Origin of the sequence: Amycolatopsis sp. WAC 04197 (assembly GCF_003947475.1) — a bacterium.
In the GTDB taxonomy this organism is placed as follows: Bacteria; Actinomycetota; Actinomycetes; order Mycobacteriales; family Pseudonocardiaceae; genus Amycolatopsis; species Amycolatopsis japonica.
On the sequence record NZ_QHJK01000003.1, the window covers coordinates 1 to 57,004 of the forward strand.

Here is a 57,004-nt window from a genome sequence, read left to right on the forward strand (position 1 = left end):
ACCCTCAACCGAGCAGTACGCTACCAACCACTCAACAACAAACTGTCCGACAAGTCCTGAAACACATCTGTCCGTGAGGTCCTGAAACAGCACAGAGGGTTAGAACGACCATTGCCACTCACGACCCTCGGGCAATAATGCGCAAAGTGCCCAAATCGGAGAGGTTGATCCCAAAATTTGTCCTTTTTGGACAGTCTGGGGCGTGCTAGGCCTCGGTGCCGAGCCCGCTCGCACCGCCGACTCCATTTTGTGTGGAGCCGGCCGTGTCGCGTGACTGGTCGGACGACACGCGTGATCCGACGGACGACACGCGTGACGGGTTGGACGGCACGCCAACCTTGGCTCAGGGAACCGGTCCGTGACCCGACTGTGACTCGGCGAGCGCTTGACCCGGCTCGTGTTATCGCTAACACTTGCGGCACTCGTCACACGGTACCGGGATTGGGAGTCAGGCGATGGCGCGCGAAACCACCGAGAGCAAGCAGGCCAGTCTCACCGACGTGGCCGCGCTCGCAGGTGTTTCGCATATGACGGTCTCACGCGTCATCAACGGCACCGGCCCGGTCCGCGCCGAGACGCGGGTCCGCGTCAACGCGGCGATCGAGCAGCTGGACTACCGGCCGAACTCGGTTGCCCGCGCGCTGGTCACCGGCCGTTCGGGCACGCTCGGCGTGGTCGCGCTGGAGGCCAACCTCTACGGTCCGGCCAGCACGTTGAGCGGCATCGAGCACGCCGCCCGCGAGGCCGGCTACGCGACGACCATAACCAGCATCAGCCGTCCGGGCCGGTCGTCCATCACCGACGCCGTGGAGCGCCTTCGTCGCCAGGCCGTCGAGGGCATCGTCGTGATCGCGCCGCATGTCACCGCCGCTCGCGCGCTCGAGGCGGCGCCCAGCGACGTGCCGCTCGTCGCGGTCGGCGGCGGCGAGAAGGCGCCGGTCCCGGTGATCTCGGTCGACCAGTTCGACGGCGCGCGCCGCGCCACCGAACACCTTCTCGGCCTCGGACACGAGACCGTCTGGCACGTGGCCGGACCCGAGGACTGGCTGGAGGCGCTCGACCGCGAACGCGGCTGGCGCGAGACCCTGGAACGGCACGGCGCGCCGATCCCTCCCGTCATCCGCGGTGACTGGAGTGCGCGCTCCGGGTACGCGGCGGGGCGATCCCTCGTCGGCGAAAAAGGCCTGGACGCGGTGTTCGTGGCCAACGACCAGATGGCCCTCGGCTTCCTTCGCGCCTGCACCGAGGCGGGCGTGAACGTGCCGGGGGAGATGCGGATCGTCGGCTTCGACGACGTTCCCGAGGCGGCGTACTACACGCCGCCCCTGACGACGGTGCGCCAGGACTTCGTCGAAGTCGGCAGGCGCACGTTCGACCTGCTCCGCCGCCGGATGAACGGCGGTGAGGACCGAGACCGCGACCTGGTGGTCCCCGAATTGATCGTGCGGGAGAGCACCGGTCTTTCGTAGCTCCGAGAGCAGTCACTGCGGCTCAAGGCGCGAATGTTAACGCTAACTCAAGTGATCAGTGCGGATCTAGGAGTCGATGTGGCAAGAAAACTGTGGACGGCGATCGTGGCCGGAGTGGCCGGGCTGCTCCTGCTCTCCGCATGCGGCGGTGGCGGCGGGACGGGTGGCGGCGGCGCGCTCACCCTCGGATTCGCCCAGGTGGGCGCGGAAAGCGGATGGCGCACGGCGAACACGAAGTCGATCCAGGAGTCCGCGAAGGCGGCCGGGATCGAACTGAAGTTCTCCGACGCGCAGCAGAAGCAGGAGAACCAGATCGCCGCGATCCGGTCCTACATCCAGCAGAAGGTCAAGGTGATCGCCTTCTCGCCGGTCGTGGAATCCGGCTGGGACACCGTGCTCAAGGAGGCGAAGACGGCGAACATCCCGGTGATCCTCACCGACCGGGCCGTCGACTCGGCGGACAAGTCGCTGTACAAGACCTTCCTCGGCTCGGACTTCGTCGCCGAGGGCAAGAAGGCGGGCGAGTGGCTGGCCAAGGAGTTCGGCTCGGCGGCCGGCGACGTCAGCATCGTGGAACTGCAGGGCACCACCGGTTCCGCACCGGCGAACGACCGCAAGAAGGGCTTCGCCGACGTCATCGCGTCGAACCCGAAGTTCAAGGTCGTCGCGTCGCAGACCGGTGAGTTCACCCGGGCGAAGGGCAAGGAGGTCATGGAGGCCTTCCTGAAGTCCCAGCCCAAGATCGACGTTCTGTACGCGCACAACGACGACATGGCCCTCGGTGCCATCGAAGCGATCGAGGCGGCGGGCAAGGTGCCCGGCAAGGACATCAAGATCGTCTCGGTCGACGGCGTCCGCGACGCCCTGCAGGCGCTGGCCGACGGCAAGATCAACCACGTCGTCGAATGCAACCCGCTGCTCGGCCCGCAGCTGATGGATCTGGTGAAGAAGGTCGCCGCCGGGGAGCAGGTGCCGCCGCGCATCGAGACCACCGAGACCGAATTCGACCAGGCCGCGGCCAAGGCCGCGCTGCCGCAACGCCAGTACTGAGCCGATGACGGAAACCCCTGCGATGCTGCGGATGAGCCATATCCGGAAGGAGTTCCCCGGCGTGGTCGCCCTCGACGACGTCTCCTTCCGGATGTTCCCCGGCGAGGTGCACGCCCTGATGGGCGAGAACGGTGCCGGCAAGTCCACTTTGATCAAGGTGCTCACCGGCGTTTACGGGGTGGACGCGGGCACCATCGAGCTCGACGGCGCCCGGGTCGCGTTCAGCGGCCCGGGTGAGGCACAGCGCTCCGGCGTGAGCACCGTCTACCAGGAGGTGAACCTCTGCCCGAACCTGTCGGTGGCGGAGAACATCTGCCTCGGCAAGGAGCCGCGACGGCGCGGCCGCATCGACTGGCGCGAGACGCGCCGCCGGGCGGCCGCGCTGCTGGCCAGGCTGGACGTCGAAGTGGACGTCTCGGCCGAGCTGGGAAGCTGCTCGATCGCGGTGCAGCAACTGGTCGCGATCGCCAGGGCGCTCGACGTCGAGGCGCGGGTGCTCGTCCTCGACGAGCCGACGTCCAGTTTGGACGCGGGCGAGGTCGAGCAGCTGCTGAACGTGGTGCGTTCGCTGCGGGACCAGGGGATGGCGATCCTGTTCGTCTCGCATTTCATCGAGCAGGTCTTCGCCGTCGCGGACCGGATGACGGTGCTGCGCAACGGGAAGCTGATCGGGGAGTACCGCACCGAGGAGATCACCCCGGTCGACCTGGTGACCAGGATGATCGGCAAGGAGCTCGCGGCGCTCGAAGACATCGAGGACGCGGGGCACAGCCGGTCGGACGTCGCCGGTGCGCCCGTCTTCCTCGAAGCGGGCGACGTCGGCCGCAAGGGTGGTGTCGCGCCGTTCTCGCTCGACATCCGGTCCGGCGAGGTCGTCGGGCTGGCCGGGCTGCTCGGCTCGGGCCGCACCGAACTGGCGCGGCTGCTGTTCGGCGCCGATCACGCGGACAGCGGTACGGTGCGGATCGACGGCGAGCCGGTGTCGCTGAAGACCCCGCGGACCGGCCTCGACCATCGCATCGCGTTCTGCTCGGAGAACCGCAAGACCGAAGGCCTCGTCGAGGAACTCACCGTGCGCGAGAACATCGTGCTCGCGCTGCAGGCCTCGCGTGGCTGGGCCCGGCCGATCCCGCGGCGGCGGCAGGACGAGATCGCGGAGCGCTACATCAAGGCGCTCGACATCCGGCCGGCCAACGCCGAGGCGAAGGTCGGCGACCTGAGCGGCGGCAACCAGCAGAAGGTGCTGCTCGCGCGGTGGCTCATCACCGAACCGCGATTGCTGATCCTCGACGAGCCGACGCGCGGGATCGACATCGGCGCCAAGACGGAGATCCAGCGGCTGGTCGCGCGGCTCTCGGGCGAGGGGATGGCCGTGGTGTTCATCTCCGCCGAACTCGAGGAAGTGCTCCGGCTGAGCCACCGGGTCGTCGTACTGCGCGACCGCGCGGTGGTCGCCGTGCTGGACAACGAAACGCTGACCGCGGACCAGGTGATGGCGACGATGGCCGAAGGAGTCGCACGATGACCAAACATCGGTTGTTCTGGCCGGTCGTCGCGCTGCTGGCGCTGCTGCTCGGCGACCTCATCGCGCATCCGGCGTTCTTCGCGATCGAATTCCGCGACGGGCATCTGTACGGGAACCTGATCGACATCCTCAAGAACGGCGCCCCGCTGATCCTCATCGCGATCGGCATGACGCTGGTGGTGGCGACGCGGGGGATCGACCTCTCCGTCGGCGCCGTCGTCGCGATCAGCGGCGCGCTCGCGTGCCTGCACCTCAGCGGACTCGGCGATCAGAACAGTGTCGGCGGGACGCTCGCGGCCGTCGGGATGGCGCTGGGGCTCGCCCTCGTGCTCGGTCTGTGGAACGGCTGGCTCGTCGCGGTGCTCGGCATCCAGCCGATCATCGCGACGCTGATCCTGATGGTCGCCGGCCGCGGCATCGCCCAGCTGATCACCGGCGGTCAGATCATCACCGTCAACTCGCATCCGTACGAATGGATCGGCAGCGGGTTCACCTTCGGCCTGCCCAGCGCGATCCTCATCGCGCTGGCGGTGTTCGCCATCGCCGCCGTGCTGGTCCGCCGGTCGGCGCTGGGGCTGCTGGTCGAATCGGTGGGCGGCAATCCGGAGGCGGGCAGGCTCGCCGGGCTCCGGTCGGCGCGGCTGATCTGGCTCACCTACGTCTTCTGCGCGCTCTGCGCCGGTATCGCCGGGCTGATGATCAGCGCGAACGTGCACAGCGCCGACGGCAACAACGCCGGGCAGTTCATCGAACTGGACGCGATCCTCGCCGTCGTCATCGGCGGGACGCAGCTGACCGGTGGCCGGTTCTCGCTCACCGGTTCGGTGATCGGCGCGCTGCTCATCCAGACGTTGACGACGACGGTCTACGCGCTCGGCATCGCGCCGCAGGCGATCATGCTGTTCAAGGCCGTGGTCGTGCTGGCGGTCTGCCTGCTGCAGTCGCCGGTGTTCCGCAGGAAGCTCGCCCGGCGGCGGAAAACGGCCCCGCCGTCGCCCGCCGTCCTGCCGGAGAAGGTGGAGGCCGGGGTATGACGACACTCGACCGCATCAAGGGTTACCGTCCACGGCAACGGCATCTGCCGATCCTGGCGACGATGGCGATGCTCGTCGGCGCGTATGTCTACGGTGCTTCGAGCTACACGGCGTTCGGCTCCGGGCAGGTCGTGCTCGACCTGTTCATCAACAACGCCTTCCTGCTGGTCGTCGCCGTCGGGATGACGTTCGTGATCCTCACCGGCGGGATCGACCTGTCGGTGGGCTCGGTGGTGGCACTGTCCACTGTGGTCTCGGCGGACCTGCTGCAGAACCAGGGCTGGCCGGTGCTCGCGGTGATCCCCGCGGTACTGGCGATCGGCGCGGCGCTCGGCTTCGGTATGGGCGTGCTGGTCCAGGTGTTCGAGATCCAGCCGTTCATCGCGACGCTGATCGGGATGTTCTTCGCCAGGGGGCTCTGCTACACGATCAGCACCCAGGCGTACTCGATCGACGATCCGACGGTCGCGAGTCTCGCGCAGACGCAGATCCCGCTCGGCGGGGAGCTGCACATCTCGATCGGCGTGGTGGTCGCGCTCGTGGTGGTCGCGGCGGCGGCGTACGTCCTGTACGGGACGCGGTTCGGCCGGACGGTGTACGCGATCGGCGGGAACCCGAAGTCCGCGCTGCTGATGGGCCTGAACGTCGGCCGCACGCGGATCACGGTCTACACGCTCAGCGGGTTCTGCTCGGCGCTCGGCGGACTGCTCTTGGTGCTGTACAAGTCCTCCGGTGATCCGCTCAACGGTGTCGGGCTGGAGCTCACCGCGATCGCGGCCGTCGTCATCGGCGGCACGCTGCTCACCGGCGGCTCCGGCTACGTCCTCGGGACGGTGCTCGGGATCATGGTGCTGGGCATCATCCAGACCCTGATCACCTTCGACGGCACCTTGAACTCCTGGTGGACCGCGATCATCACCGGTGCGCTGCTGTTCGCCTTCATCGTGCTGCAACGCCTCGTCGGGAGACGGGCCACGTAAGAGGGAACACGCGTGATCAAGGCCGTGACTCGCGTGATTGGAGCCGGACCGGCTTGAAACACGTGAGTTACGGCTCCAATCACGCATGATCGTGGTTTTCGACCAGAAATGTGAACGCTAACAGTTGGAGAAGAAGTGAGTACAAGGGAGCCGCTGGTCGTCGGCGTCGACTTCGGGACGCTGTCCGGCCGGGCCGTCGTGGTCCGCGTCCGCGACGGCGCGGAACTGGGCAGCGCGGTTTCGGAGTACCGGCACGGCGTGGTCGACCGGATCCTGCCGCGGACCGGCCACGGTCTGCCGCCGGATTGGGCGCTCCAGGTGCCGTCGGACTACGTCGACGTCCTCCGCACCGCCGTGCCGGAGGCCGTCCGTGCCGCCGGGGCGGATCCCGCCGACGTGATCGGCATCGGTACCGATTTCACCGCGTGCACCATGGTGCCGACGACGGCCGACGGCACGCCGCTGTGCGAACTGCCCGAGTTCGCCGGGGACCCGCACGCCTACGTGAAGCTTTGGCGCCATCATTCCGCCCAGCCGCAGGCGGACCGGATCAACGCGCTGGCGCGGAAGCGCGGTGAGTCGTGGCTGCCGCGCTATGGCGGGCTGATCTCCTCGGAGTGGGAGTTCGCCAAGGCACTGGAGGTCTACGAAGAGGCGCCCGAGGTCTACGCCCGGATGCGCCACTGGGTCGAACTCGCCGACTGGATCGTCTGGCAGCTCACCGGAACCTACGTCCGCAACGCCTGCACCGCGGGGTACAAGGGCATCCTGCAGGACGGCCGCTACCCGAGCACGGAGTTCCTGGAGGAGCTGGCTCCCGGCTTCGGGTCCTTTGTGGACGACAAGCTCGCGCATCCGCTGGGCGCACTCGGTGCCAGGGCGGGCAGTCTGAGCGCGCAGGCGGCGGAATGGACCGGGTTGCCCGAGGGGATCGCGGTCGCCGTCGGCAACGTCGACGCGCACGTCACCGCCCCCGCCGTCCAGGCGGTGGAGCCGGGACAGATGGTCGCGATCATGGGTACCTCCACCTGCCACGTGATGAACGGCGCCGAACTGCGCGAGGTACCGGGCATGTGCGGCGTCGTCGACGGCGGGATCGTGTCCGGGAAATGGGGCTACGAGGCCGGTCAGAGCGGCGTCGGCGACATCTTCGCGTGGTTCGTCGAACACGGCACGCCCGCGTCCTATGTGGACGACGCCAGGGAAGCGGGGATCTCCGTCCACGAACTGCTCACGCGGCTCGCTTCGGTACAGGAGATCGGCGAACACGGACTGGTCGCGCTCGACTGGCACAGCGGGAACCGGTCGGTGCTGGTCGACCACGAACTGTCCGGCGTCGTCGTCGGCCAGACCCTCGCGACCCGGCCCGAGGACACCTACCGCGCGCTCCTGGAGGCGACCGCGTTCGGGACCAGGACGATCATCGAGACCTTCGAACGCGCCGGGGTGCCGGTCACCGAACTGATCGTCGCCGGCGGCCTGGTCAAGAACCCGCTCCTGATGCAGATCTACGCCGACGTCACGAACCTGCCGCTTTCCGTGGCCGGCTCGGCCCAGAGCCCCGCGCTGGGCTCGGCGATCCACGCCGCGGTCGCCGCCGGGGCGCACGCCGACGTCCCGGCCGCCGCACTCGCGATGGGCTCGGTCCGCCGGGCGGTCCACCGGCCGATCGCCGAGAACGTCAAGGCCTACAACGACCTTTACGCCGAGTACGCCGCGTTGCACGACTACTTCGGCCGAGGGGCCAACGACGTCATGCACCGGCTCGCCGCCCGGCGCCGTACCGTCCGGAAAGGACTGCACCGATGAGCCTCGCCGTGGAGATCACGGACACCTTCGAAGAGCTGCGCGACACCGTCGCACGCTTGCACAGCGAGCTGACCCGCTACGAGCTGGTCATCTGGACCGCGGGCAACGTTTCGGCTCGCGTCCCCGGGCACGACCTGATGGTGATCAAGCCGTCCGGGGTGTCCTACGACGAGCTGAGTGCCGACACGATGGTCGTCACCGACCTGTACGGCGAGGTCGTCCACGGCGACCTCGCGCCGTCCTCGGACACCGCCGCGCACGCCTACGTCTACCGGCACATGCCGGAGGTCGGCGGGGTCGTGCACACGCATTCGACGTACGCGACCGCGTGGGCGGCGGTCGGAGAGCCCATCCCGTGCGTGCTCACGATGATCGCGGACGAGTTCGGCGGCGAGATCCCGGTCGGGCCGTTCGCGATGATCGGTGACGACTCGATCGGCCGGGGCATCGTCGAGACGCTGCGGTCCAGCCGGTCGCCCGCGGTGCTGATGCGCAACCACGGCCCGTTCACCGTCGGCCGCACCGCACGGGACGCGGTCAAGGCCGCGGTGATGGTCGAGGACGTCGCCAAGACCGTCCACCTCGCTTCCGCGCTGGGCAGGCCGGAGCCACTGTCCGGACAGGACGTGGACCGGCTCTACGCGCGCTACCAGAACGTCTACGGCCAGCAGGGAGAGAAGTGAGCACACAACGCAAGACCGAGGTCTGGTTCCTCACCGGGAGCCAGTCGCTGTACGGCGAGGAGACCCTCGAACAGGTCGCGGGCCAGTCGTTGCAGATCCAGCGGATGCTGGCCGACACCGGCCGGATCTCGGCCGAGATCGTCGCGAAGCCGGTGCTGACGGAACCGTCGGCGATCCGGCGCGTGATGCTGGAGGCGAACGCGGACGACGCGTGTGTCGGGGTGATCGCCTGGATGCACACGTTCTCGCCGGCGAAGATGTGGATCACCGGGCTGGACGCGCTGCGGAAACCCTTGCTGCATCTGCACACCCAGCTCAACGAGGCGCTGCCGTGGCAGTCCATCGACATGGACTTCATGAACCTGAACCAGGCCGCGCACGGCGACCGCGAGTTCGGTTACATCCAGACCCGGCTCGGGGTGCCGCGCAAGACCATCGCCGGGCACGCCGCGGATCCCTCGGTCGCCGACCGGATCGACGCCTGGGTCCGCGCGGCGGTCGGGCGCCAGACCATCGGCTCGCTCAAGCTCGCGCGGTTCGGCGACAACATGCGCGACGTCGCGGTCACCGACGGGGACAAGGTCGAGGCGGAGCTGAAGTTCGGCGTCTCGGTGAACACCTACGGCGTCAACGAACTCGTCGCGCTGGTCGACGCGGTGCCCGACGCCGAGGTCGACGCTCTCGTCGACGAGTACGCCGAGACGTACGCGCTCGCACCGGAACTCGCCAAGGCGGGGGAGCGGCACGAATCGCTGCGTTACGCGGCCCGGATCGAGCAAGGGCTTCGCACGTTCCTGACGAGCGGCGGTTTCGGCGCGTTCACGACGAACTTCGAGGATCTCGGCGGACTACGGCAGCTTCCCGGTCTCGCCGTGCAGCGGCTGATGGCCGACGGCTACGGCTTCGGCGGCGAGGGCGACTGGAAGACGTCCGCGCTGCTGACCGCGGTGAAGGCGATGGGCCGCGATTCCGAGCGCGGGACGTCCTTCATGGAGGACTACACCTACCACTTCGGCCCCGGCGAACCGAAGATCCTCGGCGCGCACATGCTCGAGGTCTGCCCGAGCATCGCCGCCGCGAAGCCTTCGTGCGAGATCCACCCCCTCGGCATCGGCGGCCGCGAGGATCCCGTCCGGCTGGTCTTCGACGCCGCCGCCGGCGACGCGGTCGTGATCGGCCTCGCCGACCTCGGTGACCGGTTCCGCCTGGTGGCGAACGAGGTCGAGGTCGTCGCGCCGGACGAACCGCTGCCGAACCTGCCGGTGGCGCGCGCGGTGTGGAAGCCGGCGCCGTCGCTGGCGACGTCCGCCGAGGCCTGGATCACCGCGGGCGGACCACACCACACGGTGCTCACCCAGGCCGTCGGCGCCGAAACGATCCGGGATTTCGCCACCATGCTCGACGTCGAACTGCAGGTGATCGACCAGGCCACGACGCCCGCCTCGATCGCCGACCGGATGCGTTGGAACCAGGCCTACTACCGGCTCGCACAAGGATTCTGATCGGTCCCCACCGGAGAGAAGGAACAATGAAGTTCACGAAACTGGCCACACTGGCCGTGGCGGTCGGCCTCGGTGCCGCGCTGACGGCCTGCGGTTCGAGTGAGAAGACCGTCGATCAGCAGGCGGCCGCGGGAGGCGCGGCCGGCGGCCTCGTCGGCGTCACCATGCCGACCAAATCGTCGGAGCGCTGGATCCACGACGGCGACAACATCAAGGCGGCGCTGGAGAAGCTCGGCTACCAGGTCGACCTGCAGTACGCCGAGGACGACATCCCCACCCAGGTGAACCAGATCGAGAACCAGATCACCAAGGGCGCGAAACTGCTCGTGATCGCCTCCATCGACGGCACCGCGATCACCACCCAGCTGCAGGAGGCCGCGGACAAGAAGATCCCGGTCATCGCCTACGACCGGCTGATCCGCAACACGCCGAACGTCGACTACTACGCGACCTTCGACAACTTCAAGGTCGGCGTTCAGCAGGCGACGTCGCTGCTCACCGGGCTCAAGGTGCTCAAAGAGGACGGTTCTCCCGGTGAGGGCAAGGGACCGTTCAACATCGAGCTCTTCGCGGGTTCGCCGGACGACAACAACGCGACGTTCTTCTTCAACGGCGCCATGTCCGTGTTGAAGCCGTACCTCGACAACGGGACGCTGGTGGTCAAGAGCGGCCAGACCGCGTTCAACGTCGCGGCGATCCTGCGCTGGCAGGCGGCGACCGCGCAGCGGCGGATGGAAGACCTGCTGACCAAGACCTACAGCTCCGGTGACAAGGTGCAGGGCGTGCTCTCGCCGTACGACGGGCTCTCCATCGGCATCCTGTCGGCGCTCAAGAGCAACGGCTACGGAACGCCTGGCCAGCCGTATCCGGTGGTCACCGGCCAGGATGCCGAGGTCGCGTCGGTAAAGTCGATCATCGCGAACGAGCAGTACTCGACGATCTTCAAGGACACCCGCAAGCTCGCCGAGACCACGGTCAAGATGGCCGACGCGGTGCTCAAGGGCGGCAAGGCCGAGACCAACAACACGACGGACTACAACAACGGCCAGAAGGTCGTGCCGGCGTTCCTGCTGGAGTCGGTGATCCTCAACAAGGGGAACTACCAGAAGGAACTCATCGACTCGGGCTACTACAAAGCGGAACAGCTGAGGTAGCGACGTGACCGACGAAATCCTTCGGATGCGGGGGATCACCAAGACCTTCCCCGGCGTCAAGGCACTGCAGGACGTCAACCTTTCGGTGCGCCGGGGAGAGATCCACGCGATCTGCGGCGAGAACGGCGCGGGCAAATCCACGCTGATGAAGGTGCTCTCGGGCGTCTACGCGCACGGCTCGTACGACGGCGAGATCGTCTTCGACGGCGAGCCGTGCGCGTTCTCCGCGATCCGCGACAGCGAACGCCGCGGCATCGTGATCATCCACCAGGAACTCGCGCTGTGCCAGCAACTGTCCATCGCGGAGAACATCTTCCTCGGCAACGAGAAGGCCCGCGGCGGGCTGATCGACTGGAACCGGACCAACGCCGAGGCGGGCGAGCTGCTGCGGCGCGTCGGCCTGCGCGAGAACCCGGTGACGCCGGTGCTGGACATCGGCGTCGGCAAGCAACAGCTGGTGGAGATCGCCAAGGCACTGTCCAAAGAGGTCAAACTGCTGATCCTGGACGAACCGACGGCGGCGCTGAACGACGACGATTCGGCGCATCTACTCGACCTGCTGCGCGGCCTGCGCGAGGACGGCGTGACCTGCGTCCTGATCTCGCACAAGCTCAACGAGATCGCCGCGATCGCCGACTCGATCACCATCCTGCGCGACGGCAGGACGATCGAGACACTGGACGCGGGCACGGTGACCGAAGACCGGATCATCGCCGGGATGGTCGGCCGGAAACTCGAGAACCGGTTCCCGTCGAGGGAACCGCGGATCGGCGACGAGGTCCTGCGGATCGAAGACTGGACCGTGCACAGCCCGACGCAACACGGCAGGGTCGTCGTGGACGGCGCGAGCCTGACCTTGCGGCGCGGCGAGATCGTCGGGCTGGCCGGCCTGATGGGCGCCGGGCGGACCGAACTCGCGATGAGCGTGTTCGGCCGCTCGTACGGCAAGGACATCTCCGGACGCCTGATCAAGGACGGCAAGGAGATCGAGGTGCGCACGGTCGGCGACGCCGTCGCGAACGGGATCGCCTACGCCACCGAGGACCGCAAACGCTACGGGCTGAACCTCATCGAGGACATCCAGCGCAACGTCTCCGGTGCCGCGCTGGGCAAACTCGCGCGCCGCGGCTGGGTGGACGAGAACGAAGAACACCGTGTCGCCGAAGAATTCCGCAAGAGCATGAACATCAAGGCACCGGACGTGCGCAGCGTGACCGGCACGCTCTCCGGCGGCAACCAGCAGAAGGTCGTGCTGTCCAAATGGATCCTCACCGATCCGGACGTGCTGATCCTCGACGAGCCGACCCGCGGCATCGACGTCGGCGCGAAGTACGAGATCTACACGATCGTCAACCGGCTCGCCGAGGAGGGGAAGGCCGTGCTGGTCATCTCGTCCGAGCTGCCGGAACTGCTCGGGCTGTGCGACCGGATCTACACGTTGTCGGCGGGCCGGATCACCGGTGAGGTCGACCGGGCCGAGGCCACCCAAGAGGTCCTCATGCGGGCGATGACCAGGGAACAGGAGTAAGACATGAGCACCGCCTCCGCCGACACCGTCACGGGTGTCGGTGACCAGCAGGGAGCCGCGCCGGCCAAGGCGCCGCGCCGGATCTCGTTCAACCCGCGCGAAAGCGGCATCTACGTCGCGTTCGCGCTGATCGTCGTGTTGTTCTCGATCCTCACCGGCGGCGCGCTGCTGGAACCGCAGAACATCTCGAACCTGATCGTGCAGAACTCGTACGTGCTGATCCTCGCGATCGGCATGATCCTGATCATCATCGCCGGGCACATCGACCTGTCGGTCGGCTCCGTGGTGGCGCTGACCGGCGCGATCTCGGCCGTGCTGATGGTGAACCTCGGTGTGGCGTGGCCGATCGCGCTGCTCATCACGCTGGCCGTCGGCGCGGTGATCGGGGCGTGGCAGGGGTATTGGGTCGCCTACTTCGGCATTCCAGCCTTCATCGTGACGCTGGCCGGGATGCTGATCTTCCGCGCGCTGACGCTCACCGTGCTCGGCAACCAGGGGATCGGCCCGTTCCCGGACGAGGTGCGCACGCTGGCGAACGGGTTCACCGGCGGCTATCTCGGCAACATCGGGCTGGGCCCGCTCGGCGGCGCCGACGTGGTCAGCCTGCTGGTGGGTGCCCTGGCCATCGCGGGCGCGATCGTTTCGCGGTGGCGCAAGCGGACGGCCCGGCTGAACTACCTGCAAGAGGTCGACCCGCTGCCGATGTTCCTGCTGAAGATCGCCGCGGCGGCCGCCGTCGTGCTGTTCGTGGTGGTCCAGCTGGCGCGGTACAAGAACCTGCCTTGGGTGCTGATCCTGCTGTCGGGGCTGGTGATCGGCTACTCGCTGGTGACGACGCGGGCGGTGTTCGGCCGCCACATCTACGCCATCGGCGGGAATCTGCAGGCGGCGACGCTGTCCGGCGTGAAGGTCAAGAGCGTGACGTTCTGGATCTTCGTCAACATGGGCGTGCTCTCCGCGCTCGCCGGGATCATCGTGGCCGGACGGCTCAACCAGGCCGGGCCGACCGCGGGCAACATGTTCGAACTCGACGCGATCGCCGCGGCCTTCATCGGCGGCGCCGCGGTGCAGGGCGGGGTCGGCAAGGTGGTCGGCGCGATCACCGGCGGGCTCATCATGGGCGTGATCAACAACGGCATGTCCCTGATCGGCGCGCCGACCGAGAGCGTGAACCTGGTGAAGGGGTTCGTGCTGCTCGCCGCCGTCGCCTACGACATCTGGACCAAACGGCGGGCCCGTACCGCCGCCTGAACACCCCGGTTTCCTCGCAACGTCGCGAAAGGAAGTGCTGTGCGCAGCAGATCAGTCCGGCTCGGTGTGCTGTCCTTGACCATCGCCGCCGGTGTCCTCGTGCCCGTTCAGACCGCTTCGGGCCAGACACCGACGACCGACTACACCCTCGCCGTGGACGCGGCGGGACGCGGTGCCACGATCGACCGTTCGATGTACGGCGTCTTCTTCGAGGACATCAACCGCGCCGCGGACGGAGGACTGTACGCCGAACTCGTGCAGAACCGCTCCTTCGAGTACGACAAGGCCGACAACGCGTCGTACACCCCGCTGACCTCGTGGGCACCCACGTCGCTCGACGGGGGAACCGGCACGGCGACGGTGGCCGACGACGACCGGCGGCTCAACGAACGGAACCGGCGCTATCTCAAGCTCGACCTCACCCGTGGCGAGTTCGGCGTCGCGAATTCGGGCTACAACTCGGGGATCCGGGTCGAGAAGGGCAAGCAGTACGACTTCTCGGTGTTCGCCCGGACGGATCGCGCGGCGGGCACCCCGCTCACGGTGGCCGTCACCGATCCGGCGGGGAAGGCGCTCGCCGATCCGCTGCGGGTCCAGGTCCGCGGCGACGGCTGGGTGCGCTACACCGGCACCGTCCGGGCGCGGGAGTCGAGCGCGCTGGGCAGGCTCGCGCTGACCGCGACCGGCGGTGGCACGCTGCGGCTGGACATGGTGTCGCTCTTCCCGCGCGACACCTACAAGAACCGCCCCAACGGCATGCGGGCCGACCTCGCGGAGAAGATCGCCGCGCTCAAGCCCGGTTTCGTCCGCTTCCCCGGCGGCTGCCTGGTCAACACCGGCAGCCACCAGGGTTACGAGGCGCCGAACTGGGAGCGGAAGCGCTCGTACCAGTGGAAGGACACGATCGGCCCGGTCGAGCAACGGGCCACGAACGCGAATTTCTGGGGCTACAACCAGTCCTACGGCATCGGCTACTACGAGTACTTCCAGTTCTCCGAGGACATCGGAGCGATGCCTCTCCCGGTGGTGCCGGCGCTGGTCACCGGCTGCGGGCAGAACAAGGCGACCGACGATCCGGCGCTGCTGCGGCGGCATATCCAGGACACCCTCGACCTGATCGAGTTCGCCAACGGCCCGGTCACCTCGACCTGGGGCAGGAAGCGGGCCGAGATGGGGCATCCGGCGCCGTTCAACCTGACGCATCTCGGCGTCGGTAACGAGGAGAACCTGCCCGACGAGTTCTTCGCCCGGTTCACCGAGTTCCGCAAGGCGATCGCGGCGAAGTACCCGGGGATCACCGTGATCAGCAATTCGGGACCGGACGACACCGGCACGACGTTCGACCGGCTGTGGGACCTGAACCGGAACGCGAAGGTCTCGATGGTCGACGAGCATTACTACAACAGTCCACAGTGGTTCCTGCAGAACAACCAGCGGTACGACTCCTATGACCGCAACGGCCCGAAAGTGTTCCTCGGCGAGTACGCCTCGCTGGACAACAAGTTCGGCAACGCGCTGGCCGAAGCCGCGTACATGACCGGGCTGGAGCGCAACGCCGACGTCGTCAAGCTTGCGTCGTACGCGCCCCTGCTGGCGAACACCGACTACGTGCAGTGGAAGCCGGACATGATCTGGTTCGACAACCAGCGCTCGTGGGCTTCGGCCAGCTACGAGACGCAGAAGCTGTTCATGACCAACGTCGGTGATCACGTGGTCCCGAGCAAGGCGTCGGCCACGCCTGCCACGGTCGCTCCCATCTCGGGCGCGATCGGACTCTCCACCTGGGCGACGAGCGCGGCGTACGACGACGTCAAGGTCACCTCGGCCGACGGCGCGCAGCTGTTCGCGGACGACTTCTCCGGCGACGACTCGCGCTGGTCGAAGGTGGCCGGGCGGGGATCGTGGGCGGTGTCGAACGGGGCCTACGTCCAGTCGGATCAGGCGGCCGAGAACACCCTCGTGACCGCGGGCGATCCCTCTTGGAGCAACTACGACCTCTCGGTGAAGGCGACCAAGACGGGCGGCAAGGAAGGCTTCCTGGTCGCGTTCGGCGTCAAGGACACCGGCAACAACTACTGGTGGAATCTCGGCGGCTGGAACAACACCGTCTCGGCCGTGGAGAAGACCGAGGGCGGCGGCAAGCAGACCCTGCTCCAGAACGACACGAAGATCGAGACCGGCAGGCAGTACGACCTGCGGGTCGAGGTCCGGGGCCGTCAAGTGACGCTGTTCCTCGACGGGCGGAAGTGGGGCTCGTTCACCGACGACAAGGTCGCCGAGCCCTTCCGCCAGGTCGTCACCCGCGACGTCAAGACCGGGGAACTGGTGGTCAAGGTGGTCAACGCGCAGGCTTCCGCGGCCCGGACCCGCGTCGACCTCGGCTCTCGCGTCCAGCCTGGCGCGACCGCCCGCGTGACGACGTTGCAGGGCTCGCCGGACGACGTCAACACCGCTTTCACCACGCCGATCGCGCCGCGCGAATCGCGGTTCTCCGGCGTCTCGAACACCTTCACGTACACCTTCCCGCCGAACTCCGTGACCTTCCTGCGGTTCCCGGCCCGAGTGAGGGGATGACCATGACCATCGACCGTCGTGACCTGTTCAGAGCGGGAGGCGGACTGCTGGCCGCCACCGCCGTCGGAGGCCTGGCGCCGGGTACGGCCCAGGCCGCCGAAGCCGCTCCCGTGCCGTTGACCACGCGGAACCCGTTGGTCGAGCAGCGGGCCGATCCGTTCATCACCCGGCCGGTGAACGGGATGTACTACCTGACCGGTTCGGTGCCCGAGTACGACCGCATCGTCGTCCGCGGCGCCGCCACACTCGACGGCCTGGCCACCGCCAGGGAGACGACGATCTGGCGCCGTCCGTCGTCCGGGAAGATGGGCGGCCACATCTGGGCGCCGGAACTGCACCGGATCGACGGGCGCTGGTACGTCTACTTCGCCGCGGGCGACTCGGACGACGTGTTCCGCATCAGGACGTACGTTCTGGAGTCCACTTCGGACGATCCGCGGGCGGGCACGTGGGTGCTGCGCGGGCAGATGGTGACGAAGTGGGACACCTTCACCCTGGACTCGACGACGTTCGAGCATCGCGGCAAGCGGTACTTCGCCTGGGCGCAGAGCGAACCCGGCATCGCGACCAACAGCAATCTGTACCTCGCCGAGATGGCGTCACCGCTCGCGCTCAAGGGTGATCCCGTCCGGCTCGCGGTGCCGACGCTGCCCTGGGAGATCCAAGGGTTCAAGGTCAACGAAGGGCCGGCGGTGCTCATCCGCAACGGGCGGGTGTTCATGACCTACTCGGCCAGTGCCACCGACGCCCGCTACTGCATGGGGCTGCTCACCGCCGACGAACGTTCGGATCTGCTGGACCCGCGCTCGTGGACGAAGTCACCGCAGCCGGTGTTCACCACGAACGAGGCGACCCGGCAGTACGGTCCCGGGCACAACTCGTTCACCGTCGCCGAGGACGGCTCGGACGTCCTCGTGTACCACGCCCGCGACTACCGCGACATCACCGGCGACCCGCTGTACGACCCGAACCGGCACACCCGGGTGCAACGGCTGTACTGGAACGAAGACGGGACACCGAGCTTCGGTGTCCCGGTCGGCAAAGGCGGACCTTGCGTGCGACTGTCCCCGTTGGACGATCCCGCGTTGTACGTGCGGCATTACGAGTACCGGCTGACCGCCGCTGGCAATGTCCGAGAGCTGGCCGATTCCCAGTTCCGCATCGTCGCTGGGTTCCGCGGCGCGGGCACCGTCGCATTGCAGTCGGTGAACTTCCCGGACCGGTACGTCCGGGTGGTGGACGCGACGACCGTGCGGATCGATCCGTACGACGAAAGCGACGCCTACGGCCGGGCGGCGAGTTTCACCCAGGTGCCGGGCCTTTCCGACCGGCTGGCGGTGTCGTTCCGCCTCCCGGGTGAACCTGCCACCTATTTGGCCCACGACAAGGGAAGGATCTTGGTCTTCCGTCCCGGTGCCACGGTGCGGGATCGTCAACGGGTCAGCTTCCGGCTCGGCTGAACTCCCTGGGAGGTTGAACGCAGTGCTGCGAACACGCCCCATCGTCCTGGTCCTGGCGATGCTCGCCGGGACCCTCGTCGCGACCGGCTCTCCGGCGGCCGCCGACGTCCAGTCCTATCTCGACGATCCACGAAAAGTCTCCGAAGGCCAGGAGCCACCGCACGCCCACCTTCGTCCGTACGCGGACGTTTCCGCCGCGGCCCGCCGCGACGAACGCAGCCCCTACGCGATGTCGCTCGACGGCAAATGGCGGATCGCCATGGCGGACAACCCCTCGCAGGTGCCGAAGGGATTCCACGACGACGGATACGACGCGTCGGGCTGGCGCGAGGTGTCCGTGCCGCACACCTGGCAGACGGACGGTCTGGACCACCCGATCTTCCGTAACATCGCCACCGAGATCCAGCCCGACGACCCGCCGCGCGTTCCCCGTGACGTGAACCCGACCGGTGCCTACGTCCGCGACTTCACCCTGCCCGTCCAGTGGTCGGAACGCGAGACCTTCCTGCGCTTCGAGGGGGTCACGTCGGCGTACTTCGTCTGGGTGAACGGGACGTACATCGGCTACGACCAGGGCGGCTACACGCCGGCGGAGTTCGACATCTCGTCCGCGCTGCGGCCGGGCCCGAACCGGATCGCCGTGCAGGTGCACCGCTGGAGTGCCGGCGCCTACCTGGAGGACGTCGACCAGTGGCGGTACTCGGGCATCTTCCGCTCGGTGAACCTGTATTCGACACCGGGCACGTTCATCCAGGACGTCGGGCTGACGACCGACCTCGACGCGACCTACACCGACGCCACCCTCAAGGCCTCGGTCGAGGTCGCCACCAAACCCGGTGGAACCGCGGGCAAGCACCGCGTCGGGCTCAGCCTGCGTGACGTGGCGGGCAAGGAGGTCGGGACCACGAGCGGGGAGGTCGACGCGGGCGGCAAGACCGCGTTGAGCCTGCCCGTCCGCAACCCGGCGAAGTGGACCGACGAGACGCCGAACCTGTACACGGCCGTCCTCACGCTGACCGCGCCCGACGGCCGCGTCACACACATCACTAGTGAGACGACCGGGTTCCGCGAGATCGAGATCCGCGACAAGCAACTGCTGGTCAACGGGAAACGGGTGCTGTTCAAGGGCGTCAACCGCGCCGAGACCGACCCAGACCACGGCAGGCACGTGCCCCGGCGCGCGCAGGAACGCGACGTCGCGCTGATGAAACAGCTCAACGTCAACGCGGTCCGTACCTCGCACTACCCGTCGGATCCCTATTTCTACGAACTGGCCGACCGGCACGGGCTCTGGATCGACGACGAGATCGACATCGAGACCCACAACCACGAGAACTGCGCCAGGTACTGCCAGGCGAACGACCCGGCCTGGCGGGACGCGTTCTTCGACCGCATGATCGGCATGGTCGAACGGGACAAGAACCACCCGAGCGTCTTCCTGTGGGACACCGGTAACGAGGCCGGCCTCGGCGCGCACCACTTCGCGCTGGCGGAATGGCTGGACGCGAACGAGCCGACCCGGCCCATCTACCATCAGTCGAACAGCCCGGACGGCGACGCGCCGTTCGCCGACGTCTGGGGGCCGCGGTATCCGTCGCCGGAGAAGTTCGCCGAGCAGGCGAAGAACACCACCAAACCGCTGATCTTCGGCGAGTACGCGCACGCGATGGGCAACAGTCTCGGCAACTTCCGCGAGTTCTGGGACACCATCCGGGCGAATCCGCAGACCCAGGGCGGGTTCATCTGGGACTGGGCGGAGCAGAACATCCGGCAGCCGATCCGGCTCACGCCCGATTCGTCGGGCAACGCCATCTCCGCGCATCTCAGTGGAAAGCCGGAACTGGTCGAAGGTCATCGTGGCAAGGCGCTGGCGTTGTCGGGCCTCGACGACTTCGTCGAGGTCTACCGCGACCGGGAACTCGACATCACCGGGAAGGCGCTCACGCTCGACGCCTGGGTGAAACCGGGGAAGTGGACCGGTGACTTCCGCATCCTCGGCAAGGGCGACCACCAGTACGCGCTGAAGATGAAGACGGAGGACACGCTGGAGTTCTTCATCCACAGTGGAACGTGGCAGGCGGTGCAGGCGAAGGTGCCCGCCGACTTCTACGGGAACTGGCACCGGGTGAGCGGTACGTACGATGGCACTGCCCTGCGGCTGTACCTCGACGGCAAGGAGATCGGGAGCAAACCGTTCACCGGCGCGATCGACTCGTCCTCGGCGGAGGTCAACATCGGCCGCGACTTCGAGACATCGTGGAACGACCCGTCGACCATCGGCTGGATGGGCCGCGGAGCCGTCGACGACGTCCGCATCTACGACACGCCGTTGTCCGCCACGGAGTTGTCCGGCGCGGCTCCCGCGGACGGGGCCGTGCTGGCGCTGGACTTCGACAGTGTCACGGAGCGGGGGAGTCACCTGTCGTACGGCTCCAGTCTGTCCGGTGTGGACGGTCTGATCGGCTCGGACCGTTCGGTGCAGCCGGAAACCGCGCAGATGGCCTGGGCGCATCAGCCGCTGCGCTTCGCCTACTCGGGCGGCACGGTCTCGGTGACCAACGAGCGGCAGTTCAAGGGCACCGACGAGCTGAACCTGCGGTGGCGGATCCAGGAAGGCTCTCGTGTGGTTGCGCGGGGAGAGCAGCCGTTGCGGGTCGGCCCCGGGTCGACCGGAAAGGTCGCCGTTCCGGTGCCGCCGAACCCCGCGGACCGAGAACGGTTCCTCACCGTCGAAGCGGTGACGACCCAGGGCGAGCCGATGCCGGCGCGAGGACATGTCCTGGCGCACGACCAGTTCTCCCTGGGAGGGAAGCGGGTTCCGGGCCTGGACAGGACGCCGCTCGACGGGAAATCCGTCGGAGTCGTCGAGGACGCTGCTTCGGTGACGGCGTCGGCCGCCGGCGTCACGTACCGGGTCGACAAGGCCAGCGGCACGCTGACGTCGATCCGGTACCAGGGCAAAGAACTGCTGAGCGGCGGGCCGAAGCTCGATGCGTGGCGGGCACCGATCAGCAACGAGACCTTCGCCTGGGGCCGGGCCGAGGGCGAAGACTGGCGCAAGGCCGGGCTCGACCGGCTGAAGACCACGGTCACCGGCGTCCGGATCGAGAAGGACGGCTCGCGCGGTGTTCGGGTGATCGTCGACAGCCGGGTCGTGGCGCCGGACGTCGCCGGGGCGTGGTTCGACCAGACGATGACTTACGCCGTCGACCGGACCGGGACACTGAGCCTGGGCAATCGGGTGGTTCCGCAGGGGAGTGTGCGCACTCTGCCGTATCTGCCGAGGATCGGGGTCTCATTGGCGGTGCCGGACCGATATGACCGGTTCGCCTGGTATGGACGGAAAGCCGAGAGCTACGTCGACCGCAAGGACGGGACGCCGATCGGCGTGCAGTCGAGCACCGTGGACGAACAGTACGTCGAGTACCACCGGCCGCAGGACCACGGCAACCACACCGACAGCCGGTGGGCGCTGCTCACCGACGGCCGCACCGGTGGCCTGCTGGTCGGAGGCGCGAACGACGTCAGCGTGACGCCGTTCGACGATCTCGACCGGGCGGCGTACCCGTTCCAGTTGCAGCGCAACAAGGGCTGGTTCACGCTCCACGCCAGTCACGCGGTGACCGGGGTCGGGGACACGCCCAACCCGGTGGGGGAACGCAGCCAGGTCCAGCCGGACAGCACGTACGAGTACACGCTGTCGTTGCGTCCGTTGACGTCGCAGGAGGCACGGGCGGGGCTGCCGACCGGCGGCTGACTCGGCGGGCCTCGTAAATGGGTGGTGAAGGCCTCCTTGCCTACTCTGAAGGTAGGGAAGGAGGCCTTCACGGCTGCCCGGCTAGCGGAACAACTTGTAATTGAGGACGATGTAGCCGGAATTCGCGGCGATCTTGACATCGTTCACGCTGAGCCATCCGACCGTTCCCTGGGATGTCCTCAGACAATGTTGACCACCGGCGAATATCACCTCGGGTCCGGGGACCGGTCCCTTTCCCTCCGAAACGATCTTCGGGCACTGCGTCGCGGCTTCCTGCTCGGTTCCGTAGTAATAGAACAGGCCTGATCGATTGGAGGACAGATTGCTTCCGTCGAAGTGTAGGTCCATGTCGCCATTGGGGCCTGTCGCGGATGCCGCGGTGGCGCCGGGCTTGTCGAGGTCGACCGCCGTATCCGCGTCGAGTTTCACCTGCTCTGGGACGGCTTCGGCGGGTTTATTCTCCTTTTGCTGTGTGCCAGTGGCACTCTGCGACGACGGCGTGGACGGCGTACTCCGGTCGTCGGCGCCTTTCGCCGGCTGCGCACTGGTGTTGATGAGTGCCACGAGCACCGCGCTCACCAGGCCCACCACCGCGGTTATGAGGGCCGCCAGAATTACTCCACGTCGGCTGACAAATGCCGCGGTCACCGCCGGATCCGAAGTTTTGACATTTCCCGGCCGGTTGGTTTTCTTCCGGTCGCGATCATTGTTCGTCAAGTGGTCTCCCCTGCCAAAAGATGCTGAAGGAGGCTACAACAAGATCAAGGACCAACCGGTGTCGAGACACGTACGGGCGGCCGCTGTCCGGGTGATGTCCGACATGGGTCGGACTCTTCGTCCTTGCAGCCGCTAGTCTTGATCTTCGACTGCGAGGGAGACTGAATTCATGGCGGAATGGGCCGATCTGGTCGCGTTCGTACGACACGAATATCGGGTGGTGAAGGACGAACCGGACGAAATTCGCATCCGGTTGTCCTACGGTGACGACGACTACGAAGAGCGGGCCCAAACCGTGGTCATCGCGCGGGAGATCTTCGACCGTCGCGAGGACTGGGTGCAGATCGCGACGCCGTTCGCCCGGGTCGACGAGGTCGACCTGGCGACCGTGCTGACCGAGATCGGCAACACCATCGTCGTCGGGGGATTGGTGGTCATGGGAGAGCATCTGGTGCTGCGCCATTCCCTGCCGCTGGTGAATCTCGACATCAACGAGTTCACCGACCCGCTCGAACTCGTCGCGGGTTCGGCGGAGCTGCTGGAGCAGCAGTTCACCGGACGCGACGACTACTGATCCCCGGGATCTCCTCGAAGGAGGTCACGCGTTCGCATTCCTCTTCGGAGAGCTTGTCGATGGCTGCCCGGTACGCCTGCGCTTGAGCCGTACCGGGCAGCTGTCCGCCGAGGAGAAGCGGAAGCCCGAGCTCGAAACCGCAACGGGCCCGTGTCCCGTGGCGGTGCCGGGCGCGGGCGACCGCGGTGGCGACGCGGAGCCCGTGCTCGGTGCCCGGCGGCGTCGCGGGACGGTCGGTTTCGATGGCCGCGAACCGGAATCCGTCGGCCTGGTCGCATTTGTCGCAGCCGACGGGCCCCGAGCCGAGGCTGCTGCCGCAGTCGGCGCAAGTCAGCCTGTCGTAGGCGGCGTCGACCACCCGCCACTCGAACAGGGAAGTGTCGACGACCACCGATTCGGCGAGGTCGGTTTCCTCCGCGGTCCCAGCGGAAGAGCGGTCATGGACAGAATTCTATTTCGCGCGGATAAGGGTGTCCGCGTCGATGCAGAGGCGACCGTCGTGCGGGACGACCGTCAGCTCATGCGTTTCGGTGGGGGAAGGACGGCCATCGCGATAGTGCAGGGTGATCCGGACCCGGACGGTGGTCGCGGAGGTGGCCGACGCGCTGTGCAAGTCCACCGCGCTGATCCTGCCCCAATGGGCTTCGTAATCGCTCTGGCCGCGGCGCTGGAGGTTCGGGCCGATCAACGGCCAGCCGGCCCGGGTGTCGGGCATCAGGCGGTAATAGGCGGTGACGAACTGGGCGATGTCCTCGTTCGTCGCGGGCTGGGGCACGGTGGACGTCGTACTGGTCGTGGTGCTGGTCGCCGGGCTCGGGGCGATCACGGCGGGAATCGGTGTCCCGGCCGTCTGGAAGGACCCCGCGAAATGGACGCCCACGAAAATGGCCGCCAGCAAGGAACCCGAGACCCCGAGGATCAGGAACACCAGCCAGGCGTTGACCTGTGAGTGCCGCACGTTGTAGACGTTCGTCGTTCCGGTGGTGCTCGGACTGTCGCCGTCGCGGCGGACGAGTACCTGCGAGATACCGCTGATCAGCCCGGTCGCGAGGGTGAACGCGACCACCAGGCCCCAGGCCAGGAAGTTGGTCTTGAGGTCGGTCGCGAAATTGATCGCGGTGCCGAGGGCGGCCGCGATGCAGGCGCCGAGCAAGGACCAGAACCATGTCGAACCCGCCCGGTTCAAGATCTTCTCCTCTGCCGAAGCCGTCGGCTTACAACTCGCGAGGCGGCGAGGCCTTGTTACGACGGGCGCCATCCGTGGCCCTATCGTGATCGGCTTAGGCGGTTTGGGGGAGCGAATGACATCTTCGCGCTGGGGTGGCCTCGCGGCTCTGCTGGCGGGATTCTTCGTGCTCCTGCTGGACACGACGATCGTCGCCGTGGCGAGCCCGAGCATCCAATCCGACCTCGGCGGGGATGTCGCCGCGTTGTTCTGGGTGACGGCGGGCTACCTGCTCGCGTTCTCGGTTCCGTTGCTGGTGGCCGGCAGGCTCGGCGATCTCATCGACCCCAAGCGGGTCTACCTCTTCGGCATGGGAGGCTTCGCCGTCGCCTCCGCGCTGTGCGGGATCGCGCCGTCGATCGGCTGGCTCATCGCCTTCCGGATCCTGCAAGGCCTGGCCGCGGCCGCGATGTCGCCTCAACCGCTCACGCTGATCCGTCGGCTCTTCGGCGACGATGAGCGAGGTCGCGCTTTCGGTATCTGGGGCTCGGTGGCGGCGGCCGCCACCCTGCTCGGTCCGGTGCTGGGCGGACTGCTGACCGTGAGCTTGGATTGGCGCTGGATCTTCTGGATGAACGTGCCGCTCTGCGCCGTGGCCGTCGTCATGGGTGTTCGCCTGATTCCGGGAAGCGGGGGAGGCGCCGCCCGTTTCGACCTGCTCGGCGCCGCACTGAGTACGGCTGGCCTGAGCCTTCTCGTCTGGGCGCTGCTGTCGTGGAGCCCGCTCTCGCTGCCTGCCGCCGCCCTCGCCGTCGTGCTTTTGGTTGGTTTTTGGTTCCAAGAACGCAGACAGGGCGCGGACGCGCTCGCGCCTTTGCGCCTCTATCGTTCGTCCGGGTACTTGTCCGCGAGCCTCGCGATGGCGTCGCTCGGCGCGACCGTGCTCGCGATGGCGCTTCCCGCAATGCTGTACATCCAGGAAATGCGAGGCTTCGGCCCGATCGAGGCGGCGCTGGTCCTCGCGCCGGACGCCGTCGTCGCGATCCTGCTGTCACCACCGGCCGGGCGCTGGGTCGACCGGGTGGGCGGGCGCCGACCGGCGATCCTCGGCATGAGCCTGCTCGCGACGAGCCTGCTGTTCATCGGACTGGTGGTGGTGCTGAACCTGAATCCGTGGTGGATCTCCGTGGGCGCCGCGCTGCTCGGTGCCGCCAACGCGATGGCGTGGTCGCCCCTTTCCGCCATCGCTATGGCGTCCGTCGACTCGGAGGCCGCGGGTGGCGCTTCGGGTCTGTTCAACACGGTGCGGCAGGTGGGGGCGGTGGGCGGGGTCGCGGTGACCGGGGCGATTCTCGCGGGGTTGGATTCTCGGCCGGGGTTGGGTTTTGGTGTTGTCTTCGGGTTCGTGGGGGTTGTTGCTGTGGGTGGGGTTGTGGCGGCGTTTCGGTTGCCGAGGGTTGTGCGGGTCGAGGTTGGTTGATTCGGTTTCCGTCGGGTTTTGCAAGCGGCTTAACAAAATCACTCTTCAGTGTTGTTTGCGCGTTTTGTTGGTTGCTTAAAATTACGAACACAAGTTCGATTTCTTCGGGTATTATGGAGCTGTGTCCGAGACCTTCCTCCCCGAACTGCCGCAAGAACTGTGGCGCGCCGGCAAGCTGGAGCTTGCCCATGGCGTGCAGCAGTCGTTGCAGGTGATCCGGATAGCGACCGCCTGTCTGGGGCGGTTCCTGGCGGAGATCGAGTCTCGGGGCGTCAAAGACTTGTACGGGCATGGGAGTACGGCGAGCTGGTTCGCCGAAATCGCGGGACTATCACGCGGCGAAGCGGGCCCGATCGTCAAGCGGGCCATCGCGTTGAATCCCACCCGGGCTCTGGATGGCACGGAGGTTCCGCCTGTCGCTCCCGCCACTGCCGCGGTGGCGGCTCAGGGATTGGTCGGGGATGAGCGGATTGATCAGATCCTGGAGATCTTGAAGAACCTTCCCGCCGAGATTTCGGCCGAGGAGCGGGCCGGTGCGGAGCAGATCCTCGCTGACCTTGCCCCGACCGCCGGACCTCGGCAGCTCGCCAAGGCTGAGGCGAACCTGCAGGGCTTGCTCAACCCTGACGGCAAGGAACCCAAGGACCCCGAGCCGAAGGAACCTCGCCGTGAGATCACCCTGGAACGCCGTAAGGACGGGTTCTGGAAACTCACCGGCCTCCTCGATGACGAGACCGGTGCCCGGACCGCCGCCGCGCTGGAGGCGTACGCCCAGCCACGGCCGGTGGACGAGTTCGGGCAGGCGGATCTGCGGATGAAGTGCGAGCGCCTGGGAGACGCGTGGGCCGAGCTGCTCGACTTGGCGATCGCCTGCCCCGACCAGCCCGGCACCAGCGGTTACCGGACTTTGGTGCATGTCACCATCGGACTTGAGGAACTCAAATCCGGCCTCGGCACCGCGTGCCTGGACTTCGTGGGGACGATGACTGCTCGGGAAGCCCGGCTAGCCGCCTGTGACTGCCTGATGTTGCCGGTCGTGATGGGTTCCTCGGGTGAGCCGCTGGATATGGGGAGGCTGAGACGGTTCGTCACCCCCGGGCAGCGGCGTGCGTTGAATATCCGGGACGGTGGTTGCGCGTTCCCAGGATGTCATCGGAAACCCAAGAATTGCCACGCTCACCACATTCACCACTGGGCAGACGGCGGACCAACCGACCTCCGAAATCTCGTGTTGCTCTGCGGGTTTCATCATCGGCTGATTCACCACGGTGACTGGGAAGTACGGATGGCGGCCGATGGGTTACCGGAGTTCATCCCACCCCAGTATCGAGATCCGCTTCGAAAACCCCGGCGCAACACCCTGCATCACGTCTGACCACCGAGGAGCCCGCCAGCCACCGAGGCGACGGGCCCCTCGGCATGCCCGCAGTCGGTGACCGTGTGGATTTTGGGACATCTGACGTCCAAAACGCACACAGTCCATCGCCACGGCGGCGAAGACCTCCAGCTTCAGGAAGAACTACCACCACGCGACCGACTTCGTCTTCCCGGGCCGTCATCGAGTGGCTGCCAAGCCCGAGCAGGCCCTTGAGCGAGTTCAGCCTCGAATGCGCGGACGAATGTTCAGAACCCGAGACCCATTTCGCAGTTCCAGCCACCGTCAGGTTGCTGGTGTTCCGAGAACCACGAGGTGAGTGGGGCGACGTTGGCGCCGAGCCACAGGCCGTTCGCGAGGGTCCACACGTTGATGCAGCAGCCGACCTCGCCACCCCCGGTACGGGGGAGATCGTCGTACTCCCACCGGCTGTTCTCAGCGATGAGTTCGGCGGTCCCCCGCAGCGCGCCGGCGTCCATACCCCATTCCCGCAAACGCGCCGCCGCACACTCGGGGCCTGGTGGGCGAGTCGAGCAGCCACGGCAGCATGCCCAAGACCTTAGGCCTGATGCCGCCGCGCGAGCGCCTCCGAACCTTGGGTCAGCAGCGTGACGTCGGCGCCGACCAGGACGAACGACGCGCCAGCGTCGAGGTAGCGCTGAGCCTGCGCAGGGTCGAACGCGTTGACACCGACCGGCTTTCCCCGAGCAAGAACGGCCTCGAAGGTGCGCAAGACGGCCGCGGTGACATCGGGGTGCGTCTGCTTTCCGAGCAGGCCCATCGAGGCGGCCAGATCGGACGGTCCGACGAACACCCCGTCGACGCCGTCGACCGCGGCGATCTCGGCGGCCGCCGCGACCCCCGCCGTCGACTCGATCTGGACGAACAGCGACGTGAACTCCTCGGCCTTCGCGAGGTAGTCCTCGACCCGGTTCCAGCGCGCGGACCGGGAGAGGGCGCTGCCGACACCGCGCACGCCTCGCGGCGGATAGCGGACGGCCCGCACCACGGCTTCCGCCTCCTCGGCGCTGTCGACCATGGGCACCAACAGGTTCTGGGCGCCCAGGTCGAGCAGCTGCTTCAGCGCGACCGCGTCGCCGGACGGAGCGCGCACCACCGGCGTGATCGGATACGCGGCGATCGTCTGCAGCAACGACTGCACGGTCTCCAGTCCGGCGGGGGAGTGCTCGGTGTCGACGAGCAGCCAGTCGAGCCCGGAACCCGCGCAGATCTCGGCGACGACCGGACTGCCCGACGTGACCCACATCCCGATCCGCGGCCGCTCGCCCAGCCGATCCCGGAACGGTGGATCTAGACGAAGCGGCATGTGATCGCCCCCAGATCCCGGTAGTCGGCGGTCACGGTGTCCCCGGGGTGCACCCACATCGGCCGCGTGAAGGACCCGGCCAGCACGATGTCGCCCGGATCGAGCTTGTCACCGTGTTGAGCGAGTTTGTTCGCCAGCCAGGCGACACCGTTCGCGGGGTGGTTCAGCACTGCGGCGGCGACACCGGACTCCTCGATGGTCTCGTTGCGGTACAGCAGCGCCGAAACCCACCGCAGATCGACGGCGTCCACGGCGACCGGGTTGCCGCCGTAGACCATGCCGCCCATGGCCGCGTTGTCGCTGATCGTGTCCACGATGGTCCGGCCCGCCATCTCGATGCGCGACGACAGGATCTCCAGCGCGGGCACCACGTACTCGGTCGCTCGCAGCACGTCGAACACCGTGGTGTCCGGTCCGGCGAGGGAATCACGGAGCACGAAGGCCAGCTCGACCTCGATCCGCACGTTCGAGAACCGGCTGTGTTCGATCACGGAACCGTTCTCGAACACCATGTCCGCGAAGATGGCGCCGTAGTCGGGTTCGGTGATCCCGGTCGCGGCCTGCATGACCTTCGACGTCAGCCCGATCTTGCGGCCGACCGGACGACGACCCGCCGCGATGCCCCGCCGCCGCCATTCGTTCTGCACGGCGTACGAGTCCTCGACGGTCATGTCCGGATAGCGCGCCGTCAGCAGCGGGATCGTCTCCCGCGCCTCCTCCGCGGCCGCCAGTTCGTCGGCGATCGCGGTGATCGTTTCCTGTTCGAGCATGTTCCCCGCCTCAGAGCTGGTTGCCGAGTTTGTACTCGCCCTGTTTCCACGCCGGCAGTTCGCCTTCGTCGTCACCCTTTCGCGTGTACGAGAAGCCGTCGGCGCCGATGGTGACCTCCAGCTCGCTGTCATCGGTCCGCGCGACGACCGGCTGCGGCTTGCCGTCGAGGTCGAGCACCAGCGAGGCGTCGGTGTACCAGGACGGGACCACCGGCGTGCCCCACCAGTCGCGGCGCTGGTTGTCGTGCACGTCCCAGGTGACGACCGGGTTGTCCGGGTCGCCGGTGTAGTAGTCCTGCGTGTAGATCTCGACGCGGTGCCCGTCGGGGTCGCGAAGGTACAGGTAGAACGCGTTCGACACGCCGTGCCTGCCCGGTCCGCGTTCGATGTGGTCCGACATCCGCAGCGAACCGAGTTTGTCGCAAATGGACAGGATGTTGTGCTTCTCGTGCGTGGCGAAGGCGACGTGGTGCATGCGCGGCCCGTCGCCGCCGGTCATCGCGGTGTCGTGCACGGTGGGCTTGCGGCGCATCCAGGCCGCGTAGGTCGTGCCCTGGTCGTCCTGGATGTCTTCGGTGACCCGGAAGTTGAGGTCTTCCATATGCTTCACCGCGAGCGGGACGTCCGGCGTGACCTGGTTGAAGTGGTCGAGCCGCACCAGCGCACCCGGCAGGTGCAGGTCGTAGCGCCAGCCGAGGCGCTCCACGTGCTGGACGTCGTGGAAGAACTCGATGGGGAAGCCGAGCGGATCCTGCACCCGCACCGAGTCGCCGATGCCCTTGGTGTAGCCGTCCGCGCGGCGTTCGACCCGGCAGCCCAGTTCCGTGTAGAACGCGACTGCCTTGTCCAGGTCCTCGGGCGACCGCACCCGGTACGAGAAGGCCGCGACCGCCGCGACCGGTCCCTCGCGCAGCACGAGGTTGTGGTGGATGAACTCGTCGATCGTGCGGAGACTGATCGTCGTCTCGTCCTCTTCGGTCACCGTCAGGCCGAGCACGTCGGCGTAGAACGCGCGCGAGCGCGCCAGATCGGTGACGACGAGTTCCATGTACGCGCAGCGCAGGACGTCCGGCGGCGGCGATTTCGGGGTGGGGATCGGCTTCATTGCGTCATCCTTTGTGGACAGTGGAGGTGGGCTCAGCCCTTGCCGAAGGCGGGGTTGTGCACCTCGCCGAGATTGATGTGCACCGCCTGCTGGTCGGTGTAGAAGTCGATCGAGCGGTAGCCGCCCTCGTGCCCCAGCCCGGACGCCTTCACCCCGCCGAAGGGCGTGCGCAGATCGCGGACGTTGTTGGAGTTGAGCCACACCATGCCCGCCTCGACGGACTGCGCGAAGTTGTGCGCCCGCTTGAGGTCGTTGGTCCAGACGTAGGCCGCGAGCCCGTACTTCGTGTTGTTCGCGAGTTCGAGCGCCTCTTCCTCGCTGTCGAACGGCGTGATCGCGACGACCGGGCCGAAGATCTCCTCCTGGAAGATCCGGGCGTCCGGTTTGACGTCGGCGAACACCGTCGGCGCCACGTAGTTCCCGGTCGGGAAGCCGTCCGGACGGCCGCCGCCGGCGACCAGCCTGCCCTCGGTCTTGCCGATCTCGATGTACTTCATGACCTTGTCGTAGTGCTCGGGGTGCACCAGGGCGCCGACCTCGGTCTTGGGGTCGCTCGGGTCGCCGACCACGACGCGTTTGGCCTGCGCGGCGTAGCGCTCGGCGAACTCGTCGTAGATCGCGCGCTCGACCAGTATGCGGCTGCCCGCGGTGCAGCGTTCGCCGTTGAGCGAGAACACGCCGAAGATCGTCGCGTCGATCGCGGTCTCCAGATCGGCGTCGGCGAAGACGATGGCGGGCGACTTGCCGCCCAGTTCCATCGACAGACCTTTGAGGAACGGCGCCGCGTTGCCGAAGATCAGGCTGCCGGTGCCGCTTTCGCCGGTGAACGAGATCAGCGGGACGTCCGGATGCTTCACCAGCGCGTCGCCGGCGTCCTCACCGAAGCCGTTGACGAGGTTGAAAACCCCCGCCGGCAGTCCGGCCTCCTCGAAGATCTCCGCCCACAGCGACGCGGAAAGCGGCGTGAACTCCGCGGGCTTGAGCACGACGGTGTTACCGGTCGCCAGCGCGGGCGCGAGTTTCCACGACTCCAGCATGAACGGCGTGTTCCACGGCGTGATCAGCCCGGCGACACCGATCGGCTTGCGGTTGACGTAGTTCACCTGGCGGCCAGGCACCTTGTAGGTGTCGTCGGCCTGCGCGACGATCAGATCGGCGAAGAACCGGAAGTTCTCCGCGGCCCGCCGTGCCTGGCCCAGCGCCTGCGAAATCGGCAAGCCGGAGTCGAAACTCTCCAAGGCCGCGAGCCGCTTGTCCCGCGACTCGACGAGATCGGCGATGCGGTTGAGCACCCGCGAGCGCTCACGCGGCAGCAGCTTCGGCCAGGGGCCCTCGGTGAACGCCTTCCGCGCGGCGGCGACGGCGCGGTCGATGTCTGCCTTCTTGCCCGCGGCGGCCTGGACGTAGACCTCGTTGGTGACGGGGTCGATCACGTCGAAGACCGCGCCGTCGGCCGAATCGACGAGTTCGCCGCCGATGTAGTGCCGGATCCGCTCCGGGACACCGTCCGGGATCGGCCGGGGAGTCGTGCTGGTCAAGATTCCTCCTCAGTCAGCGCTTGGCGCGCTCTCGAGCGTCCAAAAAGGCCTGCATGGTGGCCCAGCGGTGATTGCGCGCGGCGAATTCGATGTCGAGCGGGTCGGCTTTCGCGGAGATCAGCCGGAGGATCTCTTCGTGCTCCTCGACCGACCGGTGAGCGCGGTCGGGGACGAACGCGAACGTGGAGTCGCGCAGCCCGGACAGCCGGGTCCAGCCCTGGTGCACGAGGTCGAGGATCTGCGGGTTGGGGCAGCATTCGAAGAGCAGCGAGTGGAACTGCTGGTTCAGCGCGGTGAATTCGTGCGCGTCGAAATGGTCCAGCAGCGCGATCATGCGCTCGTTCACCCGCCGCGCCCGCGCGATGTTCTCTTCGGACAGCTGCGGCGCGGACAGCGCGGTGGCGACGCCTTCGACGACGCCGAGCGTCTGCATCGCGTGGACGTACTCGTTCTGGTCCACCATCGCCACACGCGCGCCGACGTTGCGTTCGAAGGTCACCAGCCGCTCGGCCTCCAGCCGCCGGATCGCCTCGCGCACCGGGACGACGCTCATGTCGAGCGCGCCGGCGATCTCGGCGAGCACCAGCCGGTAGCCGGGTCCGTACTCGTGCCGGGCGATCCGCTCACGCAGCCACTCGTAGGCGAGTTCGGATTTGCTGGTCGTCTTCACTGCTTCTTCTGCCATGCCTCATACCTTTCCCGCCACAACGGGTTCAGCGGGAAGAGCCCCTCGATCGGGCGGCCCTGTCCGACCTGCTCGGCGATCCAGGAGTCTTCGTCCTCCTGGACGAGCGCCGCGTCGGCGATCTCTTCGGCCAGCGACGGCGGGATGACCACCACGCCGTCGTCGTCGCCGACGATGATGTCCCCGGGCAGGACGGTCGCCCCGCCGCAGGCGACCGCGACGTCGGTGTCCCACGGCACGTGTTTGCGCCCGAGAACTGCCGGATGCGCGCCCTGGGAGAACACCGGCAGCCCGGTCGCGGCGACGGCTTCGAAGTCGCGGACCCCGCCGTCGGTGATCACGCCGGCGGCGCCGAGGTACCGCGCCCGCAATGCCAGGATGTCGCCGAGCGTGCCGGAACCCTTGTCACCGCGGGCTTCGATGACGATCACCTCGCCGGTGCCGACCGAGTCGAAGAGCCGCTTCTGGGCGTTGTAACCGCCACCGTGGGATTTGAAGAGGTCCTCGCGATTCGGGACGAAACGCAGGGTCCGTGCCGTGCCGACGACCTTCGACCCGGGCAGGTTGGGGCGCACACCGTCGATCGCGACGTTGTTCAGCCCTCGCTTGCGCAGCTGGGCGGACAAACCCGCGACGGGCGCGCGAAGGAGCTTGGCGCGTAGTTCCTCGCTGAGCGCGGGAGCGTCCTCCTCGACGGGTGTCTCGATGGGCGTGCCCCAGGCTTCGGCGCGCTGCTTGTCGTCGACCTCGGGCAGGCTGCCGATGTCCGAAAAGGCCCGGATGCCCTGGGAAACGGTGGTGTGGAGCCGTCCGCTGCTCAGCGAGGTGCCGGGAACGTCCACTTCGACCACGACGACGTCGCCGGGGGAGACCACGGTCGAGCCGGCGGGGGTGCCGGTGAGGATGATGTCGCCCGGTTCGAGCGTGAAGTGCTGGGAGAGATCGGAAACGAACTGCCGCAAGGGGAACAGCAGTCCGGCGGTGGTGTCCTCCTGCACCAGGTCGCCGTTCACCCAGGTGCGGACGCGCAGCGACGACGGGTCGACGTCGCGCGCGTCGATGAGGCCGGGGCCGAGCGGGGTGTAGCCGTCGCCGCCCTTGGACCGGACGTTGGAACCCTTGTCCGCGGCGCGCAGATCGTAGAGGCCGAAGTCGTTCGCGGCGGTCACCGCGGCGACGTGATCCCACGCCTGATCCGGTTTGACCCAGCGGGCCGTGGTGCCGATGACCAGCGCGATCTCGCCTTCGAAGGCCAGCAGTTCGGTGCCCGCCGGACGTTCGACCGTGCCGCCGGACGTGCCGATCGAGCTCGACGGCTTGAAGAAGTACGACGGGTTCGCCGGACGCCGTCCACGCTGCTCCGCGCGGGAGGCGTAGCTGAGATGGACGGCGATGATCTTGCCCGGCCGGGTCTCCAACGGACCGGACGGCGATGTTGCCTCGTAAGTGCCCATGTTCCCCTGAATCCTCGACCCTTGCTTCGTATCTAATAACGTATATGATTCCGTGCCACAGTGGCAAGGTGGCCGACGACAAAGGAGTCCACGTGTCGAACCCAGCCCAGGATGAACGCCTATCCGGCCGGACCGCCCCACCGTCCTCCGACCGGCGCCGGGTCGCCTTCGCGACCGTCGTCGGCACCACCGTCGAGTGGTACGACTTCTTCGTTTACGCGTCCGCGGCCGGTCTCGTCTTCGGCAAGCTGTTCTTCTCCGGCCTCGGGGCGAACAGCACGCTCGTTTCCTTCGCCACCGTGGGCGTGAGCTTCCTGTTCCGTCCGCTCGGCGCGTTCCTCGCCGGGCATTTCGGCGACAAGTACGGCCGTCGCGTGGTCCTGGTGCTCACCCTGATCCTGATGGGCGCCGCGACCACGCTGATCGGGGTGCTCCCGACGTTCGACCAGATCGGGGTCCTCGCGCCGGTACTGCTGATCCTGCTGCGGATCCTGCAGGGAATTTCGGCGGGCGGGGAGTGGGGTGGCGCCGTCCTGATGGCGGTCGAACACGCGCCGTCGAAGCGACGGGGGCTCTTCGGCGCCTCACCGCAGATCGGTGTCCCGCTCGGGCTGCTGCTGGCGTCCGGTGTGCTGGCGCTGACCAGCCTGCTCGTCCCCGGGCAGGCGTTCCTCGACTGGGGCTGGCGGATCCCGTTCCTGCTCAGCGTCGGGCTGATCCTGGTCGGTCACTACGTGCGGCGCCGGGTCGAGGAGAGCCCGGTCTTCCGCGAGATCGCCGAACGCCGTGAGCAGACCCGGACGCCGATCATCCAGCTGTTCCGCAAACACGCCGTGCTCGTCGTGGTGGCCGCGCTGGTGTTCGCGGGCAACAACGCGGTCGGCTACATGACCACCGGCGGCTACATCCAGAACTACGCGACCAACCCGAAGGGCCCGCTCGGGCTCGACCGCGGCCCGGTGCTCTGGGCGGTGACGGCGTCCGCGGCGACCTGGCTGATCTCGACGTGGGCGGCGGGCGCGGTCTCCGACCGCATCGGCAGGCGCCGCACCTACGTCGTCGGTTGGATCGCCCAGCTCGCCGGTATCGCGGTGCTGTTCCCCTTGGTGGACACCGGGAACATCGTGCTGCTGGCGCTGGGGTTGATCATCCTCAGCGTCGGGCTCGGGTTCACCTACGGTCAGCAGGCGGCGTTCTACGCGGAGCTGTTCCCCGCGTCGATCCGGTTCTCCGGCGTTTCGATCTCGTACGCGCTGGGCGCGATCCTCGGTGGCGCGTTCGCGCCGACGATCGCCACGGCACTGGTAGACGCGACCGGTACTTCGGTGTCCGTCGCCGTCTATCTGGGCGGGATGACCGTCGTCGGTCTCATCGCCACGTTGTTGCTGCGTGACCGGTCGGGGATCCCGCTTGGGCCCGACCATGAAGCCGAGCAGGCGGTCAGCCCGCTCCGTTTCGCCAAGTGATCCCGCCGTCCGTGACGCTCACCCGCCGAGAGCGTCACGGACGGCCTTCGCCGCCGCCTTGAGCCGCTCCGCGAGCTCGGCGGGGGTTCGCGTGCTGGACAGGTAGACGACCGCGAGCGCGGCCGGAGCGTGCCCGCGCAGGGGGAGCGGCACGGCCACCGAGCTGAGGTTCTCGATCACCTCGCCGTGGCTGTCCGCGTAGCCGCGGTCGACGACTTCCCGGACGTCAGCCGGCCGGTCTCCTTCCGGAAGCTGCGACAGGATCGCCCGCCCCGGGGCGCCCGCGGTGAACGGATGCCTGGACCCCGGGCGCTGCGCGACGGACGCGACGGCGTGCCGGGGTTCCACGCTGACCAGGGTCACGCATTCCTCGCGGTCCATCACCGCGACGAAACACGTCATGCCGAGTTCGTTCGCGACGGCGGTCAGCTCGGGCAGCGCCGCGGCCTGCAGATCGTGTTTGATCCCCGCCGCCAGCGCGGCCAACCGCGCGCCGAGTTCGTATTTCCCGGCGGGTTCCCGCGTGAGAAGCCCGTGCTCTTCCAGGGTGCGGATGAGCCGGTACGCGATCGATCGGTGGACCTCCAGCCGTTCGGCGATCCGGTCGACGCTGAGCGGTTCTTGGGCGTCGGCAAGCACTTCGAGGACGCGGATGCCGCGGCTGAGCGTCTGGGACGTGCTCGCGGTCTTGCGGGAGTCCGAAACCATCGTATACGATCCATTTCGATAGTTGAACTGGCTGTTCGATTATAGAACAGGAATCGGACGATGATGTCACGCAAAACCAGTTTTCCGCCGGGATCGAGCCTCTATCGCCCGCCCGCGCAGTTCTTCCGAGGCTGTCTTGGCCGGTTCGCGACGGGTGTCGCGGTGGTGACCTTCGACGCCGCGACGAAACGACACGGTCTGACGGTGAACTCCTTCACCGCGGTCTCGATGGATCCGCCGCTCGTCCTCGTTTCGATCCAGCGCACCGTGAAGAGCCACGACCTGCTCAAGGACCGCCCGTTCGCGGTCAACGTCCTCGGCGCCGAGCAGGAGGCGCTCGCGATGAACTTCGCCGGCCGTCCGACTCCGGAAGGCGCGCCGACGTGGGTCGAGGGCGGGCACGCGCCGAGGCTCGGCGGCGTCCTGAGCTGGTTCGACTGCACGCCGTGGGCCACCTACGACGGTGGTGACCACACCTTGTTCCTCGGTGAGGTGCGGGAGTTCGACTACCGCTCCGGTGACGCGCTCGGTTTCGTCGACGGGCGGTTCTCGACGATCCACGAATCCGCGCAAGGTCACGAATCCCTGTTCTGACAACGACGTCCACCCGAGAAGGAGCACGACATGGGAGCCCGTACCGGACAGCAGTACCTCGACAAGCTCAACGCGATGACACCGGAGCTGTACGTCGACGGCGAGAAGGTGACCGCCAAGGTCGCCGAGCATCCGGCGTTCCGCAACAACGCGCTGACCTACGCGAAGCTGTTCGACCTCCAGCACGATCCGGCGCACCGTGACGTCCTGACCTACGAATCGCCGACCACGGGGGAGCGGGTCGGCATGTCGTTCCTGGTGCCGCGCAGCGAGGAAGACCTCAAGCGCCGCCGTGCCGCCTTCTCCGTCTGGGCCGAATACTCCAACGGCTTCCTGGGCCGCACCGGCGACTACATGAACTCGTCGCTCACCGCCCTCTCGACGGCGAAGAAGTTCTTCTCCCAGGCCGATCCCGTCTACGGCGAGCGCATCGAGAAGTACTACGAGATGGCGCGCGAGAACGACTTGCTCGCGACGCACACGTTGATCCCGCCGCAGGTCAACCGATCGGTTTCGGGCAGCCAGCAGGGTGGCGGGAACTTGTCGGCGAAGGTGGTGGAGGAACGGGAGGACGGCATCGTCGTCCGCGGTGCCCGGATGCTCGCCACGATCGCGCCGATCGCCGACGAACTCCTGGTCTTCCCCTCGACCGTCCTGCGCGGAACCCCCGAGGACGCCCCGTATTCCTACGCTTTCGCCGTCCCGAACGACGCGCCGGGGCTGAAGTACTTCTGCCGCGCCGGGCTCGACCACGGCCGCTCGACCTTCGACGAACCGCTCGCCTCCCGGTTCGAGGAGATGGACGCGGTCGTGGTGTTCGACGACGTCTTCGTCCCGAACGAGCGGGTCTTCCTGCTGGGGCATCCGGAACTGTGCAACGCCTGGTACTCCGAGACCGGCGCCGGCGCGCTCATGACCCACCAGGTCGTCACGCGCACGCTGGCCAAGACGGAGTTCTACCTCGGACTCGCCAGTGAGATCGCCGCCGCGATCGGCATCGGCGGCTTCCAGCACATCCAGCAGGACCTCTCGGAGCTGATCTCCTACGTCGAGATCGAGAAGGCCGTGCTGCGCGCGGCGGAGGCCGACGGGAAGCTCAGCGAGGACGGCGTCTTCCTGCCCAAGTGGGAAGTCCTGAACGCCGCCCGGAACTGGTACCCCACGAAGGTCTCGCCGCGGCTGACCGAGATCATCCGCAAATTCTCCGCGTCCGGCCTCATGGCGCTGCCGGGCGAGGCGGACTTCGAAGCGGAGGGGCGTCCCGACATCGACACCTACCTCCAGTCGGCCACCCTGCCTGCCAAGGACCGCGCGCGGCTGTTCAAGCTGGCCTTCGACGCGTCGGTCTCGAGCTTCGCCGGACGGGAATCGCTGTACGAGTACTTCTTCTTCGGTGACCCGGTGCGGATGGCCGGAGCGCAGGTGAACGCGTACCCGAGGGAGGCGCTGCAGGAACGGGTCCGGGAACTCTTGGCACGAGAAGGCCGGTGAGTGCGGATTTCGCCGAAATCGCCGTGAATTCGAACGGATAGCGACAGTCGGAAAGCGTCCGTCATCCATCGGGTGACGGACGCTTTTTCACGTCGTGCGGCGGACGAGTATGTATCGACCATGATGTGTCCTGCTTTTGTCCAAATTCCCGTCATCACGAATCCGTGAGCCGGTTACGACGTTCGAGTTAATCTCCGCATCGACCATTCAAGTCCGCCATGACCGTGCGCAAAAATCCAGGTGCTCTGCTCGGCGAAGGTCAGGACGAAGCGAGGCGGCGGGGGAGACATGATCGAAACCATGCAGTGCGCGGGCGCGGACTTCTGCGAAGAGCTTTCGGGTTCGGATGACACTTCCTTCGCCCGTTTCTACGAGGGCGACCCACCGTCCCGGCTAATACATTCAACAGAAAACTTGACGCTGCTGGCCGATATGTCGCCGCTCGTGCTCGGACATCTCCTGCTCCTGCCGTCGAACCACCACTTGTCGTTCGCGCAAGTGCTTTCCCGTCACCAGGACGAGGTATGCGGCCTCGTCGACGACTTCATGCCGCTGTACCGGGAGACCTTCGGCGAGCCGCTGATCCTCGAACACGGGTCGAGCGCCGGGCAGGAGAGCCACGCGTGTATCACGCACGCGCATCTGCACTTTCTCCCCGTCGACGGTGACGCCGTGGACGATCTCCTGATCGGAGACGGCCTGTTCCATCGGGATCTGGATTCACTCGGGGAACTCGCGCTCGCCCCGTGGCCGTCTTCCGCCTATTTTCTTCGCGTGTACCGGGAGAAAGTCCGGGTATACCTGCCGACCGGCGCGCAGAAAAGGCAGTATCTCCGCTCGATCGTCGGTGCCGTGCTGGCGATCGAGGATCCGGAATGGGACTACGCGGTGGTGATGCGGAAAAGGGATCTTCGCGAGACCCTGCGAATGGTGGATTACTGGCCTGGGAAACTTCGTGGCGACGATCTGGAGCTGTCCTGTGGTGAGTGAGAAATTCTCGGACGAACCGACGAGACTGGCCACGACGATCGTGCCGTTGTTCGCCGGGCAGGCGCGCGAGTTCGTCCCGGTTTCGTCCCCGGACGGCGGCCGGGTGGAACTGACCGCGGGTGCCGACGCCCAAGACGACTGCGCGGTGTTCCGGCTGGCCGGGCAGCACGACCTCGTGGTGGGGACCGATTACGTCCGCGGCCCCAAGTTCAGGCTCTACGAGATGGGACACCTGGACGAATACGATCTGGGGTACTACTTGGTCGCCGCGAATCTGAGCGACATCGCGGCGATGGGCGCGAAGCCGATCGGGCTGCTTTCCGTCGTGCGGTATCCGGCCGAAATGGACGACGCGCTGTTCGGTCTCGTCATGCGCGGCATCCGGGATGCGTGTGCCGCGTTCGGCTGCCTCAACGTGGGCGGCGACATCGGCGGCGCGGAACGCCTGATCCTCTCGGCGTCGGCTCTGGGGGTGTGCCCGGCGGGCCGGGCGCTGCTGCGGTCCGGCGCGAAACCCGGCGACGTCGTCTGCCTCACGGCGCCGACCGGACCCGCAGGAGCGGCGATGGCGTACCTGCGTTCCGGTGTCCCGGACCTGGTCATCGACAGCCTGGTGCCGTCGCTGCTTTCCGCATGGAAGCGACCGGTGGCCAGAGTGGACGAGGGACTCGCGCTCGGCGCCAGCGGGATGGTCACGAGCTGTCTGGACACCTCGGACGGACTGAAGGCCGCTTTGCTGAGCATCGCCGAGTCGAGCGGGGTCGGGATCGACGTCGACGAGCGGTCCATCCCCGTGCCCAAGGCGGTGGCAGCGGTGGCCGCTCACGTGGGTGTCGAGCCGTTGAGCCTGGTCATGGGCGACTCGGTCGACTTCGAACTCGTCTTCACCGTGCCGTCAGCCAGGGTGGACGACCTCGCCGAAGCGGTGAGCTTCCACCGGATCGGTGTCGTCACCGAGCGGCCCGAGGTCGTCTTGACCGGATGCGACGGCGAACGGTCGGACCTGCCGGGCGAGGCATGGCGGCACCAGCGTGACGGAAAGGCATGAGCCGGAAGGCGGCCAAGTTCGCGGACAAGGCGATTCTGCTGTCGGCGACGCTCTTCCTGGCAGGCAAGGCGTACAACGTACCGGCGAAGGCATTCTGGGACGACCTTCTGAACGACCGCTCGTACCTGCTGCTGGTCGCTCTCGTCACAGCCGGGATTTTCGGCGCCTTCGCACCGTTCGAAAGCTGGCAACGACGGGCCTTCGTGGACCGGAACGTCATGATGCGCAGGCGCGTGCTGTCCACGTTCGGCAGATTGCTCGAGATCAGCGCGAAGATCGATCCTCCACTCGACACCGGCGATCTGGCACTCCACGTGTGGCGGAAGACGCGCACGCTGAGGCATCCGATCCACGGTGTGCTGAAACGACTTTCCTCCTATCGGATGTCATCCTTTCCGGCGACGCGGAGTTTCGCGCCGGTGCGGGGCATCGGCGCGGTGGGACTCTGCTGGCAGCACGATCGTGAAGTGACATTCGACGTCGCACCGTTGGCGGCCAGCCTCACCGACGAGGCGAAGTTCGACGACCACGTGACACGCTTCGGTGCGGAATCGGTGATGAACCTGACATGGGAGGCGTTCCAGGCTCTCAAGCATCGGACCGCGCTGTTCGTGACGCCGATCAGAAGCGGGCGCAACAAGTTCGTCGGCTGTGTGAGCGTCGACGCCGGCCGCGGCTACGAGGTGCTCGACCGGAGGGAACTGCTGGAGGAGATGACCAATCTCGGGATGGCCATCGGTCGCGAGGACTTCGAATGCACCTGAACGACACGAACCTGCGCGGCTTGGTGTCGAGTACTCGACGAGCCTACGACGAGTGTGCCGAGGTGTACGTCCGGTCCACCGGCACGCTCGACCTGTTTCCCGGCCTCGACCAAGAACTGGACCGATTCTTCGACGCCCTGCCCGGAAGCTCGGTGCTGGACCTCGGCTGCGGTGGGGGCCGGGACGCCGAATACCTGATAGGACGCGGCGCGACCGTGGTGGCGGCCGACCTCAGCAAGGAGTTGCTCCGGTACACCCGATGTCGTTGTGCGGTGGCCGGCACGGTGCTCTGCGATCTCATGGCCTTACCGCTGGCCGCTGGACTGTTCGACGGCGTCTGGGCTTGTGCCAGCGTCGTGCATTTGCCGAGCTCGACGCATCCGCACGTCTTCTCCGAAATCCATCGCGTGCTCGCGCCCGGCGGTGTCACGGCGATCAGCCTCAAGGAAGGGAACGGCGAAGGATGGGCGCGAAGCATCCGAATGCCGTCTCCGAGATGGTTTTCGTTGCGCAGTCCCGAAGCCGTGATGGAGGAATTGGCCGCCGTCGGGTTCGTCTCGGCCCAGGTGTGGCCGAGCGGACGCGGCAGCTGGTTCGTCGTGGAGGCGAGGAAAGGGCTATCGGCCGAGCCATTCGTCGGGATTGGTCCCCGGTAGTACGTGACGGATACCGCCTCGCGGATCCGCCACATCGCCCTCGTACCGTGGGATCAGGTGGATGTGCAGGTGGTCGATCGTCCGGCCCGCCGCTTGCCCTTCGTTCACGCCGATGGTGTAGCCATCCGGCTGGAACTGGTCCTGGATCCGGCGCCATGCCCGCTTGATCAGCGCGTAGACTTCGGCGTGCTCGCTCGCCGTGAGCGAGAAGTAGGACTCGACGTGTCTTTTCGGGACGACCTCGACATGCCCCTTGGCGGCCGGGAAGTTGTCCCACCGCACATAGATCTCGTTTCCGGTGAACAGTACGTCATTCACCGAGGCGTCATCGAAATGACAAAAGAGGCAATCGGTGTTCTCCGGTTCGGCTTCGTTTTCCTTCGCCATCGCCGGTCTCATAACCGATACTCCTCGTCATTGATCGATCACCTGAAGTCATACCCATGGTCAACTTAGCTTCGTCGCAGACAAAGCAGAAGCGTACTCGCACTAACGGTTGATCTCTAAGCCTCTGTCGCGACACGCCGAGGTCATCAGCCTTAGTACCTGCTCGACGGTGAGCTCGGTGGTGTCGATTCTGATGGCGTCCTCGGCGGGGACCAACGGCGACGTCGTCCGGGACATATCGGCCTCGTCGCGGCGGATCACGTCGTCGAGAACGTGTTCGTAGGACGCCGCCCGCTCTTGCCGTACTCGCCGCATCGCCCGCACTTCGGGTTTGGCGGTCAAGTAGAACTTCACGGTCGCGGCCGGAAAGATGGTGGTGCCGATGTCCCGGCCTTCGATGACGCATCGTGGCTGTGCGCCGGCCCAAAGCCTGATGAGGCTGGTCACCCGCTGGCGGACCTCGGCGATTTTGGCGACGGCGGAAACGGCCACGTTGACCCGGGTCGCGCGCAGTTTGTCCTGGGCGTAGCGGTCGGAGGTCAGCAGGCTCTCGGAGCGGCTCGCCGTGATCAATTCGTCGCAGAGTCCGATGACTTTCGTGGCGTTTTCGACGGGAATGCGACGTTGCAGGGCCTCGAAAGCGATGATGCGATAAGTCCTTCCGCTTTCGAGATAGCGTAGATCGAACGATTTCGACAGCGCCAGACAGGTGGTGGTCTTGCCCGCCGCCGCCGGGCCGTCCACCGCCACGACGGTGCCGAGACCTTGTTCGGGCATGGTTTTCCCTTGCTGGTGCACGATGGGTGAAGCCGGACTGTGGGGAACAGGGCGCAGACGCTACCACGGGGGAAGCGTGCCGTGGACGGCCGTGCGAGTGGCCCTGTAGCTGCGAAGACTTCGAGAATCATTCCCTGGCAAGGGTTTGCGTCACTCGGAGGGAGGTGAGCGCGGCCGCTTCGGCAACGCTCCGGCGCGGCCTCTCACTCGACCAGGGTATCGCGGGTGCACCGGTTTGTGTTTGGAGTACGCGGAAAACCTGCTGTGGTGGTGGAGATTCCCTTTCGTGGGTGCAAGTTTCATCCGGATTTCGCACCTTCGGGTAAGCGTGCGGTCCAGACCAGTTCGGGATATCGCGAGACGCTTCACAACGCGTTCTTCTCCCGTTTGTTCGTCGAAGAGTGAAATTCGTGACGGGATCTGTAACGAAGGCCACGGCGACGACGTCGTCAAGGGTGACCGCCCTTCCGGCCCCGGGCACGCGAGGTCCGGCGCCAGGCACGCCTGTGCGGGGTCGAGACACGCCCGGGATCCTGCGAACTTGATTCATTCCAGAAAATGGGCCAGACTGCGGCCGTGCCCACGACCCCGGAGTTCGAGCGGATGCTGCGCGGGGCCTCCCTGCGCGTGACGCGTCCCAGGGTGGCCGTGCTGACAGCGGTACGCGACCATCCTCACGCCGACACCGACTCGATCATCGGTGCCGTGCGTGCGGAGCTCGGCGAGGTCTCTCACCAGGCCATTTACGACGTGTTGCGGGCACTGACCGCCGCGGGTCTCGTACGGCGGATCCAGCCGTCGGGGTCCGTGGCACGCTACGAGTCCCGGGTCGGGGACAACCACCATCACGTCGTGTGCCGGACCTGCGGTGCCATCGCCGATGTCGACTGCGCCGTCGGCCCCGCACCCTGTTTGACCGCGTCGAACGACCAAGGCTTCCTGATCGAAGAGGCCGAGGTCATCTACTGGGGCCTGTGTCCCGACTGTGCGATCGAACCCCGTTCCTGAGCCCTGCAGTTCTGATTCCCGGAAGGATTCCCGTGTCTGACAGCCCGGACGCCGTCATCGGCGAAATGAACGAAGAGAGCGCGGGCGGCTGCCCCGTCTCGTCGGGCCGCCGCAACCACCCCACCGAAGGCGCGGGCAACCGTGACTGGTGGCCGAACCAGCTCAACCTGAAGATCCTCCGGAAGCACTCCGCCGCTTCGGACCCCATGGACGCCGGGTTCGACTACGCCGCCGAGTTCAAGACCCTCGACCTCAATGAACTCGCCAAGGACGTCGACGCCGTCCTCACGACTTCGCAGGACTGGTGGCCCGCGGACTTCGGCCACTACGGCGGCTTCATGATCCGCATGGCGTGGCACAGCGCCGGCACCTACCGGATCGAGGACGGCCGCGGTGGCGCGGGCGCGGGCATGCAGCGCTTCGCCCCGCTCAACAGCTGGCCGGACAACGGCAACCTCGACAAGGCCCGCCGCCTGCTCTGGCCGGTCAAGAAGAAGTACGGCCGCAAGATCTCGTGGGCCGACCTGATGATCTTCACCGGCAACCGCGCGCTGGAGACCATGGGCTTCAAGACCTTCGGCTTCGCCGGTGGCCGCGCCGACGTCTGGGAGCCGGACGAGGACGTGTACTGGGGGCCGGAGCGCACGTGGCTCGGCGACGAGCGCTACAGCGGTGACCGTCAGCTCGAAGGCCCGCTGGCCGCCGTGCAGATGGGTCTCATCTACGTGAACCCGGAAGGCCCGAACGGCAACCCGGACCCGCTGGCCGCGGCCCGCGACATCCGCGAGACCTTCGGCCGGATGGCGATGAACGACGAGGAGACCGTCGCGCTGATCGCCGGCGGCCACACCTTCGGCAAGACCCACGGCGCGGCCGACCCGGACAAGTACGTCGGGCCCGAGCCCGAGGGCGCTTCCATCGAGGAGCAGGGCCTCGGCTGGAAGAACAGCTTCGGCAGCGGCAAGGGACGCGACGCGATCACCAGTGGCCTGGAGGTCACCTGGACGCCGACCCCGACCCAGTGGAGCAACTGGTTCTTCCACAACCTCTTCGAGTACGAGTGGGAGCTGACCAAGAGCCCGGCGGGCGCCCACCAGTGGACGCCGAAGGACGGCAAGGCGAAGAACACCGTGCCGGACCCCGAGGACGGCAAGCTCAACCGCGCGCCCGGCATGCTCACCACCGACCTGGCGCTGCGTTTCGACCCGGTCTACGAGCAGATCTCGCGCCGGTTCTACGAGAACCCGGACCAGTTCGCGGACGCCTTCGCCCGTGCCTGGTTCAAGCTGACCCACCGCGACATGGGCCCGATCCAGCGCTACCTCGGCCCGCTGGTGCCGCAGGAGACGCTGATCTGGCAGGACCCGGTGCCCGCCGTCGACCACGAGCTGATCGACGACGCGGACATCGCCTCCCTCAAGGAGAAGCTGCTCGCTTCGGGCCTGTCGGTCTCGCAGCTGGTCTCCACCGCGTGGGCGTCGGCCTCGACCTTCCGCGGCAGCGACAAGCGCGGTGGCGCGAACGGTGCCCGCATCCGCCTCGAGCCGCAGCGTGACTGGGAGGTCAACGACCCGCAGACGCTGTCGCAGGTGCTGCGGACCCTCGAAGGTGTCCAGGAGGCGTTCAACGGCGCCCAGACCGGCGGCAAGAAGGTCTCGCTCGCCGACCTGATCGTGCTGGGCGGCGTCGCCGCCGTCGAGCAGGCCGCCAAGGACGCGGGCCACGAGGTCACCGTGCCGTTCACGCCGGGCCGCACCGACGCGACGGCGGAGCAGACCGACGTCGAGTCGTTCGCGCCGCTGGAGCCGACCGTGGACGGGTTCCGCAACTACCGGGGCAAGGGCCACCGTCTCCCGACGGAGTACCTGCTCATCGACCGCGCGAACCTGCTGAACCTGAGCGCGCCCGAGATGACCGTCCTCGTCGGCGGTCTGCGTGTCCTCGGCGCCAACGCCCAGCAGTCCCAGCACGGCGTGTTCACCGAGAAGCCGGGGGCGCTGACCAACGACTTCTTCGTGAACCTGCTCGACATGGGCGTGCAGTGGACGGCCACGTCCGCCGACGCGGAGGTCTTCGAAGGCCGCGACTCGGCGACCGGCGAGGTCAAGTGGACCGGTACCCGGGCCGACCTCGTGTTCGGGTCGAACTCCGAGCTTCGCGCGGTGGCGGAGGTCTATGCCAGCGACGACGCCAAGGAGAAGTTCGTCCGCGACTTCGTGGCGGCGTGGGACAAGGTCATGAACCTCGACCGCTACGACGTGGCGTGATCAAGGTCTGAAAGAGTCCGGGCCCGTCGCTTCCGCGGCGGGCCCGGACGCTTTTCACTGGTGCTGCAGATCCGGTTCCGGATAGTCGCCCGCCTTGCGTTCGAGCGCTGTGGTGAAGACACCGAGCGCCATCATGCCGACGCCGAGGCCCAGATGCAGCCAGTTGTCGGCGACGTTGAACGGGAGGAAATTCCCCGGGCTGCTCTGCGGGATCGCCAGGCCGACGATCCACAGGAGCAGGTAGATACCGCCGCGCCGACGACGAGTGCCGCCACCTGCGGCGGACGCCGCGCGTCACCCCGCTTGAAGCTCTTGCGTCGCTCCGCCGGGCGGGAATCGCGCGCCGTGTCTTCTCGTTCCATGGCGGCCGGGTACCCCGGCTGCTTGGGCGTAATCCTCCGGCGCGCGTCCGGCCACCGGGTCGTCCAGACTGAGGTGTCCGGATTTCGAGCGAGGGGGAATGTGTGGCGGATCTGCTGGCGGCGGGAGGCTGGGGCCTCCTGGCCGGATCGGCGCTGCTGCTCGGGGCCGTGGCCGGTTTCCTGGTCCGGATCCCGGGCAGGGTCGTCGCCGGCATCATGGCCTTCGGAAGCGGCGTGCTGATCTCCGCGGTCTCCTTCGAGCTGATCGCGGAGGCACACGAAAAGGGTGGTTTCCTGCCGACCGCGCTCGGTGCGCTCGGCGGCGCGGTGATCTACACCCTCGCGAACGTCGGACTCGCCCGGCGAGGTGCCCGCCATCGCAAACGCTCGGGTGACCAGCAGCCCTCCGAAGCCGAGCAAGCGGGCTCAGGTACCGCCATCGCCCTCGGCGCCCTGCTGGACGGGATCCCCGAATCGATGGTGATCGGCACCAGCCTGCTCGGCGGCGGAAGTGTCAGCGTCGTGACCGTGGCCGCGGTGTTCATCAGCAACGTCCCGGAAGGGCTGTCCAGCGCCGCCGGGATGAAGCGGGCGGGCCGGAGCCCGCGCTATGTCTTCGCGCTCTGGGGTGGCATCGCCGTGATCAGTGGCGTGGCCGCGTTGCTCGGCTATGGCGTGCTCGGCGAAGCTTCCGGTGCCACTCTCGCGGTGATCACCGCGATCGCGGGCGGCGCGATCCTCGCCATGATCGCCGACACGATGATCCCCGAAGCTTTCGGCGACGCGGGGTTGTGGACGGGGCTGATCACCGTGGCGGGTTTCCTGACCGCGTTCGGTCTCTCCCACATCGGGTGATCAGCCGCCTTCGGTTCACACGTCGCCGGATGCCAGCAGGGTCAGCAGTTCGGCGTGCCCGGCCTGGGTGATCAGGCTGGCGGCGTCGAAGTAGATGCGCTCGTTGGTGATCCGGTCCCCGTCGAAGAAGAACACGGCGATGATCGGCACCCGGAACGCCTTGCCGGTCGGCGGACGGCCGTAGAACTCGCCGAGGTTGGTGCCGAGCAGGTCGAACTCGACGATGACCGACTCGTCGGCGAAGTGGTACCGGACGTTGTCGTGCCGCTGGTCCGGAAAGGCCGTCCGGGTCATGCGGTAGTACGCCATGACCTCTTCGTCGCCGTCGAAGATCTGCCCGGTCGCCATGATCTCGTAGTGCGGATGACCGTTGAAGGTGCCCAGCGTGCGGTCGAACTCGTGGGCCACCTCGGTGTCCATGTGCTCTTCGATGATCTTGTGGCGCCGCTCGCGCAGGTCTTCGCTGATCACTGGTCCTCCGGGTCGTTCCTGGTCGCGATCCGGAGCCTACCGCCCGCGGCCTCGTCGTCGGTGCCGTAGAGCAGGCTGTCGCACGAGCGGGAAAGGCAGGTCATGGCCTCGATCTTGTGGCCGGGGAAGTCGCCGATCCGCACCGGAGCGGGGGAGAGCGCGATCGAACCGTCGGCGCGGAGCACGCCCGCCGCGTAGACGGCCGAATCGAACGGTCCCTCGTCACCCGGGTCGGAGGCCGCCGAGACCAGGACGCGGTCGTCCGCGGTGATCTCGACGTCCGACGTGTGCCGGACGTCCGCGGCCGGGTACGGGACCCGGAACGGGATCGACTTCGGCTTCTTGAAGGACAGCTTCGAGACCGAGAATTCCGCGGAGTAGAGCGTGGCGGGCCGGGTGTCCTGACCGCGGTCCGCCCAGACCGCGAACAAGCGGTCCTTCATCTTCTTCAGCGCGAAACCCTCGTAATTGTCTTCCGGATCGCCTTTCGGTACCTGGAAAGTGCCGAGCACCTTCAGGTTCCGGTCCTTCAGCTTGAAGTGGAAGCCCTTGCCGTCGCTGGCCAAAGCGATGAATTCGCCGGTCTTTCCCGGCACCGCTTCGGCCGCTTCCAGGTCGACCGGGAGCTCGCCCGGCCAGTCGATCGAGTCCACCTTGGACACTTGGCCGCGATCGAGCCGGACCCGGACCGCCCGGTTCTGGCCGGGTTTCTTGTTGTCCCGCAGGACAAGGGCGTCGATCCGGTCGTCGTCCCGGTCGAGGACGGCGATACCGCTGGCACCGGAGGTCATACCGGTGCCGATGGATTCCCAGCCGTCGCCCGCGAGCGCGGCGGACGGCAGGAGCAAGGGGAAGACCAGAGCCGGAAGAATCGCGAGGGAGGCGAGTTTCATGGAGCTCCCCATTCAGCCGCAGGAGAGGGTGCCGGCGCGGAGCGCGTGGCCGCTTTCGTTGCCGTCGTCGGCCCAGACCACCTGCTTGCTCCCGGAGGCGCACGTGGCCGAAATCGCGAAGCCTTCGTTGTTGTAGTCCGGCATTCCGCTCGGACGGTCGTAGGTGGCCGTGACGGCGAACGCGCCCTGCGCGTCGACGGCGAGCGTCGCCGAGTCGCCGCCGCAGTTGTCGTCGCAGACCGCCCACAGCTTGCCGGTGGAAGCCTCGTACTCGAGTTCCATGATCGAGTCGAGCCCGCTCGCGAAGCTCGCGACCCGGGTGTACTTCCCACCGGCCTGGTCCAGCGCGTAGGCGTAGATCATCCCGTTGCTTTCGAGGCCGACCAGGTAGAGGCCGGTCCCGTGGCCGGGGTAGCTGCCCGGGTTGTACGGCGCCTTCGTGCGCTGGTCGACGAACCCCTTGGCGGTGAGGGCGCTGTCCGGGATCCACGAGACGGCTTCGAGACCGTCGTTGGCCGACACCTTCGGCAGGTCCGCCGTCAGATCCCATTCGGCCTTGGCGCTGAGGGTCTTGGCCGTGCCGGAGACGTCGTACCGGAGGACCTTGAGCGCGCTCGTCTTGCTGTTGTCGCCGTCGCGTTCGGTGGCCGCGACCACGCCGTCCGGGGTGGCCACGACGGCTTCGGCGTCGGGGTCGCCCTTGCCGCCGCGGTAGCGCAACTGCTTGCCCGACGACCAGCCGTTGGCGGTGTCCGGCTGCCATTTCGAGCCGTTGCGCACGAGGCGGTACAGCGTGCCGGGGCCGTTCTTGACCGCCCAGAGGACGTCCGGGCCGCCGAACGACAGGCCGCTCATGTTGCCGCCGAGGACGTTCGACCCGTCGGCGTTCGAGACGGCCGATCCGCCCGGCCACGGGCTGTTCGCCGTCGTGGACGCGGTGGCGGTGGTGGCGGGCAGGACCAGCAGGGTCGCGGCGACGGTGGCCACGGCGGCGGGTCATCACAAGTTAAGTAAGTTTCCTTACGAATACAAGATATCGCCAGATTCTCACGAAATGAAGCAACGCTGGGTTTACAAAAGGTGGCCTCTTGTCAAACTGGGTGTACATCACCTATGGTTTTGTAAACCCAGCCAATGGAGGAGGGTGCGATGAGCGAGATGACGGGCACGATCCCGGCGGGCTCGACCGAACGCTGGACCGACGGCAAGCGGTATCTGTGGCTGATCGGCCTGGTGGTGCCTTCGCTCGCGTTCCTGGCCATCGGCCTGCACGCGGCCACCGGCTGGGGGGTGTGGTTCTGGATCGGGCCGATCGTGATCCTGGTGATCGTCCCGCTGATCGACCTGGTGGCCGGGCTGGACCGCAGCAATCCGCCCGACGACGTGATCGAACGGCTGGAGCGGGATCGCTACTACCGGTGGATCACCTTCGCGTTCCTTCCCATTCAGTACGCGGGTTTCGTGGTGGCGTTCTGGCTGATCGCCCGGGGCGACCTGTCCGTCGCGGACAAGATCGGCCTGGCGATCTCGATCGGCTGCATCGGCGGGATCGGGATCAACACCGCGCACGAACTCGGGCACAAGAAGGAGAGCCACGAGCGCTGGCTGTCGAAGATCGCGTTGGCACAGAGCTTCTACGGCCACTTCTACATCGAGCACAACCGCGGCCACCACGTCCGGGTGGCCACCCCCGAGGACCCGGCCAGCAGCCGGGTGGGGGAGAGCTTCTACCGGTTCTGGCCGCGCACCGTGTTCGGCTCGCTGAAGTCCGCGTGGGGGCTGGAGCGCAAGCGCTACGCCCGGCGCGACCGGCATCCGTTCCGGATCGGCAACGACGTGCTCAACGCCTGGCTGATGTCGGCGGTGCTGTGGGCGGCGATGGCCGTGTGGCTGGGACCGGAGATCCTGCCGTACCTGGTGATCCAGGCGGTGGTCGGGTTCTCGCTGCTGGAGGTCGTGAACTACATGGAGCACTACGGCATGCGCCGGCAGATGGTCGGGCCGCCGAACCGCCGGCGGTACGAACGCGTGGACCCCAGCCACAGCTGGAACTCCAACAACATCGCCACCAACGTGCTGCTCTACCACCTGCAGCGGCACAGCGATCACCACGCCAACCCGACCCGCCGCTACCAGACGCTGCGTGATTTCGCGGAATCGCCGGTGCTCCCGACGGGCTACGCCGGGATGATCGTGCTGGCGCTGGTCCCGCCGGTCTGGCGGCGCGTGATGGATCCGCGGGTGATCGCGCATTTCGACGGCGACATCTCCCGCGCCAACATCCAGCCGTCGAAGCGGGCCAAGGTGCTGGCGCGGTACGGAACGCGGGTCACCGCGCCGTCGCGGCACGTCGCCGACACGCACGGCGACGCGACCGAGGGCGGGATGTGCCCCGGCTGCGGCTATGTGTACGACGAGAAACTCGGCGACCCGCGGGAGGGTTTCCCCGCCGGGACCCCGTGGTCGGCGATCCCGGATTCGTGGTGCTGTCCGGACTGCGGCGTGCGGGAGAAGGTCGATTTCGTGGCACCGGGAAGGGTCGGAGCATGATGAAGATCGAGGCGGACCGCGCGAAATGCGACGGGCTGGGCATGTGCGAGGCGATGGCGCCCGACTTCTTCGAGGTGGGCGACGACGGCACGGTCGTGGTGCTCGACGAACAGCCCGGTGAGGAACACCGCCAGGACCTGTCGGCCGCCGTCGACGCCTGCCCGGTCCTCGCCCTGAAGCTGCGGGACTGATCATGGCACTGGTCGTCGTGGGCGCGTCGCTGGCCGGGTTGCGCGCGGTGGAGGCGGCGCGCCGGGACGGATACCGGGGGCGGATCGTGCTGATCGGCGCGGAGGACCGCCCGCCGTACGACCGGCTCCCGCTGTCGAAGTCGTTCCTCGACGCGGAAGGACGCGGCGAGGTCGAGCCGTTCCACGGCGAGGACGCGTTGCGCGACGAGTTCGGTGTCGAGCTGATGCTCGGCGCGCCCGCGGACGGGCTCGACACCGCCGCCCGCGAGGTTTCGGTGGCGGGGACGACGGTTCCCTACGAGGCATTGGTGATCGCGACCGGCGCCACCGCGCGGCGGCTGCCCGGTAGTGAGGGGATCGCCGGCGTCCATACGTTGAGGACGGCCGAGGACGCGCTGGCGGTCCGTGCGGCGCTCGACGCCGGGGCACGCACGGTCGTGATCGGCGCGGGCTTCATCGGCTCGGAGGTCGCTGCCGCGGCTCGGAAACGCGGGCTGCCGTCGACGATTGTCGAGACGCTCGACGTCCCGCTCGTCCGGTCCGTCGGCGCCGAGGCCGGCGCGGTGTGCGCCTCGCTGCACCGGGAGGCGGGCACGGAACTGCGGTTGTCCACCACGGTCACCGGTCTGGAGTCCGACGGCGGCGCGGTGACCGGCGTCCGGCTCTCGACCGGCGAGGTGCTGCCCGCCGATCTGGTGGTCGCCGGCATCGGCGTCGTCCCGGCCACCGGCTGGCTGGCCGGAAGCGGGGTACCGCTGCACGAGCGCGACGGCGGCGTGGTGTGCGACGCCACGCTCGCCACCGGGGTGCCCGGCGTGTATGCCGCCGGAGATGTCGCACATGCGGCGAATCCGTTGTTCGACGGCGAGTCGATGCGGCTGGAGCACTGGACGAACGCCGCGGAGCAGGGTGCCGCGGCCGCTCGTCACGCCCTCGCGCCGGAGGCGGCGAAGGCGTTGTCGCCGGTGCCGTACTTCTGGTCGGACTGGTACGACCACCGGATCCAGTTCGTCGGCACCCCGCGTGCGGACGAGGTGGTGGCCGCCGTCCCGGAGTCCGGTGGTTACACCGCGCTGTACCGGCGCGGGGACCGGATCGTGGGGGCGCTGACCGTCGACCGGCCGCGGGAGATCATGAAGTACCGTCGGCACATCGCGGGGCGGGCGCCGTGGCCTGAGGCGCTGGCGTTCGCTGCGAGAATGGCGGCCTAGAATGACGATCATGAGTGAGGTACCGGTTACGGGAGGTCCGTACCGTCAACCGATCGTCGCGTCGGCGATCGAGCTGACCGTGCGTTCCGGCTGGTCCTCGGTGACGATGAGCAAACTCGCGGAGATCGTCGGCGTCAGCCGCCAGACCGTCTACAACGAACTCGGCTCGAAGACCCAGCTCGCCGAAGCGATGATCTCGCACGAACTCGCCCGGTTCCTTTCAGTGGTCCGGGATGCCTTCGAGCGGCACCCCGAAGACCTCGTCGAGGCGATCCACGACGCCGTCCGCGGCGTCCTCGAACTCGCCGACGACAATCTCCTGCTGCGTGCCATCGTCTCGGCCACGCACGGCGCCGACACCGAGTTGCTGCCGCTGCTGACGGTGCGGGCCGGGAGCCTGCTGAGCGAAGCGACCGTCATGCTGCGCGGGCGAGTCCGCGCGTACGGGCCGCCGCTGGACGCCGCGCAGCTGGACGTGGCGATCGACGTCGTGGTCCGGACCGTGCTGAGCCACATCATGCAGCCGTCGGACACCCCGGCGCGCACGGCCGACGCCCTGGCGTGGATGGCTTCGCGGGTGCTCGGCGCGACGACGACCCGTTCATTGCGGCATCTCTCGGAGAATTAGGGCCGCGGTCTCCGCCGGGGTCAGCCGGGTGTTGTCGATACGCACGTGATCGTGCCGTTCGATCAGGTCCTGGGCGTGGGTGCGCCGCGTGTCGTCGGTGTTCATGACGTGGTCGCGGTCGAGTTCGAGCAGATTGGCGCGGGAGAAGTCGAGGTCGCGCTTGCTGGGTTTGCGGTCGAGGCGGAGTTCGGTGGTGTTCCGTTCGAGGCGTTCGTCGAGATCCGCGTACAGCTCGACGAACCGCGTCCTGCCGCCCCGCGACCGGACGATGTCGACGTACGAGGCGATGAGGTCGGTGTCCTCGGGGAGATCGAGACCCCATACGTAGGTGAAGACGAGGCCGGGCAACGCGGCGTCGGCCGCCTCCTCGATGACGCGGCGGCGGAACTCGTTGACGAGCCGGCCGAACGGTGGCGAGCCGAACGGGAAGATGCCGAGCACCGGCTCGACGGTCATGTGATTGTGGAACAGCTTGAACCCGGTGAGCTCGCACAACTCCTCGCCGACGGTCATCTTGCCGACGGCGGGCGGTCCGAAGATCACGACGAAGTCCACGCGGCCACGGTAGCGGGCTCCCGATTCGGGGCGCGCGGAATTTGTCGGTGCCGTGTGCGACGCTCCACCGATGATCGTCGTGTTCGATGCCGAGCTCTGGGTCTGGGACGCCCGCCGTGGGGAGACCTGGACCTTCGTCAGCCTGCCCCAGGACATCTCCGAGGAGATCCGCGAGATCACCGACGGGCCGCGCCGCGGGTTCGGAGCGGTCCGGGTCCAGGTCGGTATCGGCGGCAGCAAATGGAAGACGTCGATCTTCCCGGACGCCAAACAAGGTGCCTATGTATTGCCGGTCAAGAAAGCGGTTCGCAAAGCCGAAGGAATCGAGGAAGGTGATACGGCGAAAGTGACCGTCGAGCTGATCGACCTCTGACCGTCAGAGCAGGCGTTCACCGAGCGGCGTCGTCCGGTAGAGGACGCCGCGGCCGGAGCGTTCACGCGCGACGAGTCCGCTGTCCCGCAGGACCTTGAGGTGCTGGGAGACCGCGCTCGGCGTCACGCCCAAGGCGCGCGCGAGGTCGGTCGTGGTCGCGGGGGAGGACAACGCGGTCAGGAGAGTGGCTCGCGTCCGGCCGAGAAGTCGTATCGTCGTGGACCCGGGTGCCCGGGTTCCGGCGGCCCACAGGGTGCCGGTTCCCCGCGCCGGATAGCGGATCGTGGTCTGGGTCGACGTGTTCTTCTTGACCAGAACGTACGGCGAGCCGAGGACGACGGGGATCAGTACGAGACCGCCGGGTCCTCGCGTGACGACACTGTGCCGATTCCGCCAGCGCTCGCCGGCGAGCGTCACCCGGTCGTCGTGCCAGCGGAGATCCGGATGCAGATCCGCGAACAACCGCTCGGCCCCACCCGCGGTCAGTTGCCGTGCGCGGAACCCGACGTCGGCGTCCAGCACCGCTCGCATCCGCGGCCAATGCGGCGCGACGAGACGGTCGTGGGCTTCGCGCAGTTCGTTGGCGATTTCGCGCAGGCCGGATCGCGGATTTTCGGCCAGTGCTGCCGCGGCGCGGGGGAGCTTCGCGCCGAAGACCCGATCGAGGCTCGCTCTCACCCGGGCTTCGGGGGTTCGCCGCACCGCGTCCAGGTCGATTTCGAGCGAAGCTCCCGAACCCCGCGGAGCAGGGACGAGGAACTCCGGCCAGCTGAGCCTGCCGTTGACGAGCAGCGGCCAGGTCCGGGGAAGAGCGAGCGGCGCGCGATCGAGTTCCTCCCGTGCCCACCGTAGCCAGGGCAGATTGACCGGATTACGGTCGAGGCCGGCGATCTGCAACAGGCAGGCCACGGTCTCGGACAGTGGCGAGATCGCGAACCGGGTCGCGGCCAGTTCGGAGACGCCCAGCTCGATGGTCATCGGCATCGCCCGAGTATGTAGCCATGAGCTAAATGGTGTCTCCGGAACACCGGACGTCGCCACGATCCGACCATGCCCGACCTACCCCGCGCTTACCGGCGGCTTTGGTGGGCCACCGGGATCGACAGCCTCGGCAACGGCGTCTTCGCGGCGGCGCTGCCCTTGCTGGCGGTGACGGTGAGCCATGACGCCAGAGCCGTCGCCCTGGTCTCCGCGGCGACGTACCTGCCGTGGCTTCTGCTGTCGCTCACCGCCGGTTCCGTCGTCGACAAGGTCGACCGAACGACCCTCATGTGGCGAACGCAGACACTCCAGGCCCTGATCGTCGGTGTGCTCACCGCGCTCGTCGCGGCAGGGGTCGTCACCGTGCCCGTGCTCGTCCTGCTCGCGTTCGCGCTGGGGGCGTGCGACGTCTTCTACGACAACGCGGCGCAAACGGCGGTTCCGGATCTCGTGCCGAAAGGCCTGCTGCACCAGGCGAACGGCAGGCAGCAGGTGGCGATGATCGTGGGCAGGCAGTTCCTGGGCCCGCCGCTCGGGAGCCTTTTCTTCGCACTCGCCTGGACGTTGCCGTTCGCCGTCGACGCCGCGTCCTTCGTCGTCGCCGCGGTGCTCCTGGCGAAGCTGCCCGGACGAGGCGGTCAGGCGGAAAGCGCGAAGGCCCTCGATGGGGTCCGGTGGCTGATGAGGCACCGGTTGCTGCGCGCTCTTGCGTTGCTGTTGGGAGTCAACACCTTCTGTGGGCAACTCGGGAACGCGACGCTCGTCCTGTTCGTGACCGACGTGCTGCATCTCGGCACGGGGGTGTTCGGTCTCCTGCTCGCCGGTGCGGCGATCGGCGGTGTCGTGGGCGGGCTGGTGGTCACCCGGCTGGTCGCCTGGCTCGGCGACCTCCGCGCGCTGCTCGTCTCGCTCGCCGTGAACGCCGTGGTCTTCCTCGGAATGGGGTTCAGCCCGAACATCGCCGTACTCGGCGGGTTCTGGGCGGTGAGCAGTTTCGTGACGACCATCTGGAACGTCGTCACCGTCGGCGTCCGGCACCAGGAGGTGCCGTCCGCACTGCTCGGCCGGGTCAACAGCGTCTACCGCTTGCTCGGCTGGGGTCTGATGCCGCTCGGCGCGCTGACCGGAGGGCTGCTCGCGCACAGGTTCGGGCTTCGCGTTCCCTATCCCGTCGCGGGCGCCGTGCGCGGCCTCGCGCTCTTGGCCGCGCTTCCGGCGATCGTCCCGGCGATGCGGGGCACTACTCCTCGGTGAGCTCGGCCAGCTGATCCGCGGCGTCCTGGTTCCCGGCCGCGGCCAGCCGCCGGAGTTCGTCCAGTGCGCCCAGTTCGGTCGCCGTTTCGATCAGCTGGTCCGCCGCGTCTCTGCTGCCGCCGTCGGCCAGCCGCCGGAGTTCGGCCAGGTCGCCGCTTTCGGCGGCGGCCTGGATCCGTTCGTCGATGGCGTCTTGATCAGCGCTCATGGTCACCAGGTTACGGGCACGATGTTCATTCCCGGCCGGTCTTCGCCAGTTTCGACGGCCACCAGATCTTCCGTCCGACGTCCACCGCCAGGGCCGGTACCAGCAGGGAGCGCACCAGGAGAGTGTCGAGCAGGACGCCGAACGCGACGATGAAGGCCAGCTGCGCCAGGAAGAGGATGGGCAGGACGGCGAGGGCGGCGAAGGTCGCGGCGAGTACGACACCCGCGGACGTGATCACGCCGCCGGTGACGCGCAGACCGCGCAGCGTCCCCTCCTGCGTGCCGATCTTGCCCGCCTCTTCGCGGACCCTGGTCATCAGGAAGATGTTGTAGTCGATCCCCAACGCGACA

General features: G+C 67.5%; 54 protein-coding genes (1 of these 54 cut by a window edge). 33 read left to right on the forward strand and 21 right to left on the reverse strand.

The features are described 5' to 3' along the window. Positions 1–455: 455 nt before the first annotated feature. The 14 genes from DMC64_RS13080 (at position 456) to DMC64_RS13145 (ending at position 21,776) form a co-directional block, all read left to right on the forward strand. Positions 456–1,469, forward strand: coding sequence for a LacI family DNA-binding transcriptional regulator (locus DMC64_RS13080; protein WP_038512787.1), 1,014 nt, complete (start codon positions 456–458; stop codon positions 1,467–1,469). Positions 1,470–1,547: 78 nt separating this feature from the next. Next, complete coding sequence (locus DMC64_RS13085; RefSeq protein WP_199754969.1) at positions 1,548–2,519, forward strand: ABC transporter substrate-binding protein; 972 nt, start codon at positions 1,548–1,550, stop codon at positions 2,517–2,519. Between the two features lie 22 nt (positions 2,520–2,541). Then, positions 2,542–4,044 carry a sugar ABC transporter ATP-binding protein gene (locus DMC64_RS13090; RefSeq protein ID WP_125734252.1) on the forward strand — a complete coding sequence of 501 codons (1,503 nt, stop codon included), beginning with the start codon at positions 2,542–2,544 and terminating at the stop codon, positions 4,042–4,044. After that, a complete protein-coding gene (locus tag DMC64_RS13095) occupies positions 4,041–5,078 on the forward strand; it encodes an ABC transporter permease (RefSeq protein WP_125733718.1) in 1,038 nt (345 codons plus the stop codon). Before DMC64_RS13090 ends, DMC64_RS13095 begins: the two co-directional genes overlap by 4 nt. Next, on the forward strand, positions 5,075–6,058 hold the full coding sequence (yjfF, locus tag DMC64_RS13100) for a galactofuranose ABC transporter, permease protein YjfF (protein WP_125733719.1): 984 nt from the start codon (positions 5,075–5,077) through the stop codon (positions 6,056–6,058). The genes DMC64_RS13095 and yjfF overlap by 4 nt, the downstream gene beginning before the upstream one ends. 135 nt (positions 6,059–6,193) lie before the next feature. Then, entirely contained in the window at positions 6,194–7,867 is a 1,674-nt protein-coding gene (gene araB, locus DMC64_RS13105; RefSeq protein WP_125733720.1) for a ribulokinase, read from the forward strand. Next, positions 7,864–8,550 carry an L-ribulose-5-phosphate 4-epimerase gene (locus DMC64_RS13110; protein ID WP_125733721.1) on the forward strand — a complete coding sequence of 229 codons (687 nt, stop codon included), beginning with the start codon at positions 7,864–7,866 and terminating at the stop codon, positions 8,548–8,550. Before araB ends, DMC64_RS13110 begins: the two co-directional genes overlap by 4 nt. Further along, positions 8,547–10,052: an L-arabinose isomerase gene (gene araA, locus DMC64_RS13115; protein ID WP_125733722.1), complete on the forward strand. Its 1,506-nt coding sequence runs from the start codon at positions 8,547–8,549 to the stop codon at positions 10,050–10,052. Before DMC64_RS13110 ends, araA begins: the two co-directional genes overlap by 4 nt. A 26-nt stretch (positions 10,053–10,078) precedes the next feature. Next, complete coding sequence (gene chvE / locus DMC64_RS13120; protein WP_125733723.1) at positions 10,079–11,206, forward strand: multiple monosaccharide ABC transporter substrate-binding protein; 1,128 nt, start codon at positions 10,079–10,081, stop codon at positions 11,204–11,206. Between the two features lie 4 nt (positions 11,207–11,210). Then, positions 11,211–12,734, forward strand: a complete 1,524-nt coding sequence (gene mmsA, locus DMC64_RS13125) for a multiple monosaccharide ABC transporter ATP-binding protein (protein ID WP_199754970.1) — start codon at positions 11,211–11,213, stop codon at positions 12,732–12,734. 3 nt (positions 12,735–12,737) lie between these two features. Next, positions 12,738–13,985, forward strand: coding sequence for a multiple monosaccharide ABC transporter permease (gene mmsB / locus DMC64_RS13130; protein WP_199754971.1), 1,248 nt, complete (start codon positions 12,738–12,740; stop codon positions 13,983–13,985). A gap of 39 nt (positions 13,986–14,024) precedes the next feature. Beyond that, positions 14,025–16,559 carry an alpha-L-arabinofuranosidase C-terminal domain-containing protein gene (locus DMC64_RS13135; RefSeq protein WP_125733724.1) on the forward strand — a complete coding sequence of 845 codons (2,535 nt, stop codon included), beginning with the start codon at positions 14,025–14,027 and terminating at the stop codon, positions 16,557–16,559. A 2-nt stretch (positions 16,560–16,561) separates the two neighbouring features. Further along, complete coding sequence (locus tag DMC64_RS13140; RefSeq protein WP_233629639.1) at positions 16,562–18,019, forward strand: family 43 glycosylhydrolase; 1,458 nt, start codon at positions 16,562–16,564, stop codon at positions 18,017–18,019. Positions 18,020–18,041: 22 nt separating this feature from the next. After that, positions 18,042–21,776 (forward strand): glycoside hydrolase family 2 TIM barrel-domain containing protein, encoded by a 3,735-nt coding sequence (locus DMC64_RS13145; RefSeq protein WP_125733726.1) that lies wholly within the window; start codon positions 18,042–18,044, stop codon positions 21,774–21,776. 81 nt (positions 21,777–21,857) lie between these two features. Here the strand turns inward: DMC64_RS13145 and DMC64_RS13150 are convergent, their stop codons facing one another. Beyond that, positions 21,858–22,493, reverse strand: a complete 636-nt coding sequence (locus DMC64_RS13150; protein ID WP_233629640.1) for a hypothetical protein — start codon at positions 22,491–22,493, stop codon at positions 21,858–21,860. Positions 22,494–22,662: 169 nt separating this feature from the next. On the opposite strand from DMC64_RS13150, the gene DMC64_RS13155 reads away from it, so the two are divergent. Further along, the gene (locus DMC64_RS13155; protein WP_037338675.1) at positions 22,663–23,067 is read left to right on the forward strand and encodes a hypothetical protein; all 405 of its coding nucleotides are present in this window, start codon (positions 22,663–22,665) and stop codon (positions 23,065–23,067) included. On the opposite strand, the gene DMC64_RS13160 is transcribed toward DMC64_RS13155, so the two are convergent. Beyond that, positions 23,045–23,458 carry a hypothetical protein gene (locus DMC64_RS13160; protein WP_125733727.1) on the reverse strand — a complete coding sequence of 138 codons (414 nt, stop codon included), beginning with the start codon at positions 23,456–23,458 and terminating at the stop codon, positions 23,045–23,047. The two genes, DMC64_RS13155 and DMC64_RS13160, sit on opposite strands and share 23 nt — an antisense overlap. Before the next feature lie 60 nt (positions 23,459–23,518). Next, positions 23,519–24,253: a serine/threonine protein kinase gene (locus tag DMC64_RS13165; protein ID WP_125733728.1), complete on the reverse strand. Its 735-nt coding sequence runs from the start codon at positions 24,251–24,253 to the stop codon at positions 23,519–23,521. Between the two features lie 115 nt (positions 24,254–24,368). Between DMC64_RS13165 and DMC64_RS13170 the strand changes: the two genes are divergently transcribed. Together DMC64_RS13170 and DMC64_RS13175 are read left to right on the forward strand one after the other, a co-directional pair. Then, complete coding sequence (locus DMC64_RS13170; protein WP_125734256.1) at positions 24,369–25,712, forward strand: MFS transporter; 1,344 nt, start codon at positions 24,369–24,371, stop codon at positions 25,710–25,712. Positions 25,713–25,833: 121 nt separating this feature from the next. Then, positions 25,834–27,087 (forward strand): HNH endonuclease signature motif containing protein, encoded by a 1,254-nt coding sequence (locus DMC64_RS13175; protein ID WP_125733729.1) that lies wholly within the window; start codon positions 25,834–25,836, stop codon positions 27,085–27,087. A 248-nt stretch (positions 27,088–27,335) separates the two neighbouring features. On the opposite strand, the gene DMC64_RS13180 is transcribed toward DMC64_RS13175, so the two are convergent. From DMC64_RS13180 to DMC64_RS13210, 7 genes are all read right to left on the reverse strand, one after another. Next, on the reverse strand, positions 27,336–27,566 hold the full coding sequence (locus tag DMC64_RS13180) for a hypothetical protein (protein ID WP_370323877.1): 231 nt from the start codon (positions 27,564–27,566) through the stop codon (positions 27,336–27,338). An 80-nt stretch (positions 27,567–27,646) separates the two neighbouring features. Further along, positions 27,647–28,414 (reverse strand): HpcH/HpaI aldolase/citrate lyase family protein, encoded by a 768-nt coding sequence (locus DMC64_RS13185; RefSeq protein ID WP_125733730.1) that lies wholly within the window; start codon positions 28,412–28,414, stop codon positions 27,647–27,649. Next, positions 28,399–29,184, reverse strand: a complete 786-nt coding sequence (hpaH, locus tag DMC64_RS13190; protein WP_125695198.1) for a 2-oxo-hept-4-ene-1,7-dioate hydratase — start codon at positions 29,182–29,184, stop codon at positions 28,399–28,401. The genes DMC64_RS13185 and hpaH overlap by 16 nt, the downstream gene beginning before the upstream one ends. Positions 29,185–29,194: 10 nt before the next feature. Beyond that, a complete protein-coding gene (hpaD, locus tag DMC64_RS13195; protein WP_125733731.1) occupies positions 29,195–30,289 on the reverse strand; it encodes a 3,4-dihydroxyphenylacetate 2,3-dioxygenase in 1,095 nt (364 codons plus the stop codon). A 32-nt stretch (positions 30,290–30,321) separates the two neighbouring features. Beyond that, entirely contained in the window at positions 30,322–31,827 is a 1,506-nt protein-coding gene (gene hpaE / locus DMC64_RS13200) for a 5-carboxymethyl-2-hydroxymuconate semialdehyde dehydrogenase (protein WP_125733732.1), read from the reverse strand. 13 nt (positions 31,828–31,840) lie between these two features. After that, complete coding sequence (locus DMC64_RS13205) at positions 31,841–32,512, reverse strand: GntR family transcriptional regulator (RefSeq protein WP_037338657.1); 672 nt, start codon at positions 32,510–32,512, stop codon at positions 31,841–31,843. Then, the gene (locus DMC64_RS13210; protein ID WP_125733733.1) at positions 32,494–33,966 is read right to left on the reverse strand and encodes a fumarylacetoacetate hydrolase family protein; all 1,473 of its coding nucleotides are present in this window, start codon (positions 33,964–33,966) and stop codon (positions 32,494–32,496) included. Before DMC64_RS13210 ends, DMC64_RS13205 begins: the two co-directional genes overlap by 19 nt. Positions 33,967–34,058: 92 nt before the next feature. On the opposite strand from DMC64_RS13210, the gene DMC64_RS13215 reads away from it, so the two are divergent. Further along, positions 34,059–35,432 (forward strand): MFS transporter, encoded by a 1,374-nt coding sequence (locus DMC64_RS13215; protein ID WP_125733734.1) that lies wholly within the window; start codon positions 34,059–34,061, stop codon positions 35,430–35,432. An 18-nt stretch (positions 35,433–35,450) separates the two neighbouring features. Here the strand turns inward: DMC64_RS13215 and DMC64_RS13220 are convergent, their stop codons facing one another. Then, entirely contained in the window at positions 35,451–36,140 is a 690-nt protein-coding gene (locus tag DMC64_RS13220; protein WP_125733735.1) for an IclR family transcriptional regulator, read from the reverse strand. Positions 36,141–36,200: 60 nt separating this feature from the next. Here DMC64_RS13220 and DMC64_RS13225 point away from each other — a divergent pair, with 60 nt between their 5' ends. The 6 genes from DMC64_RS13225 (at position 36,201) to DMC64_RS13245 (ending at position 41,683) form a co-directional block, all read left to right on the forward strand. Continuing rightward, on the forward strand, positions 36,201–36,734 hold the full coding sequence (locus DMC64_RS13225; protein WP_037338641.1) for a flavin reductase family protein: 534 nt from the start codon (positions 36,201–36,203) through the stop codon (positions 36,732–36,734). A 30-nt stretch (positions 36,735–36,764) separates the two neighbouring features. Beyond that, on the forward strand, positions 36,765–38,225 hold the full coding sequence (gene hpaB, locus DMC64_RS13230; protein WP_125733736.1) for a 4-hydroxyphenylacetate 3-monooxygenase, oxygenase component: 1,461 nt from the start codon (positions 36,765–36,767) through the stop codon (positions 38,223–38,225). A gap of 288 nt (positions 38,226–38,513) precedes the next feature. Beyond that, positions 38,514–39,215, forward strand: a complete 702-nt coding sequence (locus DMC64_RS13235; protein WP_125733737.1) for a hypothetical protein — start codon at positions 38,514–38,516, stop codon at positions 39,213–39,215. Further along, the gene (gene thiL, locus DMC64_RS13240) at positions 39,208–40,263 is read left to right on the forward strand and encodes a thiamine-phosphate kinase (RefSeq protein ID WP_233629642.1); all 1,056 of its coding nucleotides are present in this window, start codon (positions 39,208–39,210) and stop codon (positions 40,261–40,263) included. Before DMC64_RS13235 ends, thiL begins: the two co-directional genes overlap by 8 nt. Further along, positions 40,260–41,027, forward strand: coding sequence for a hypothetical protein (locus tag DMC64_RS42675; protein WP_158634213.1), 768 nt, complete (start codon positions 40,260–40,262; stop codon positions 41,025–41,027). Before thiL ends, DMC64_RS42675 begins: the two co-directional genes overlap by 4 nt. Next, positions 41,018–41,683: a class I SAM-dependent methyltransferase gene (locus tag DMC64_RS13245; RefSeq protein ID WP_158634214.1), complete on the forward strand. Its 666-nt coding sequence runs from the start codon at positions 41,018–41,020 to the stop codon at positions 41,681–41,683. The genes DMC64_RS42675 and DMC64_RS13245 overlap by 10 nt, the downstream gene beginning before the upstream one ends. Here DMC64_RS13245 and DMC64_RS13250 read toward each other — a convergent pair. Next, complete coding sequence (locus tag DMC64_RS13250) at positions 41,645–42,082, reverse strand: HIT family protein (RefSeq protein WP_125733740.1); 438 nt, start codon at positions 42,080–42,082, stop codon at positions 41,645–41,647. The two genes, DMC64_RS13245 and DMC64_RS13250, sit on opposite strands and share 39 nt — an antisense overlap. 90 nt (positions 42,083–42,172) lie before the next feature. Continuing rightward, the gene (cmk, locus tag DMC64_RS13255; protein ID WP_125733741.1) at positions 42,173–42,868 is read right to left on the reverse strand and encodes a (d)CMP kinase; all 696 of its coding nucleotides are present in this window, start codon (positions 42,866–42,868) and stop codon (positions 42,173–42,175) included. 555 nt (positions 42,869–43,423) lie between these two features. Between cmk and DMC64_RS13260 the strand changes: the two genes are divergently transcribed. Next, on the forward strand, positions 43,424–43,855 hold the full coding sequence (locus tag DMC64_RS13260) for a Fur family transcriptional regulator (RefSeq protein ID WP_037340115.1): 432 nt from the start codon (positions 43,424–43,426) through the stop codon (positions 43,853–43,855). Positions 43,856–43,887: 32 nt separating this feature from the next. Then, entirely contained in the window at positions 43,888–46,122 is a 2,235-nt protein-coding gene (gene katG / locus DMC64_RS13265) for a catalase/peroxidase HPI (RefSeq protein ID WP_037338620.1), read from the forward strand. 54 nt (positions 46,123–46,176) lie between these two features. Here the strand turns inward: katG and DMC64_RS13270 are convergent, their stop codons facing one another. Further along, complete coding sequence (locus DMC64_RS13270; RefSeq protein ID WP_125734257.1) at positions 46,177–46,368, reverse strand: DUF4383 domain-containing protein; 192 nt, start codon at positions 46,366–46,368, stop codon at positions 46,177–46,179. 218 nt (positions 46,369–46,586) lie between these two features. Here DMC64_RS13270 and DMC64_RS13275 point away from each other — a divergent pair, with 218 nt between their 5' ends. Then, entirely contained in the window at positions 46,587–47,339 is a 753-nt protein-coding gene (locus DMC64_RS13275; RefSeq protein ID WP_037338614.1) for a ZIP family metal transporter, read from the forward strand. Positions 47,340–47,354: 15 nt separating this feature from the next. Here the strand turns inward: DMC64_RS13275 and DMC64_RS13280 are convergent, their stop codons facing one another. The 3 genes from DMC64_RS13280 to DMC64_RS13290 are packed head-to-tail and all read right to left on the reverse strand — an operon-like array spanning position 47,355 to position 49,690. Continuing rightward, positions 47,355–47,810: an ester cyclase gene (locus DMC64_RS13280; protein WP_037338611.1), complete on the reverse strand. Its 456-nt coding sequence runs from the start codon at positions 47,808–47,810 to the stop codon at positions 47,355–47,357. After that, positions 47,807–48,703: a hypothetical protein gene (locus tag DMC64_RS13285; protein WP_125733743.1), complete on the reverse strand. Its 897-nt coding sequence runs from the start codon at positions 48,701–48,703 to the stop codon at positions 47,807–47,809. Before DMC64_RS13285 ends, DMC64_RS13280 begins: the two co-directional genes overlap by 4 nt. A 12-nt stretch (positions 48,704–48,715) precedes the next feature. Next, on the reverse strand, positions 48,716–49,690 hold the full coding sequence (locus DMC64_RS13290; RefSeq protein ID WP_125733744.1) for a hypothetical protein: 975 nt from the start codon (positions 49,688–49,690) through the stop codon (positions 48,716–48,718). A 162-nt stretch (positions 49,691–49,852) separates the two neighbouring features. On the opposite strand from DMC64_RS13290, the gene DMC64_RS13295 reads away from it, so the two are divergent. The 4 genes from DMC64_RS13295 to DMC64_RS13310 are packed head-to-tail and all read left to right on the forward strand — an operon-like array spanning position 49,853 to position 53,283. Beyond that, positions 49,853–51,253: a fatty acid desaturase gene (locus tag DMC64_RS13295; RefSeq protein ID WP_125733745.1), complete on the forward strand. Its 1,401-nt coding sequence runs from the start codon at positions 49,853–49,855 to the stop codon at positions 51,251–51,253. Continuing rightward, positions 51,250–51,444 (forward strand): ferredoxin, encoded by a 195-nt coding sequence (locus tag DMC64_RS13300; protein WP_037338602.1) that lies wholly within the window; start codon positions 51,250–51,252, stop codon positions 51,442–51,444. Before DMC64_RS13295 ends, DMC64_RS13300 begins: the two co-directional genes overlap by 4 nt. Before the next feature lie 2 nt (positions 51,445–51,446). Further along, positions 51,447–52,655: an NAD(P)/FAD-dependent oxidoreductase gene (locus DMC64_RS13305; protein WP_125733746.1), complete on the forward strand. Its 1,209-nt coding sequence runs from the start codon at positions 51,447–51,449 to the stop codon at positions 52,653–52,655. A gap of 1 nt (position 52,656) precedes the next feature. Beyond that, positions 52,657–53,283, forward strand: a complete 627-nt coding sequence (locus tag DMC64_RS13310; RefSeq protein ID WP_125733747.1) for a TetR/AcrR family transcriptional regulator — start codon at positions 52,657–52,659, stop codon at positions 53,281–53,283. Here DMC64_RS13310 and DMC64_RS13315 read toward each other — a convergent pair. Continuing rightward, a complete protein-coding gene (locus DMC64_RS13315) occupies positions 53,257–53,838 on the reverse strand; it encodes an AAA family ATPase (RefSeq protein WP_125733748.1) in 582 nt (193 codons plus the stop codon). The genes DMC64_RS13310 and DMC64_RS13315 overlap by 27 nt on opposite strands. Before the next feature lie 70 nt (positions 53,839–53,908). Between DMC64_RS13315 and DMC64_RS13320 the strand changes: the two genes are divergently transcribed. Then, positions 53,909–54,211: a DUF1905 domain-containing protein gene (locus DMC64_RS13320; protein ID WP_125733749.1), complete on the forward strand. Its 303-nt coding sequence runs from the start codon at positions 53,909–53,911 to the stop codon at positions 54,209–54,211. Between the two features lie 3 nt (positions 54,212–54,214). Here DMC64_RS13320 and DMC64_RS13325 read toward each other — a convergent pair whose 3' ends face one another. Further along, positions 54,215–55,195, reverse strand: a complete 981-nt coding sequence (locus DMC64_RS13325; protein ID WP_233629644.1) for a metalloregulator ArsR/SmtB family transcription factor — start codon at positions 55,193–55,195, stop codon at positions 54,215–54,217. A gap of 66 nt (positions 55,196–55,261) precedes the next feature. Here DMC64_RS13325 and DMC64_RS13330 point away from each other — a divergent pair, with 66 nt between their 5' ends. Beyond that, a complete protein-coding gene (locus tag DMC64_RS13330; protein ID WP_125733750.1) occupies positions 55,262–56,446 on the forward strand; it encodes an MFS transporter in 1,185 nt (394 codons plus the stop codon). On the opposite strand, the gene DMC64_RS13335 is transcribed toward DMC64_RS13330, so the two are convergent. Both DMC64_RS13335 and DMC64_RS13340 read right to left on the reverse strand, forming a co-directional pair. Continuing rightward, positions 56,433–56,654 (reverse strand): hypothetical protein, encoded by a 222-nt coding sequence (locus tag DMC64_RS13335; RefSeq protein ID WP_125733751.1) that lies wholly within the window; start codon positions 56,652–56,654, stop codon positions 56,433–56,435. The two genes, DMC64_RS13330 and DMC64_RS13335, sit on opposite strands and share 14 nt — an antisense overlap. A gap of 25 nt (positions 56,655–56,679) precedes the next feature. Next, positions 56,680–57,004, reverse strand: the end of a protein-coding gene (locus DMC64_RS13340) for an efflux RND transporter permease subunit (RefSeq protein ID WP_125733752.1). It continues 1,706 nt past the right edge of the window; only the last 325 of its 2,031 coding nucleotides appear in the window; its start codon lies beyond the right edge, outside the window — the gene reads right to left on this strand; it ends in the stop codon at positions 56,680–56,682.

What these genes read in the sequence shown, in the direction of transcription:
- yjfF (WP_125733719.1), top strand. Translation starts at nt 5,075, where the DNA reads ATGACGACACTCGACCGCATCAAGGGTTACCGTCCACGGCAACGGCAT.
- chvE (WP_125733723.1), top strand. Translation starts at nt 10,079, where the DNA reads ATGAAGTTCACGAAACTGGCCACACTGGCCGTGGCGGTCGGCCTCGGT.
- DMC64_RS13250 (WP_125733740.1), bottom strand. Translation starts at nt 42,082, where the DNA reads ATGAGACCGGCGATGGCGAAGGAAAACGAAGCCGAACCGGAGAACACC.
- DMC64_RS13325 (WP_233629644.1), bottom strand. Translation starts at nt 55,195, where the DNA reads ATGCCGATGACCATCGAGCTGGGCGTCTCCGAACTGGCCGCGACCCGG.
- DMC64_RS13220 (WP_125733735.1), bottom strand. Translation starts at nt 36,140, where the DNA reads ATGGTTTCGGACTCCCGCAAGACCGCGAGCACGTCCCAGACGCTCAGC.
- DMC64_RS13210 (WP_125733733.1), bottom strand. Translation starts at nt 33,966, where the DNA reads ATGGGCACTTACGAGGCAACATCGCCGTCCGGTCCGTTGGAGACCCGG.
- hpaB (WP_125733736.1), top strand. Translation starts at nt 36,765, where the DNA reads ATGGGAGCCCGTACCGGACAGCAGTACCTCGACAAGCTCAACGCGATG.
- hpaH (WP_125695198.1), bottom strand. Translation starts at nt 29,184, where the DNA reads ATGCTCGAACAGGAAACGATCACCGCGATCGCCGACGAACTGGCGGCC.
- DMC64_RS13090 (WP_125734252.1), top strand. Translation starts at nt 2,542, where the DNA reads ATGCTGCGGATGAGCCATATCCGGAAGGAGTTCCCCGGCGTGGTCGCC.
- DMC64_RS13205 (WP_037338657.1), bottom strand. Translation starts at nt 32,512, where the DNA reads ATGGCAGAAGAAGCAGTGAAGACGACCAGCAAATCCGAACTCGCCTAC.
- hpaD (WP_125733731.1), bottom strand. Translation starts at nt 30,289, where the DNA reads ATGAAGCCGATCCCCACCCCGAAATCGCCGCCGCCGGACGTCCTGCGC.
- DMC64_RS13335 (WP_125733751.1), bottom strand. Translation starts at nt 56,654, where the DNA reads ATGAGCGCTGATCAAGACGCCATCGACGAACGGATCCAGGCCGCCGCC.
- mmsB (WP_199754971.1), top strand. Translation starts at nt 12,738, where the DNA reads ATGAGCACCGCCTCCGCCGACACCGTCACGGGTGTCGGTGACCAGCAG.
- DMC64_RS13080 (WP_038512787.1), top strand. Translation starts at nt 456, where the DNA reads ATGGCGCGCGAAACCACCGAGAGCAAGCAGGCCAGTCTCACCGACGTG.
- DMC64_RS13285 (WP_125733743.1), bottom strand. Translation starts at nt 48,703, where the DNA reads ATGAAACTCGCCTCCCTCGCGATTCTTCCGGCTCTGGTCTTCCCCTTG.
- DMC64_RS13295 (WP_125733745.1), top strand. Translation starts at nt 49,853, where the DNA reads ATGAGCGAGATGACGGGCACGATCCCGGCGGGCTCGACCGAACGCTGG.
- DMC64_RS13305 (WP_125733746.1), top strand. Translation starts at nt 51,447, where the DNA reads ATGGCACTGGTCGTCGTGGGCGCGTCGCTGGCCGGGTTGCGCGCGGTG.
- DMC64_RS13320 (WP_125733749.1), top strand. Translation starts at nt 53,909, where the DNA reads ATGATCGTCGTGTTCGATGCCGAGCTCTGGGTCTGGGACGCCCGCCGT.
- DMC64_RS13235 (WP_125733737.1), top strand. Translation starts at nt 38,514, where the DNA reads ATGATCGAAACCATGCAGTGCGCGGGCGCGGACTTCTGCGAAGAGCTT.
- DMC64_RS13170 (WP_125734256.1), top strand. Translation starts at nt 24,369, where the DNA reads ATGACATCTTCGCGCTGGGGTGGCCTCGCGGCTCTGCTGGCGGGATTC.
- DMC64_RS13300 (WP_037338602.1), top strand. Translation starts at nt 51,250, where the DNA reads ATGATGAAGATCGAGGCGGACCGCGCGAAATGCGACGGGCTGGGCATG.
- DMC64_RS13155 (WP_037338675.1), top strand. Translation starts at nt 22,663, where the DNA reads ATGGCGGAATGGGCCGATCTGGTCGCGTTCGTACGACACGAATATCGG.
- DMC64_RS42675 (WP_158634213.1), top strand. Translation starts at nt 40,260, where the DNA reads ATGAGCCGGAAGGCGGCCAAGTTCGCGGACAAGGCGATTCTGCTGTCG.
- DMC64_RS13110 (WP_125733721.1), top strand. Translation starts at nt 7,864, where the DNA reads ATGAGCCTCGCCGTGGAGATCACGGACACCTTCGAAGAGCTGCGCGAC.
- DMC64_RS13180 (WP_370323877.1), bottom strand. Translation starts at nt 27,566, where the DNA reads ATGGACGCCGGCGCGCTGCGGGGGACCGCCGAACTCATCGCTGAGAAC.
- DMC64_RS13245 (WP_158634214.1), top strand. Translation starts at nt 41,018, where the DNA reads ATGCACCTGAACGACACGAACCTGCGCGGCTTGGTGTCGAGTACTCGA.
- DMC64_RS13095 (WP_125733718.1), top strand. Translation starts at nt 4,041, where the DNA reads ATGACCAAACATCGGTTGTTCTGGCCGGTCGTCGCGCTGCTGGCGCTG.
- DMC64_RS13185 (WP_125733730.1), bottom strand. Translation starts at nt 28,414, where the DNA reads ATGCCGCTTCGTCTAGATCCACCGTTCCGGGATCGGCTGGGCGAGCGG.
- DMC64_RS13310 (WP_125733747.1), top strand. Translation starts at nt 52,657, where the DNA reads ATGACGATCATGAGTGAGGTACCGGTTACGGGAGGTCCGTACCGTCAA.
- DMC64_RS13140 (WP_233629639.1), top strand. Translation starts at nt 16,562, where the DNA reads ATGACCATCGACCGTCGTGACCTGTTCAGAGCGGGAGGCGGACTGCTG.
- DMC64_RS13330 (WP_125733750.1), top strand. Translation starts at nt 55,262, where the DNA reads ATGCCCGACCTACCCCGCGCTTACCGGCGGCTTTGGTGGGCCACCGGG.
- DMC64_RS13225 (WP_037338641.1), top strand. Translation starts at nt 36,201, where the DNA reads ATGATGTCACGCAAAACCAGTTTTCCGCCGGGATCGAGCCTCTATCGC.